Below are 57,671 nucleotides of genomic sequence, written 5' to 3' on the forward strand. Positions count from 1 at the left end.
GTCATTGCCTTGCCTTTCACGCTTGGCGACGCCGCCCATTGCATAGGTATGCAAAACCTGCCGAACAAAAGGGCAGGCCCGCATTCGCATGGGTGCCGACGTGACGCCGATTCCGTTGATTGAGGCCCGCGTTAGCGAGGATGCGGGATGAGGTCAAAAGATTCCAGCGGGACGGCGCGGCCATCCGTGGCGGTTGTCGGTCGGGATCGGATCGGCTAGCTCTGCGTCAAGCCTCGCCAACGGAAAGAGCATGACGGCAACCATCGCGCTGGTCGACGACGACCGCAACATCCTGCAATCCCTGTCCATCGCGCTGCAGGCCGAGGGCTTCGTGACGCGCGTCTATTCGGACGGCGAAGCGGCGCTGAAGCCGCTCATCGACAATCCGCCCGACCTGGCGGTGTTCGACATCAAGATGCCGCGCATGGATGGGCTCGAGCTGCTGCGTCGGCTGCGCGAAAAGAGCCAGCTTCCGGTCATCTTCCTGACCAGCAAGGACGACGAGATCGACGAGGCGCTGGGGCTTGCAATGGGCGCCGACGATTATATCGCCAAGCCCTTCTCGCAGCGCCTGGTGATCGCGCGCATCCGTGCGATACTGCGCCGCGTCGAGCTCAACAAAAATGCCGCCGAAGAGGGCGACGAACCCGTCGCCGATCCGATCACCCGCGGACGACTGAGCATGGATCCCGCGCGCCATAAGGTCGAATGGGACGGCAAGGACGTCACGCTGACCGTCACCGAATTCCTGATCCTCGAAACGCTCGCCAGCCGCCCCGGCATCGTGCGCAGCCGCAACCAGTTGATGGACGCCGCCTATCAGGACGACGTCTATATCGACGACCGCACGATCGACAGCCACATCAAGCGGCTGCGCCGCAAGTTCCGCGAGGTCGATCCGGAATTCGACGCGATCGCGACCCTCTATGGTGCGGGGTATCGCTTTGCCGATGACAGCTGACCTGAAACCCGACGCCAGCATCGCCGAGCAGGAGGAATCGCCGCTCGTCTGGTCGGCGCGCTGGTCGCTGACAACGCGCATCTTGGCGGTCAACATTCTCGCCGTCGCGCTGCTCGCGGGCGGTTTCTATTATCTCGACACCTATCGCAGCCGCCTGGTCGATACGCGCATCGAGGTGATGAAGGATCAGCTCGCGATGCTCGACAGCGCGCTCGAGGCGGCGCGCCCCGAAGAGCGGACGCGGCTGATCGAAGAATTCGCTGCCGCGACCGAATCGCGCCTGCGTTTCTATGCCGCCGACGGCCATCGCATTTCCGACAGTTTCGAGACCGGTCCCCCGACCTATACGCTGCGCGACCCCGACCTGCAGCCGTGGAAACGCGACGCCGCGCGCGCGATGGACCGCGGCATCGACTGGGTCGTCGGCGCCCCGGCCTATCCCGAGTTCGAAGAGCCGCCCGTCGACAATGCGAAGGCGTGGCCCGAAGTCGTCGAGGCGCAAACCCGCGACGTCGCGGCAAGCCGTTTCCGCTACGCCCCCGAACGCACCCCGCTGCTGAGCGCCGCGCGCGTCGTCGACCTCGAAACCCCGCAGACGGTGCTGATGACGCTCAACGCGCGCGACATCACGCGCACCGTGCGCGCCGAACGGCTACGCATCGCGATCGTCGTTGCGATGGTGCTGCTCGCCTCGACCCTCTTGTCGCTCTTTCTCGCGCGCACGATCGTCCGCCCCTTGCGGCGACTCGCGCGCGCCGCGGTCCGCGTCCGGCTCGGCCGCGCGCGCGAAGTCGTCGTACCGCGGCTGCCGAGCCGCCGCGACGAGATCGGAACGCTCGCGCGCGCATTGAGCGACATGACGCAAGCGCTTCGCGAGCGCATCGACGCGGGTGAGCATTTCGCCGCCGATGTGACGCACGAACTCAAGAACCCGATCGCCTCGGTGCGCTCGGCGATCGAGGGGCTGGGGCACGTCAAAAGCGACGAGCAGCGGGCGCAGCTGCTCGCCATCGCCGACGAGGATGTGCGGCGGCTCGACCGGCTGGTGAACGACATCAGCGAAGCGAGCCGCGTCGACGCCCAGCTGTCGCGCACCTTGTTCGAACCGATCGACGTCGGAATCATGATCGAATCGATGCTCGCATCGCGCGCGGCGCGCGTCGATGCGGGCGCGCCGCATCCGCGCGTCGCCTTCGCCCGCCCGCGCAAGGGCACGACCGTCGTGATGGGCGACGGCCACCGGCTCGAACGCGCGATCGACAATGTGATCGACAACGCGATCAGCTTTTCGCCCGCGACCGGCCTTGTCTGCATTTCGGCAACGCGGCTCGGCGATGAGGTTCATGTGAAGGTGGACGACGACGGCCCCGGGATCGAGCCGGCCCAGCGCGACGCCATTTTCCGCCGCTTTCACAGCGAACGCCCCGCCGGCGAAGCCTTTGGCCGCCACAGCGGGCTCGGCCTCGCGATCGCGCGGACGATCGTCGAGGGGCACAGCGGGACGATCAACGCCAAGGATCGCGACGACGGCAAGCCCGGCGCCAGCATGTTGATTACCCTGCCCGCGCGCGAAGGCGCGACCGAAACCGGCTGAGTAATCCTCCGTGTCGCGCAGCGATGGGGAGGGGTACCGCGCGCGAAGCGCGTGGCGGCGGGGCAGCGACGTTGCACTGTTAGCCCCTCCGTCAGCGCTTCGCGCTGCCACCTCCCCATGCCTGCGGCACAGGGAGGATCGGTTTGCCGCCTTGCGGCCCCGCATCGTGGCCGGTAAGCCATGCGCCATGCTTCCGAGCCGGACCAGAACCGATATCGTCAATATCCACGCCAGCTGCGTCGCGGCGGGCAATGGCGGGGTGCTGATCCTCGGTAATTCGGGACAGGGCAAATCGGACCTCGCACTGCGGCTGATCGATCGCGGCGCCAAGCTGGTCGCCGACGATCGCTGCGACATCTGGTATGACCGCGGCCGCCTGTGGTGCCGCCCGCCCGAAAATCTGGCAGGCAAGCTGGAGGTGCGCGGAATCGGAATCATCGAGCGCCCGTGGACGGCGCCCGTGCCGCTGGCGCTCGCGGTGCGTTTGACCGACCGCTACGACCGCATGCCGGCGGTCAACCAGTTCGAGACCGTCGCGGGCCACCCGCTGCCCGCGCTGCTGTTGCCGGCGTTCGAGGCGTCGGCACCGATCAAGATCATGCTCGCGCTCGAACGGCTGGCGCCCGCCGCATGACGCACCATCGATGAGTTCGGCCGCCGAATCGCGCCTGTTGCTGGTCTCCGGCCTGTCGGGCGCAGGCAAGTCGACCGTGCTCAAGGTACTCGAGGACCTGGGCTGGGAGGTCGTCGACAATCTGCCGCTCGCGCTGCTCGAAACATTGATCGACGCGCCGGTGAAGCGCGGCGAGGCCGGGCGTCCGCTCGCGATCGGGATCGACAGCCGCAGCCGGGGATTCCGCCCCGCCTTGCTCGTGCGGCGGATCAAGGAGCTGCGCGAAGGCGGCGGGCGCGACATCCAGACCTTATTCCTCGATTGCGCCGGCGCCGAGCTTGAGCGCCGATTTTCCGAAACGCGGCGGCGCCATCCGATGGCCGAGGATCGCCCCGCCGCCGACGGGATCGCGCGCGAGCGCGAGATGATGGAACCGCTCCGCCGCTGGGCCGAACATGTCGTCGATACGACCAATTACAGCAGCAACGACCTGCAGCAGGAAATCCGCCAGCGCTTCGGCGAAGCGGGCGACGGCGAGCCGGTGCTCAACGTCCTGAGCTTCGGCTTCGCGCGCGGCCTGCCGCGCAACGCCGACCTGGTGTTCGACATGCGCTATCTGCGCAATCCGCATTGGGACCCGAAGCTGAAGCCCGGAACCGGGCTCGACACAGACGTCGCCGCCTATGTGATGGCCGATCCGGCCTATGAAAACAGCGTCGCGCAGATCGAGCGACTGATACTGACGTTGCTGCCGCGCTATCGCGCCGAGGGCAAAAGCTATGTCACCGTCGCGTTCGGTTGCACCGGCGGGCGGCACCGGTCGGTCCATGTCGCGGCGCGTGTTGCCCAAACGCTACGCGAATCCGGATATGAGCCAGTGCTGACCCACCGCAATCTTGACTCTGCCCCGCAAGATGGGCTTGAGGGCAGGCCCCCGCCCGCGGCTTCCGCGCCCGGCGGCAAAAGATAAGGGTCGACGAACGCATGCCGAACGATAAGGCTCTGCCGCTTCTGGGAATGGTGCTCGTCACGCACGGCCGCCTTGCCGAGGAAATGGTGCGTGCGATGGAGCATGTCGTCGGCCCTCAAAGGGCGATCGCGACCGTGTGCATCGGACCCAATGACAATATGGAGATGCGCCGCAAGGAAATCGCCGACGCGATTCGCAACGTCGACGAAGGCCGCGGCGTCGTCATGCTCACCGACCTGTTTGGCGGCACGCCGTCGAACCTCGCGATCAGCCTGCTCGAATCGGGGCGCACCGAGGTGATCGCGGGCGTCAACCTGCCGATGCTGATCCGCCTTGAAAGCGCGCGCAAGACGATGGAACTCCGCGCCGCGGTGATCGCCGCCAAGGAAGCCGGCCAGAAATATATTTCGGTCGCGTCGGAAATGCTGGGAGTGGGCCCTTGAACGAAAATAGCGAGACGGTCGAAATCACCAACCAGCGCGGGCTGCACGCACGCGCGAGCGCCAAATTCGTCACCTTCGTCAGCCGCCTGCCCGAAAGTGTGTCGGTCGAGGTCGAAAAGGGCGGATCGCGCGTCAACGGCACGTCGATCATGGGATTGATGATGCTCGGCGCCGCAAAGGGCGATTCGATCACGATCCATACCAAGGGCGACGGCGCCGACGCGGCGCTCCTCAAGCTCGTCGGGCTGGTCAAGGACAGCTTCGGCGAGGATTGACGGCCATGACCGAGCCGGGCCGCCGTTCCACCATCGAGAGCCTGTCGAACCCGCTGGTGAAGCGGATGCGGTTGCTGCGGGAAAAGCGCCATCGCCGCACCGAAGGGCTGTTTCTCGCCGAAGGGCTGCGCATCGCGACCGAAGCACGCGAGGCGGGCGTTCTCCCGCAATGGCTGTTCCTCGGGCCTGAGGGCGATACGCACCCGCTCGCGGCGGCGCTGGTCGCCGACACGCTCGCGGCGGGCGGCGAGGTGATCGACACGACAGGCGCGATCCTCTCCAAACTGTCGGGCAAGGACAATCCGCAGACCGTCGTCGGCATCTATGCCGAACCGCAAACGACGCTCGCCGACCTCGACCGCGATACCGCGCCGATCTGGCTCGTCGCCGAGCGGCTGCGCGATCCGGGCAATCTCGGCACGATGCTGCGCACCGGCGATGCGGTCGGCGCGGGCGGGCTGATCCTGCTCGACGAGAGTACCGACCCCTATGCGGTCGAGGCGGTGCGCGCGAGCATGGGCGCGATCTTCACGCAGAAGCTGGTGGTCGCGCGGTGGGACGAATTCCTCGCCTGGCTCCGCCAAGGCCCGGGCCAGCTCGTCGCGACCTGGCTTGGCGACGACACGCAGGATTATCAGGCGGTGCGCTACACCGCGCCGACCTTCATCCTCACCGGCAATGAATCGCAGGGCATGCCCGGTGAATATGCCGCCGCCGCCGATGTGCGCGTGAAGATGCCGATGATGGGCAAGGCCGACAGCCTCAACGCCGCGATCGCGACCGCGGTGATGGCGTATGAGGTGCTGAACCAGCGGCGGCGTCATCGGTAGCGCTTCACCGGAACGACATAGGGCGGCGGCCACAATCTATCTGCCAAACACCGTCACCCGGAACTTGTTTCAGGGTCCATGGCCGGACCTTTCCCTAGGCGCCGCGCTGGAAGATAAGGTGGGCCATGGATGCTGAAACAAGTTCAACATCACGAATGGAGGAAATCGCTGATGCTTCGCCATATGCTCCTGACCACCCTGCCGCTTTGCTGCTTGCTCGCCGCCTGCGCGCCCCCAACTGAAACGCCGCCGCAGGGCCCCGGCGAGCAGCCCGCCGCCTATATGGCACTCGGCACCGAACCCGGCTGGACGCTCGAGATCACGCCGTCGCGGCTCAACTATGATGGCGACTATGGCGAGACGAAGATCATGGTCCCGAACCCCGGCGCGAAGCCATCGACGAACGGGCGAACCTATGCCACCGACCGCCTGTCGGCCGTGGTCGAGCAAAAGCCGTGCAGCGACGGGATGAGCGACCGCCGCTATTCCGATACCGTCCGCGTCGTCGCCGACGGCAAGGCCGTACAAGGCTGCGGCGGCAAGATATTGCCGCCCGACACGCTCGCGGGATCGAACTGGACCTTCGTGTCGATCGGCGGGGTCGCGGTCGCGGCGGACCGGCCGACGTCGCTGCAATTCGACGGCAACCGGCTAAGCGGGAACGCGGGCTGCAACCGCTTTTCGGGCGGCTATTCGGTCGATGGCGTGACACTCAAGGCCGGACCGCTGATGGCGACCGAAATGGCATGTCCGGGCGCAGGCATGACGCAGGAGGCGGCCTTCTTCAAACTGATGGCTTCGCCGGTCAGCCTGACCTTTGCCGACGACGGGACGCTGATTCTGACGGGCGAAGGCGGCAAGACGGCGGTGCTGCGGCGGGTGATTTGAGCCAGCCCATTCCTCCGTTCGTGTCGAGCGAAGTCGAGACACCCACCGGCTCCGCTTGACATCGCGGTATCTCGACTTCGCTCGATGCGAACGGATTTGAAGATATGCTATTCGCCCGCGTCGTTGACCGCCGCAGGCGCCGCCGCCAGCTTTGCGAGCGGGCGCGACGCCTGTTCGACCACCGGCAAGGACGCGATTTCCTTGTCCCCGGTTTCGATATCGAGCGCCTCGAAGCGCTTCGCCTGCGTCAGCACCTGCGATTCGAAACTGCCAACGAAGGCGTTGTACGCGCCCGTCGCCTGATCGAGATTGCGCCCGACCTTCGCGATATGCGAGCCCATCACCGACATGCGCGCGTACAGCTCCTTGCCGAGCGCCGCGATCTCGCGCGCCTGATTGGCGAGCTTTTCCTGCCGCCACACCGCCGCGACGGTGCGCGCGATCGCGATCAGGTTGGTCGGGGTCGCGAGCAGTACCTTGCGCTCGAACGCATAATCCCAGAGCCCCGGATCCTGATCGAGCGCGGCGGCAAGGAAATGCTCGCCCGGCACGAACATCACCACGAAATCGGGGGTATCGTCGAACTGGTTCCAATAGGCCTTGGCGCCGAGCGTGTTCACATGCGCCTTCATCGCCGCGGCATGCGCGACCAGATGCGCCGCCTTTTCGCGCTCCTCGACCGCGCCGAACGCATCCTGATAGGCGTTCAAGGACACCTTGGCATCAATCACGAGATTCTGCCCGCCGGGAACGCGCACCACGACGTCGGGGCGCAGCCGCCCGCCGTCGCCGTCGTTGACGCTCACCTCGGTCTGGAAATCGGCATGTTCGGAGAGGCCGCAGCTTTCGAGCACGTTGCGCAATTGCTGCTCGCCCCAGCGCCCGCGCGCCTTCGGCGCATTGCGCAGCGCGTTGACGAGCTTCGCGGCCTCGCTCGACACGCGCTCGGTGCCCTCGCGCATCGCGGCGATCTGGCCGTGGAGCAGGCCGAAGGCGTCGCGCCGCTCGGCCTCGACCTTGCCGACGGCTTCCTCATATTTTTGCAAACGTTCGTGGACCGGATTGAGCAGCGCAGAAAGCTTTTGCCCCGCTGTCTCTTCGCTCTGCTTGAAGCGCTGGTCCGCGCGTTCGAGAAACGCCTTTTGCGCGCCATCGAGCATCACCTGCCCGACCTCGCGGAACTGCGCGGTGAGCGCCGCCTGCGCATCCCTGAGCTGTGCGATCTGGGCATCATGCGCCTCATCGCGCGCACGATGTTCGCTGAGCAAAGCCGCAAGCTGGATATCCGCCGATTTTCGGGCCTCGGCCTCGGTCGCCAGGTCGGTGACCGCAGCCTTGAACCGTTCCGACAATCCGTCGCGCTCGGCCTTGAGTGCCCCCGACTGCCGACCGGCGAAAAGCCAGCCGATCAGGCCACCGGCGGCGAGGGCGATAAGGGCGACAATGAGCGAGCTTCCATCCATGGCGGGAACATAGGACGAACAACGCCCGTCTGGCTAGCCGCTAATTCGGATCAGAGCAGATAGATGACGACGTAGCGCACAATCAGCGCGGCGAGGATCGCGATGCTCCAGCGGCGATCCTTGACCCACATCGCCGCGGCCATCAGCGCGACGAGCACGATCGTCATGACCCACGCGACCGGATGCGCGAGCGCCGCCGCCAGATTGGGCTGCGACGCGTAATAGCCAAGCTGCGCCGCCAGCAGCACGAGCAAAAGCCCCAGCACGATCCGGCGGACACGAAAATAATGGACGTCGAGGTTCGCAAAACCCTCGGGATGCGACGGGAAGACCAGCCGCGCCGCGAGGAAATAGACGCTGGCGAACGCCGCGACGCCGAGCAAGGCGGTGCTCGACACCGCAATATCGCCGCGCGCGAGCCACGCTGCGCTCCAGAAAGAGAGCAGGTCGAGCATCACGAAGATCGCTAGCAAGGGCGTCAGCCAGCCGATCGCGAACGCCTCGCGCTCGGCTTCGGCCGCAAAGCGCGTCTCGATCGCGCGGCCGAGCCCGCCGAGCAGCTCGACCATCGAAAGGCCCAGTAGCAGGCTGTAGAGCGCGAAGACGAACTCGAAATCATCCATCTATGCCATGTCCCATGACGATGGCAGGATCGCGCGATAAGCCTCGATCCCTGGCGCGCCGCCGACGATCATGCCTTGGGTGAGCAGCCAGTAGTGGCGCACGATCTCGGCCTGTTGTTCGAGGCCGTAGCGTTCGAGCAGCCAGCCGGGTTTGAGGCTGTAGCTATAGGTCGCCAACGGATGGCGCATCAGGACGAGATACCAGCGCCCGCGCGTTTGCGACTGCCACACATGCGTCATCTCGTGGATGAACAGCCCCTGCAATCGCTGCGACGCCGCGCTGAAATCGTCGCAATAGAGTTCGCCATGCGGGTTGAAATGCAGGCTGCCCATCGGCGCCATGACGATGTGGCGCGGCTGGAAGAAAATCCACTTATGGTGGTTCACCCGCACGCGGTCATAAGCGATCGCGCCCCCGAACACCGTCCGGGCAAGCGCAATTTCGCCAGTCGTTAAAGGTCGCGACGGACGCGGCACCCGTCTTTACTTCTTGGCCGCGTCCGGGGCTGCTTTCTCCATCGATCCATGATCCATCGCGCCATGATCGGCCGCGGCACCACCTTCGGCGGGCTTGATCACCATGTCGAACAGGATGCGTTCATTATTGTTGTTGGTAAAGACGAACGCCATCGGCAGCTTGCCCGCGCGCACCGCGGCGCCGTTGATGCCCCAGATCATCAGATGCTTGCCGCCCTGCTTGAATACCAGTTCGCCCTTGGCGGGGACATCGGCGCGAAGCAGCGGCTTCATCGTCACGACGCCATTTTCCTTGACGCTTTCGTGCATCTCGACGCGCTGCGCGAGGTCGGCGGTCACCGCGACGAGCTGGACCGGCTGCGGCCCGCCCTGAACGCGGAAATAGCCGACCGCGGGCCGGTCGGGGGTCGCGCCCATCACGATATGGCCGCTGACGACGTTGAGCGGCTTGGCGGCGACCAGATTATCGCCGCAGGCCGTCAGGGTCAGCGCGGGGACGGCGAGGGCAAGGATCGCAAAAGGTTTCATTTTGGGAGGACTCCGTAAAAGCGCAGCATTTCACCTCCCCGATAAGCCCTGAAAGCCCTTGTGCCAAGGATTAGCGCACCTATATCGCCCCCATAAACCCCCAAGGGACTCAACGGACGGCGTGCCTTTTCAGGGCGCCACAGAAGCAACAAGGACTGAATACCAATGGCCAAAGTGATCGGGATCGACCTCGGTACCACGAACAGCTGTGTCGCGGTGATGGAAGGCGGAAAACCCAAGGTTATCGAAAATGTCGAAGGCACGCGCACGACGCCGTCGATCGTCGCCTTCGCCAAGGATGGCGAACGCCTGATCGGCCAGCCGGCAAAGCGCCAGGCGGTCACCAACCCCGAAAACACCGTTTTCGCGGTGAAGCGTCTGATCGGCCGCCGCTTCGACGATCCGATCACCAAGAAGGACACCGAGCTGGTTCCTTACACGATCGTCAAGGGCACCAATGGCGATGCGTGGGTCAAGGCCGGCAACGAAGATTATTCGCCGTCGCAGATTTCGGCTTTCATCCTTCAGAAGATGAAGGAAACCGCCGAGAGCTATCTGGGCGAAACCGTGACGCAGGCGGTGATCACCGTTCCCGCATACTTCAACGACGCGCAGCGCCAGGCGACCAAGGACGCGGGCAAGATCGCGGGCCTCGAAGTGCTGCGCATCATCAACGAGCCGACCGCGGCCGCGCTCGCTTATGGTCTCGACAAGACCGAGAACAAGACGATCGCGGTCTATGACCTTGGCGGCGGCACCTTCGACATCTCGATCCTCGAGGTGGGCGACGGCGTGTTCGAAGTGAAGTCGACCAACGGCGATACCTTCCTGGGCGGTGAAGATTTCGACAGCAAGATCGTCGAATATCTCGCCGACGGCTTCAAGAAGGACGAAGGCATCGACCTGCGCGGCGACAAGCTTGCGCTCCAGCGGCTGAAGGAAGCGGCCGAAAAGGCCAAGATCGAACTGTCGTCGGCCGCGACCACTGAAGTGAATCTGCCCTTCATCACCGCCGACGCCAACGGGCCGAAGCATCTGGTCAAGACGATCACCCGTTCGGACCTCGAAAAGCTGGTCGAAGAGCTGGTCAAGCGCACGCTCGAACCCTGCAAGAAGGCGATCAAGGACGCCGGCATTTCGGCGAGCGACATCGACGAAGTCGTGCTGGTCGGCGGCATGACGCGCATGCCGCGCGTCCGCGAAGTCGTGAAGGATTTCTTTGGCAAGGAACCGCACACCGGCGTGAACCCCGACGAAGTCGTCGCGATCGGCGCCGCGATCCAGGCGGGCGTGCTGCAGGGCGACGTCAAGGACGTGCTGCTGCTCGACGTGACTCCGCTGAGCCTCGGCATCGAGACGCTGGGCGGCATCATGACCAAGATGATCGACCGCAACACGACGATCCCGACCAAGAAGTCGCAGGTCTATTCCACGGCCGACGACAATCAGTCGGCGGTGACGATCCGCGTGTTCCAGGGCGAGCGCGAAATGGCGGCGGACAACAAGATCCTCGGCCAGTTCGACCTCGTCGGCATTCCGCCCGCACCGCGCGGCGTGCCGCAGATCGAGGTGACCTTCGACATCGACGCCAACGGCATCGTGTCGGTCCACGCCAAGGACAAGGGCACCGGCAAGGAACAGCAGATCAAGATCCAGGCTTCGGGCGGCCTCAGCGACGCGGACATCGACCAGATGGTCAAGGACGCCGAGCAGTTCGCCGAAGAGGATAAGCAGCGCCGTGAGGCGGCCGAGGCGAAGAACAACGCCGAAAGCCTGATCCACTCGACCGAAAGCCAGCTTCGCGAGCATGGCGACAAGGTCGACGAGAGCCTGAAGTCGGAAATCGAAGCGGCGGTCGCCGAAGCCAAGAGTGCGGTCGAAGGCGGCGACGCCGCCGCGATGACCGAAAAGAGCCAGGCGCTCGCGCAGGTCGCGATGAAGCTGGGCCAGGCGATCTACGAGAAGGAGCAGCAGTCGGCCGCATCCCCCGGCGCCGATGACGATGCCGGTGCGGCGAAGAGCGACGAAGACGTCGTCGACGCCGAATTCTCCGAAGTCGAAGACGACAAGAAGTAAGATGCGAACGCGCCGTCGTTCCATAAATAGGGACTGTCCCTATTTATCGGATCGACGGCTGCGTCGCCTGTGGAACTAGGGGATAAATAGGGACAGTCCCTATTTATGGGTTGAACGCTATGTCACTCGACATCGATTATTACGAACTCTTGGAAGTCGAGCGCACGGCCGACGATGCCGCGCTGAAAGCGAGCTACCGCAAGCTTGCGATGAAATATCACCCCGACAAGAATCCGGGGTGCGACGACAGCGAAGCGCGCTTCAAGGCGATCAGCGAAGCCTATGACTGCCTGAAGGACCCGCAGAAGCGCGCGGCCTATGATCGTTTCGGCAAGGCGGGCGTCAATGGCGGCGCTGGCGGTTTCGGCGGCGGCAATGGCGCCGATTTCGGCGACATCGGCGATATTTTCGAATCGATCTTCGGCTCGGCATTCGGCGGGGGACGCCAGCAGCGCGGCCCCGCGCGCGGCGCGGACCTGCGCTACGACATGGAAATCCGGCTCGAGGACGCCTTCACCGGCATCACGCGCGAGATCCAGGTCGACGTCGCGGCGCGCTGCGACACGTGCGACGGATCGGGCGCGAAGCCCGGCACACAGACCAACCGCTGCTCGACCTGCGCCGGCCACGGCAAGGTGCGCGCGCAGCAGGGCTTCTTCATGGTCGAGCGCACCTGCCCGACCTGTCAGGGCGCGGGCGAGGTTATCGCCGACCCGTGCAACACGTGCCACGGCGAAGGCCGCGTCGACCGGCGCAAGACGCTGACCGTCAACATCCCCGCAGGGGTCGACGAAGGCACGCGCATCCGCCTGTCGGGCGAAGGCGAAAGCGGCGCGCGCGGCGCGGCGCCGGGCGACCTCTACATTTTCTTGCACATGGCGCGGCACAAGGTCTTCGAGCGCGAGGGCACGACATTGTTCACGCGCGCGCCGATCAGCTTCACCACCGCGGCGCTCGGCGGCGAGATCGGTATCCCCGGTCTCGACGGCCGGATGCACGACATCGCCATCCCCGCGGGCATCCAGTCGGGCAAGCAACTCCGTCAGCGCGGCGCGGGCATGCCGGTGCTGAACGGCCGCGGCCACGGCGACCTGGTCGTCCAGATCGACGTCGAAACGCCGACCCGGCTGTCGGCGCGGCAGAAGGAATTGCTCTGCGAGTTCCGCGAGACCGAAACCGGCGAAGAATGTCCTGCGAGCCAGGGCTTTTTCGGCCGGATCAAGGAAATGTGGGACGATTTGACGGATTGATCCCTCTGCCCTTGGGGGGAGAGGTTTGCGAAGGCTCGGCGGCTCTGCCGCCTGGCCGAAGCGGGGTGAGGGTATGAAACGCAACGACCGTTTGCTGCCGCTTCCCTCATCCAACTGCGCCTAGCGCCTTCGGCGCTAGGCTTCATATCCTTCTCCCCCAAGGGGAGAAGGAGCTATGGCCCAATCTCCCCGCGCAATTCGTCGATCAGCGCCTTCACCTTGGGCAACCGACCCTCCTCCTCGTCGAGGATCGCGTGGAAGGCGCGGCGCTTGAGCGCCTTCAGTTCGTCTGCCGACATCGCGCCCTCACCGCCCACGCTGCTCGCGACGATGTCGATCAGCCGGTCGGCGCCGTGGAGGCGGCCCCACAAATAGTCATTTTCGCGGTAGGTGCGGCTGAAGAAGGCGCCGAAGCTGTTGAATTCGACCCCCTTCAGCATCGCCGCCGCGCCGCCGGTGCGAATCGCGGTCGCGTCCGATGGCGAGATGCGGTCGATCTTGATCGGGTCGAATTCGTCGAACCCTTCGCCCTGCAAGAGCGGCAAGGTCGCGATGTCGTAAAAGGGATAGCCCAGATAGGCGAAGAGCATCGTCCGCCGATCGTCCTTGGGCAGCTTTCCGAGCGCCGCCGCGATCACGACATCGGTTTCGGCATCGAGCGCGACAAGGTCGCGACGCGCGGCGATCGCGTCGATCCACTGGCCGGGTTCGGTATCCGCCGGCACGTCGAGATCAGCGAGCCAGGCATCGCCCTCGCGCTCGAGATAGTGGCCGAGCGCGGCAAAGATCGTCTCGCGCATATCCTCGCACACCGGATCGCGCCGCTCGCGCGTCGCCTCGACCGCGGTGTCGAGTTCGCGCGCGAGGAAGCGCAGCCGCCGGATGCGGAAACCGAGGTCGTGGGTGCGGAAAAAGTCGATCGCTTCGCTGCTCGCGCCGGTGCCGCGCTTGCCCGAAATCCGGTCGAGACCCCGCGCGCGCGCCTCGGTCCACATCGCGATGCGGCGGTTGATGACATGCACCGGCCCCTCGGGCGGGACCAGGCGGTCGACGATATTCGCAATCTCGTCGATCACCGCCGACAGCTTGAGATGGCCATAGGGCGCATAGGCGAAACCCGCGCGCGCCGCCGCCTGGTCCTGCGCCTTGGCGCGCCATTTCGCCAGCCGCGCGGGGGTCGGCGTGTCGAGGAAGAAGGTTGTGCCGAACAGCGCCGCGACCTGTTCCTCGACTTCGACCTTCATCGCGTCGATGATATGCTGCATGCGGCGGATACGGCGCGACATGCTCTCGATCATCTCGATATTCTCGCGGATCGGCTGTTCGCGCGGGATCGCCGACAGCGAGCCGAGGATCGTCGGGAGGAAGCCGGGCAGCTGCCCCTCCTCGCCGGGCTCGCCCGGCTTGCCGATGCTGATCGCCTTATAGTCGGGCTTGGGATCGATATAGATGAAGCGGCGGTCGATCTCGCGCCGTGCGGGGCGCTGTTTCAAGGCGGCAATCGCCGGTCGGAAGGGCGCATTCGCGAGCACCGCGCCGTCGATCAGCACGCGGTCGGCGGGGTCGCTGTCGGGCACCCGCGGCAGCTGGGCGAGAATGAAGGCGTCGCGCCCCGGCCATGCGACGCCGCGCTTTTCGAGCGCGGCGTCGAGCTCGCGCAAGGTGAAGGGCGGGAAGGCGCCCGGAAAGCTCGCGGTCGCGCGGGCGGCGGCAACCAGCCCCGGCACATCGTCGAGCCGCCTGCCCGCGCGGCCATTCTGCCGGAAATGCATCATCAACCGATGCTCCTGCTCGGTCACGCGCGACGGGCTGTTGAGCGTCAGCTGCTCCCGGTGCCCCGCGAAATCGGTCACCGAGACGATCAGGTCGACCGGCTGCCCGGTCGGAACGAGCGGCGACCCCTGCGGTCCCGCGTCCATCGCGTCGAACGCATCGAGCAACAGGTTCGAAAAGGTCTCGCCACCGAAGGGCGGCTCGAACCAGCGCGCGCGGACGAAGCGCGACAGCTTGGCGCGCACTTCGTCCTGTGCATCCTCGCCGACGGTGCGGTCGATGGCGTTGCCGCGCCGCTTCATCGCCCAGCCCGCAATCGGCACCGCCCAGAATTTGGTCATGGCGGAGAGTGGCCGCGCATCGGGGTCGATCAGGCTGTCGACATCGGCATCCTCCAGCCACAGCTCGGTCAGCGGATCGAGCGACTTGCCCGTGGCGAGCGCGCGCGCGAGGAAGATGCCGTTGATCCCGCCCGCACTCGCTCCCGCGATGATATCGGGAAGGACACGCAACTTGACGCCGCCATGCTCGGCGATCGCGGCGAGCAGGTCGCGGTATACTCCGCCCGATCCCGCAACCGCCTCGCCGTCGTGAAAGGCGCGCGATGCCGCGGCGAGCCGCCAGATTTCCTTGGTGATGCCGTGCATATAGACGGCGAGGCTGATGCCGCCGTAGCAAATCAGGGCGAAGCGTAGTTCCTTTTCCCGCATTGCGAAGACGATAGCGTGCTTTACGGGTGCTGTCCCCCTCTCCGATGTGTCGGCATTGAGGTGGAGAGCGGCCATACCAATATTCGTCATCCCCGCGAAAGCGGGGACCCAGAGCGTGCGTAGGCTGATCCCACCCTGGGTTCCCGCTTTCGCGGGAATGACGAAGTAAGGGAAGCTGCGCGGCAACTATCGATTGCAAGCCGTTGGTCGCCAAGTACACCCGTCGAAAATTCTTGCTTTTGAGAATGTGTCGCACTAGCGCCCGCTCCGAACAGGAGCTATCATGAATCGCAAATTCGCCTTTGCCGCGCTCGTCTGCACGGCGCTTTCCTCGCCCGCCTTCGCGCAGGACTCTGCGCCCGTGACCGCGGCGCCCGAAGGCGAGGATGCGATCATCGTCACCGCGGCGCGCACGATCCTGCCGCCGAATGCGCTGCCGCTGACGATCGATATCATCGGCAAGGATGCGCTCGACCAGCAGCTTGCGATTTCGGGTTCGGTCACCGATGCGGTCGCGAACCTCACCCCCAGCTTCTCGCCGACACGGCAGAAGCTGTCGGGCTCGGGCGAATCTTTGCGCGGTCGCTCGCCGCTCTATGCGATCAACGGCATCCCGCAATCGACCCCGATGCGCGACGGCAGCCGCGACGGCTTCACCATCGACGGCTTTTTCGTCGACCGGGTCGAGCTGATCTTCGGATCGAATGCCTTGCAGGGGATCGGCGGCACCGGCGGCATCGTCAACCAGGTCACCGTCGGCGCGCCGACCCAAGAGGGGCTTTCGGGCCGCTTCCTGCTACAGGGCACCGCCGACAATGATTTTTCGAAGGCGGGCATGGGCGGCAAGGCCGGCGGCCTCGTCCAATATAAAGCGGGCCGGTTCGACGCGACCGTCGGCGCGACCTATGACATTCGCGGCGTCTTTTCGGACGCCAAGGGCCGCCCGCTCGGGCTCAACCTGACGCAGGGCGAAACGCAGGACAGCAAGGCGACCAACTTCTTTGCGCGCCTTGGCTATGAGCTGTCGCCCAGTGCGCGGCTCGACCTGATCGCGAGCCGCTTCGAGCTGAAGGGCGACGGCGATTATGTCGCGATTGCCGGCAACCGCGCGACCGGCCTGCCGACCAGTGCCGTCCGGGGCACCCCGCCGGGAGCGCCGGCCGCCAACCGCACCGAAAGCGTGGCCCTGTCGCTGACCGACACCGACCTGTGGGGCGGCAATTTCGTCAGCCAGATCTTCTTCAACCGCAGCCGCGACACCTTCGGCGGCGAAATCAATCCGATCGCGACCTTCCAAGACCCGGCAATCGCGCCGGTTGGCACATTGTTCGACCAATCGCAGAACCGCAGCCGCAAATTGGGTGCCAAGTTCAGCTACGAACGCGCGGTGCCGGGCTTCGACGACCTGACGCTGACGATCGGGTTCGACGCGCTCGTCGACAAGACCGAACAGGCGCTGATCGCCACGAATCGCGTGTGGGTGCCGCCGAGCGATTTCCAGAGCCTCGCGCCCTTCGGGCAGGCGAATTTGAAATTGTTCGATGGCATCGTCCGCCTCGCCGGCGGGGTGCGCTGGGAAAATGTGACGATCAAGATCGACGATTTCCGCACGCTTGCCTCGACCACCTTCGTCGCCTGCTCGGCGACCGTCACGACCAATTGCGGCCCGTCCACCTATGCCGGCGTCGACGTCGCGGGCGGCAAGCCGAAGTTCGACGACCTTTTGATCAACGGCGGCGTGATCGTCGAACCCTGGGCGGGCATCCGCGCCTATGCGAGCTATGCCGAGGGCTTCACCGTTCCCGACATCGGACGCATCACGCGTTCGGTGAAGGCCACCGGGGTCGATATCGACAATTTCCTCGATATTTCGCCCGTCGTGTCGAACAATCGCGAGATCGGTTTCGAAGTGAAGCGCGGGCCGCTCGACGCCAGCGCCGCCTATTTCTGGTCATCGAGCGACAAGGGCCAGCTGCTCGTCACCGGGGCCGACCGCATGTTCGACGTCCAGCGGCTGCGCGTCGAGATCGAGGGGCTCGAGGTCAACCTCGGCGTCCAGACGCCGATCGACGGGCTCAAGCTCAACGTCGGCTACGCCCACCTGGTCGGCCGCTTCGACAGCGACGCGGTGCCCGACGGCAAGGTCGACAGCGACCTCGACGGCGTCAACATCTCGCCCGACCGCATCAACCTCGCGGCGAGTTATGCCAACGGGCCTTTCTCGGCGCGCGTCCAGACGCAGGTCTATCTGAAGCGTCGCTTCGACGGCAAGGCGCGCGCCGCCGACGATGCCAACGGGGGTCCGCTCCAGCTCGACGACAATGATTTCGGCGGCTATACGCTGACCGACGCCACGGCCCGTTACCAGACCGGTATCGGCGGCATCAGCCTGTCGGTGCAGAATCTCTTCAACAAACAATATATCGACTATTCGAGCGACACGCGGCTGCCGAGGGACCAGCTATCCTATTTCGCAGGGCGCGGGCGGACCTTCACGCTTGGGTGGGATTATCGTTTCTAAAATGATGAAACTGCTCGACACGCTGCACCGATGGACCGGCGGCCTTATCGGCCTCGTGCTCGCGCTGCTCGGCCTGTCGGGCACGATCCTGCTCTATGAGCATTTGTGGATCGGCGTGCCGGGCACCGGCGACCCGCTGCGCGGCGACCTTGCCACCGTCGCTGCGACCACCGAGAAGCTGATGGCGGCGCCCGGCGCGCAGGGCATCATCTATGCCGACGAGCGGTTCGGATTGCACCAGATGCGGTTCGGTGACGGCGCCGGTGCCTATGCCAGCCAGTCGGGCGAGATCGTCGCGCGCTGGGCGAGCCAGTGGGAACGGCCCGAGCTGTGGATCTTCGATTTCCACCATCATCTGTTCGCGGGCGACAGCGGCGAGTGGGTGATCGGCATCGCAGGGCTGTGCGGACTCTTTTTCATCATCAGCGGCGTCATATTGTGGTGGCGAACGCGGCGGACCTTCCAGCTGCGCCTGTGGCCCAAGCGCCTGTCGCGTCCGTCGATCGTCATGCACCACCGCGATCTCGGCATCATAGTCGCGCCGCTGCTGCTGATCTCGGTCGTCACCGGCACGATGATGATCTTTCGCCCGTTCGCGCTCGGCGTCGTCTCCCCCTTCGGCCCGGTCGCCGAGACCGCCAGGGCGCTCGATCCACCAAAATATAAGGGCGGCCCGCTCGGCGAAAAACCCGACTACGCCGCGATGCTGACCGAAGCGCGCCGCCGCTTCCCCGATGCCGAATTCCGCATTCTCAGCCTGCCGCGCAAATCGGGTGATCCGATCATGCTGCGAATGCGGCAGCAGGCCGAATGGCTGCCCAATGGCCGCTCGACGCTATGGTTCGACGCCGCCACAGGCGAAGTGCTCGGCGCGCGCGATGCGCTGAAGCTCGCACCCGGCGCGCAGGCGTTCAACATGGCCTTCCCGATCCACGCGTCGAAGGTCGGCGGTTGGGTCTGGCGGACCGTGCTGACGGTCTCGGGCCTGTCGCTGACCCTGCTCGGCAGCCTCACCGTCTGGACCTTCTGGTTCAAGCGCCCGAAGCCGGCGAAGCGGCGGGTGAAGAAGGCGGCGCTGGCGTCCACCTGACCGCCTTCGTCACCCCGGACTTGATCCGGGGTCCAGGCGGCGAGCGCAGGAATGGATGCCGGATCAAGTCCGGCATGACGAAAGAATGGGAAGCCCCGTTAGCGCCGCTTTCCTATTTTACCCGCCGCCCTATATCCTGCCCCATCCATGACCCGCGCCCGCGTCCTCCTTCTCACCGCCGCTCTCGGCCCGCTCGACTATCGCGTCCCGCGCGAAAGCGAAGCGCCACTGGGCAGCGTTGTTATCGCGCCGCTCGGCCCCCGGCGCCTCGGCGGCGTCGTGTGGGAGGACGCGAGCTTCGGCGCGCCCGAGGCGGTCGGCGACAATCGGCTGCGCAATCTTTACGAAGTCGTGCCCGTCCCGCCGGTGCCCGCCCCGCTCCGCCGTCTCGTCGAATGGACAAGCGACTATTATCTGGCCCCGCCCGGCGCAGTCCTCCGCATGGTGCTGCCGGGGGTCGCCTTTGCCGACGCGCGCCGTCCGATCGTCGAATATCGCGCCACCGGTGAACTCCCCGCCCGCATGACACCGCAGCGGACGGTCGCGCTCGAGGCGATCGGCGACCGGCAGGGCATGGTCCGCGAACTCGCCGCGCTCGCCGACGTCAGCGAGGCGGTGATCCGCGGGCTGATCAATACGGGCGCGCTCGAAGCCGTCAACGTGTCGGCCGATCAACCCTATCCCGAACCCGACAGCGGCTTTGCCCCACCCGACCTCTCCGACGAACAGACCGCCGCCGCCGCGCAGCTCCGCGACGCGGTGCATGCCGAGAAATTCGACACTTTGCTACTCGACGGCGTCACCGGATCGGGCAAGACCGAAGTCTATATGGAGGCGATCGCCGCCGCGATCGATGCGGGCAAGCAGGCGCTCGTCCTGCTCCCCGAAATCGCGCTGACCGAACCGATGCTGACGCGGTTTACCGCGCGCTTTGGCTGCGAGCCCGTCGCCTGGCACTCGGGGCTGCGCTCGGCCGAGCGCCGCCGCGCCTGGCACGCGATTGCCTCGGGTGACGCGCGCATCGTCATCGGCGCGCGCTCGGCGCTGTTCCTCCCTTACGCGCGGCTCGGCGTCATCGTCGTCGACGAGGCGCATGAGACGAGCTTCAAGCAGGAGGATGGCGTCCATTATCACGCGCGCGACGTCGCGGTGATGCGCGGGCATTTCGAGGGGCTGCCAGTCATCCTCGCGAGCGCCACCCCCGCGCTCGAAAGCCTCGCGATGGTCGAGGCGGGACGCTACCGCCATATCCAGCTCCCCGCGCGCTTCGGCGGCGCAACCCTGCCCGACCTTGCCGCGATCGACATGCGGCAGAACCCGCCCGACCGCGGCCGCTGGCTCGCCCCGCCGCTTGTCGATGCACTCGCCGACCGCTTGCAAAAGGGCGAGCAGAGCCTGCTCTTCCTCAATCGCCGCGGCTTCGCGCCGCTGACGCTCTGCCGGACCTGCGGCCACCGCATCCAGTGCCCGAACTGCACCGCATGGATGGTCGAGCACCGCCTCGTCCACCGTCTCGCCTGCCACCATTGCGGGCATGTGATGCCGCCGCCGCGCCTTTGCCCCGAATGCGAGGATGAGGATAGCCTCGTCGCCTGCGGGCCTGGCGTGGAGCGCGTCGCCGACGAGGTTGCGCTGCGCTTTCCCGAGGCGCGCGTCGCCATCGTCACCTCGGACACGCTCTGGTCGCCCGCGAAGGCCGCTGAGTTCGTCGACAATGTCGAAGGCGGGCTGGTCGACATCATCATCGGCACCCAGCTCGTCACCAAGGGCTATCATTTCCCCAATCTCACCTTGGTGGGCGTCGTCGATGCCGACCTCGGGCTCGACGGCGGCGACCTCCGCGCCTCCGAGCGCACCTTCCAGCAGATCGCGCAAGTCGCGGGGCGCGCCGGGCGCGGGGTGAAGCCCGGCGAAGTGCTGATCCAGACGCGCGTGCCCGAAGCGCCCGTGATGGCGGCGCTCGTCGCCAACGATCGCGACGGTTTCTATGCGGCTGAGGCGTCGGCACGGAAATTTGCGGGCGCGCCGCCCTATGGCCGGTTCGCCGCGCTCGTGATCTCGTCCGAAGATATCGACGTCGCGCGCGGCGTCGCCAAAAGGCTGGGCGACAAGGCCCCGGTCGCCGAAGGCCTCGCCGTCTATGGCCCCGCCCCCGCCCCGCTCGCGATGCTGCGCGGGCGGCACCGATTCCGCCTGTTGCTCCACGCGCCGCGCAGTTTCGACCTGCAGGGGACGATCCGCGATTGGGTCGGCAGCATCGACTGGCCAACGAAGGCGCGGCTCGCGATCGATATCGACCCCTATAGCTTTGTGTAAGCGTAACAGGGCTTTACAGTTCCGTGACGCGCTGGCAGCAAGTCGCGGGGTGACGACGGGGGGAGCAGCGGGATGCACGGGGTTCGCACTACGATATTGGCGACGCTTGCCGCGCTGGCGACGCCGGCGCAGGCGCAGGCGAAATGGCTGCGTGCCGATACCGATAATTTCATCATCTATAGCGAGAGCAGCGAAAGATCGTTGCGCAGCTTCGCAGAAAATCTGCAACGCTTCGACGCCACACTGCGCCTGCGGCTCAAGGTGCCGGCCGGGAAAGAGCCCAACCGGCTGACGATTTATCTGGTCCCACGCGCCACCGATGCCGGGCGGCTGGCGTCGGGCAAATCCGGGTCGTCGATTGCCGGCTTCTACAGCGCCGACCTCGATGGCAGCTTCGCCGTCTCGCATCGCGAGGTGGTCGAATTCAAAGGGGCGTCCTCGTCGCAGCAAACCCTGTTTCATGAATATACGCATCATTTCATGAAGCGCTATTTCGGCGTCGCTTTTCCCGCCTGGTTCATCGAGGGATTCGCTGAATTTTACTCGACGACCGATTTTACCGGCAAGGGCCAGTATCAGGTCGGCCGTCCCGCCTACTTCCGGGCGCACGGGCTGGTCAACATGCCCCGCATTCCGGTCGAAAAGCTGCTCCTTCAGCAGCCGCGCGAAATGCGTTCTTCCGGCCAGATGGACGTTTATTATGGTCGCGCCTGGCTGCTGACCCACATGCTATATTATAACTCCGATCGCGCCGGGCAGCTCACCGCCTATATCGACGCGATCAATCGCGGCGAAGAAGGCCAAAAGGCGGCAGTCGCAGCCTTCGGCGACCTTGCCGCACTTGATCGCGACCTCCAGCGCTATCTCGGGCGGCCGCTCACTTACATGACATCGGCCGCCCCCATCCCGGTTCACGGAACGATCACAGTTGCGCCGCTCCCCTATGCCGAGGAGGCGTTAGTGCAATGGCGGCTCGAACGGCGGAGTGCCCGCGACGGCGAACAGTTGGCCGAGGTGCGCGACGGCTTGAAGGCGCTCACCGCCGAATATGTCGACAGCGCCAACATCTGGTACGAACTGGCGCGCGCCGAATGGGATCTGGGCGACGAAAAGCGCGAGGCCGCAGCGGCCCGGGCCGCCGTCGACAGGGCCGTAGCGATCGATCCAAAACATGTCCGCGCCAATGTGCTGCTCGGCGAAATGATGATCCACGACTTGGGCAAGAAGAACGATCCCTCGACCGAAGATTGGGCCGCGGCGCGAAAGCCGATCATATTGGCGAACCGCACCGACCCCGACGATCCTGTGCCCCTCTACGCCTATTATGACAGCTTCCTGCAGCAAGGCATCACACCGCCGAAGATTGCGGTCACCGGGCTCGAACGCGCCTTTGCGCTCGGCCCTGAAAGCATTGGTGCCCGCATCGCCTATGCTTTCGCCCTCGCACGCGATGGCGACTTCGATCGCGCAACCCGGTTGGCCAAAGTTGTCGCGTTCGACCCACATAACAGCGGTCAGGGCGAGCAGATTCTGGCGCAGATCGAAACGATGCGCGAAAGGAGCAGCGACGCCGGAGAGGACGCCGTCGGTCGGCCTCCGACGTCCGGCGACGTTCAATAATCGGGCTCGCCGCCGCCCATCACCTGGCTCGCCTGCCCCGCGAGCCAGGCCATCGCCGCGGCCCAGGGCTGGTGCCCGTGGCTGATCCGCGCGACGCCGAGCTCCGCGAGTTCCTTGTGCGTCGGGCCGCCGTTGCCGCGCAATATGTTCACCGGCAGCGGCGAGGCGTCGCAGATCGCGCCGATACATTTCGGATCGAGCAGGAAGGGCACGAACAGCGACCCAGCGCCCGCGTCGGCGTAGGCGCGCGCGCGTTCGAGCGTCGCGGCGACGAGGGCATCGCCTTCCTTGGCCGCATCGGCGCCACGGAAAGTGTCGCAGCGCGCGTTGACGAAGATGCCGGTGTCGGCGGCGGCGCGATAGCGCGCGACCGCTTCCGCGATCGGCAGCAGGTCCGACTGCCCGGGCAGCCGGTCCTCCATGTTGATCCCCGCCGCGCCCGCGTCCTTCGCGTGGCCGACCGAGGCCCCGACCGCCGCCGGGTTGGCGCCATAACCCGATTCCATGTCGATCGTGACGGGCAGGTCGGTGACCGACAGGATGCGGTCGAGATTTTCGAACACCTCCTCGAGCGGGAAGTCCTCGCCATCGGCGCGGCCCTGCGCGCCGGCGACGCCGAAGCTGCCCGTCGCGATCGCCTTCGCCCCCGCTGCCGCGACGGCCTTCGCGCTCCCAGCGTCCCATATGTTGATCAGGATCAGCGGATCGCCGGGGACGTGCAGCGCGCGGAACATGGCGACTTTATCGGACATCAAAAACTCTCCCTCTTGAGCAATTCTTCCTTGATCGGCAGGCCGTAAGCATAGCCGCCGAGCGTGCCATCGCTGCGTACAACACGGTGGCACGGGATCAGCACTGCCACGTTATTTGCGCCGTTCGCGCTTCCCGCCGCGCGCACCGCCTTGGGCTTGCCGACCGCGGCGGCGATATCGGCATAGCTCCGCGTCTCGCCCGCGGGGATCTTGCGCAGCTCCCGCCACACGGCTTCCTGAAAGGCGGTGCCCTTCACGTCGACCGGAATATGGTCGAAGCCGTTCACCGGCGCTTCGACCGCCTCGACGACCTGTTTGAGCAAAGCCGCAAATTCCTCGCCGCCTTCGACCAGCTCCGCCGCCGGAAAACGCTCTTCCAATGCCTCGCGCCCTTCATCGAAGCTCAGGCGGCACACGCCCTTTTCGGTCGCCGCGACGAGCATGTCGCCAAGACTGGTCGGCACGACCGCCCAGTGGATCGTCGTCCCCTTGCCGCCGCTCACCCACGCCGACGCGGTCATGCCCATGCGCCCCTCCATATTCTGATAAAAACGCGACGGTCCCGAAAAGCCCGCGTCGTAAATCGCATCGGTCACCCGGCTTCCCTCGCTCAGTGCCTGCCGCGCGCGTTCGTCGCGGAGCGCGCGGGCATAGGCGGCGGGCGAAAGCCCGGTATGGCGCGTGAAGACGCGCTGGAAATGGGTCGGCGAATAGCCGGTGCGCGCAGCAAGGTCGGCGAGTGCCAGCGGCTCCTCGCTTTGCTTGATCGCCGCAATCGCCTTGATCACCGCATTTTCGTCGCGCGCGACATCATCGGGCAGGCAGCGCTTGCAGGGGCGAAGGCCCGTCGCGCGCGCCGCATCCCCGTCGGCGAAGAAGCGGACATTTTCGCGCAGGGGATGGCGCGCGGCGCAGCTGGGCCGGCAGTAGATGCCCGTGGTCAGCACCCCGGTGACGAAGCGGCCGTCCTGCGCCTTGTCGCGCGCCTGCACCGCTTCCCAACGCGCGTCGTCGGTCATGGCCCCGAAGTCCATGGTCAATTCCTCTCGATCCGCGCGGCGAAGCAGCCATGCGCGGCGTTATGCGCATCGATATAGGATATGGTCTCGTCGGCGAACAGGTCGCGGATCGCGCCATCGGCCTCGCCCGGTCCGGCAAGCCGCGCGGTCTGCAACATGCCCTCGGCATCGAAGGCGCGCAGTGCGAGCGGGCGCCCCTCGAACACCGGCGGCAATTCGTCGCGGTACATCGCGGCGGTCACGCCCGCCCGCACATAGATCGCATAGGCGTTGCGATACGGCGTTTCGACATCATGGCTGGTGTGATGGAGCAGGATCAGTTCCTCGCCCGCCTTCGCATCGTCGAGACTGACGCGGCACGGGAAGCCGCGATCGGCGGTGGCAATCACACGGCGCGCGTTGATTCCGGCAAGCGCAGCATCGTCGAGCGCAAAGAGCGGCGCAAAAGTTTCGGGGCTGAGTCCCCGGATCCAATAGGTCATCCGAACATCCTTTCTCGACTGTCGGACATCCCCTGCCACGACGCGATTCGTGCCGCATCCCGATGCTTGCGTTCAAACATTCCGGCTTTAGTGTATTACTGTATTATATCATTGACTCACTAACTCGAAAGGCGCACGTTCCGGTCATAATCGGGGAAACCGCCATGGCCACCATCGACGCATCGATCGCACCTGCACGGCCCGCACGCCGCACCGACTGGCTGGGACGGAGCGCGATCTTCTGCTATCTCGCTATCGCCGCGGGACAATTGCTCTTCGTCGCCTTCATCCTGCTCTATTATTATCCCCCGACGCTGACCGGCAATTTCGCCGCTTGGGACAACAAGCCGATCATCAAGGGCTTTGTGGCGGGCGACACCGCGGGCAATATATTCTTCGCGGTGCATGTGCTGCTCGCGGCCGTGATCACCTTCGGCGGCCTCGTCCAGCTCGTCCCGGCGATCCGGAACCGCTGGCCCGCGCTCCATCGCTGGAACGGCCGACTCTATATGCTGTGCGCGCTGGCCCTCGCGCTGGGCGGGCTGTGGATGACATGGGGCCGCGGCACCTGGCTGAACCATATCGGCGCGATCGGCATCACGCTCGACGCGGTGCTGATCGTTGGTTTCGCCGCGCTGGCTTGGAAAGCCGCACGCCAGCGCCGCTTCGCCGACCATCGCCGCTGGGCGATCCGCCTGTTCGCGGTCGCGAGCGCAGTCTGGTTCATGCGCGTCGGCTATATGGCGTGGGGGCTCGCGACCGGCGGCGCCGGGATCGGCAAGGCGATGGATGGCCCGTTCGACATCTTCCTCGCCTTCGCCAATTCGCTGCTGCCGCTCGCGATCGCCGAAATCTATCTTCGTGCCGGCGCCCACGGCACGCCGCTCGCGCGGCAGGCCACCGCCGCGCTGCTCGGCGTCAGCGGCCTCGTCATCCTCGCGGGCAGTGCTGGCGCATGGATGATGATGTGGGGGCCGTACATCTAGGTCGCTTGCCTTCGCTTCACGGCTGGCTAGTGTGCGCGCCATGACCCGCCTCATTGCGCTGCTGCTCGCCCTTCTTACCCTCTCGCTTCCGGCACATGCCGCCGATGACATCAGCGCCGCGTCGCGCAGCGTCGTGCGCGTCGTCACCGTCGCGATGGTCGATGGCGAGGTCGTCGGTTTCGGCCATGGCAGCGGCATCGCGATCTCGCCGACGCGCATCGTCACCAACGCGCATGTCGTCGAATCGGCCGCCAAATATCCCGACAATGTCGCGCTCGGCGTCGTCCCGTCCGAAGGGCAGAAGAGCTTTGCGGGCAAGCTGATCGCGATCGACACCGCGCGCGACCTCGCGCTGATCGAGATTACCGAGGGCCGCCTGCCCGCCGCCGCCATCTACACCGGCCCGCTCGAATCGGGCGCCGATGTCGTCGCATTGGGCTATCCGGGCAATGTCGACCTCGCGACCGCGCGCAGCGCCAACGACTATATCACCCCGCGCACCCCGACGCGCAGCGAGGGTAATTTGTCGAACACGCAGGCGGTCGACGGCGTCGCGATGCTGATCCACACCGCGAAGATTTCGCGCGGCAATTCGGGCGGGCCGCTCGTCGACCAGTGCGGGCGCATCACCGGCATCAACACCGCGATCACGCGCGCCGACGATGGCGATTCGCCCTTCGCTTTTGCGATTTCCGGGCGCGAGCTCATGCGCTTCCTCGCCGATGCGGGCCAGCAATATACCAGCGTCGGCACCCCCTGCCTGTCGCTCGCCGAGGCCGACGCGCGGGACCGCGCCGCAATCGACGCCGAATCGCGCGCAAGCGCCGAGGCAAATGCCGCGAAGGATGCCGCCGCGCGGCTCGACCGCGACCTCAGGCAGGCGCGCGCCGAGGAAGATGCGCTCGCCTCGCGCGAGAACCGCATCGCGCTCGCGGGTGTGTTTTTCGTGATCGGCGCGCTCGCCGCGGGCGCGGGTCTGCTGTTCTACAACCAAAAGAATATCCGGAATGCCAAGATCGCGGGCGGCGCGGGCGTGGTGCTGATGTTCGGCGCCGCCATCCTGTTCGCAACGCGCCCCGACGCGCACGCCGAGATTGCCCAAGAGGCCGCCGCTGTCGCCACCACCGCCACGCCCAAACTCGCGCAGGGCAATTTGCTCTGCACGATCCGCACCGACCGCAGCCGCATCACCGTGTCGGCGACGACCGACGTCCCGATCACCATCGGCAAGGACGGCTGCGTCAACGGCCGCACCCAATATACGAGGGGGCCCGACGACCGCTGGCAGCGCATTCTCGTGCCAAACGAGGAGGCGACGGTCACCGTCGCGTCGATCGATTCGACCGGGCGCGAGTATCGCGTCGAGCGGTATCTGCTCGATGCCGAGACGATGACGAAGGCGCGCGAGACGCGCGCGGCGGATACGTTGAAAAGCTGCACCGCCAACCCCGACGAACTCGCCGGGCTTGCGGCGCAGCAGGACGCGATCCGCAGCGCGCTTCCCGCCACCCCCAACGAGCGGCTCGTCTATCGCTGCCAGCCCGCTTCGGGGTCGGCGGTCAAACCGGCCGCCGCGCCTTGAGGCGATAACGCGCAGGAAACCGAAGCCGGATCAGCCCCCGCACGCCTTGAACAGCATCAGTGTCCGTTCTTTCGCCAGATCGGCGCTCGCCTCGTGATAATCCTTGCGCCGGTCGCTGTTGAACCCATGCCCCGCCTCATAAACGAAAATCTGTGCGGTCGGGTGATCCTTCGCGATCAGCGCCTCGACGCCCGCCATGGGGATCCCGTCGTCGAAGCGGCCGAAATGGGCGATTGTCGCGCAGGCGGGCGCCTCATCCTTGAACATTGTCGGGACGAGGCTGCCGTAAAAGGCCGAGGAGGCGGCAAGATCGGGGCTGATCTGCCCCATCCGCCACGCGACTGAGCCGCCGTAACAATAGCCGGCGATGAAGACCGGGCCTTTCCCTTTGAGCGCGTCGATGCACGTCTGCGCATCCTTCAGGCTCTGCTCGAACGGGTGGAGCTCGCGCGCCAGCTGCACCGCGCGCTGGAATTGCGGCCCCGAATAGTCGCTCTCGAAACCCGGATGCTCGCGGTCGAACAGCGCGGGGCTGAGCACCTCATAGCCTTCGGCGGCATATTCGTCGCACATCTCGCGGATATGATCGGTGACCCCGAAGATTTCCTGGATCAGCACCAACCCACCGCGGCGGTCGCCTTCGAGCCGGGCGTGATAGACCGCGATCTCGGCGCCATCGTCCATCGTCATCCGGATCATCTCGCCCATCTTGCACCTTCCCTTCGAGGTCATATTTTTTGGTTAGCCCGTCCCTATCGCACGAAGGGGCAAAAGCAATCACCCGCCCGCCTTGCATTGCAGCAAAATCGTTGCTAGGCGCGCCGCGACTTCGCGTGGGGGGGCATTCGTCGAATATCCCCGAAAAGCGCGCGACCCATCCCCCACGGGATAGCAACAAAGGACTTTCACGCGTGGAGAATTCCGGCGGCATTCAGGGCAACATCACGGCGGGCCTCGCGGGCCGTTATGCAGTGGCTTTGTTCGATCTGGCCCGCGAATCGAACGCGATCGACGCGGTCGCCAAGAGCCTCAGCGACCTGCGCGCCGGCCTCGCCGAATCGGCCGACCTGACGGCGCTGGTCTCCAGCCCGGTCGTCGGCCGCACCGATGCCGCGAACGCCATCGCAGCGGTCGGCAAGGCGATGAAGCTTGATTCGCTGACCGCAAAGTTCCTTGGCGTCCTCGCCGAGAACCGCCGCCTCGCCGATCTGCCGAAGATGATCGACGCCTTCGACGCGATCGTCGCCGATCATCGCGGCGAAGTGACCGCCAAGGTCACCAGCGCGCATCCGCTTTCCGCCGCACAGCTGAAAGAGCTGACCGCGAACCTCAAATCCCGTGTCGGGCGCGACGTCAGCGTCGCCGCGACCGTCGACCCCGCCATCCTTGGCGGTCTCGTCGTCCAGCTGGGCAGCCAGCTGATCGACGGCAGCATCCGTACCCGTCTCAACAGTTTCGCCCAGGCGATGAAGGGCTGAAAAGCCCGTACGCCCAATTTGCCCGATGAAAGGCTAAACCATGGAAATCCGCGCCGCTGAAATCAGCAAGGTCATCAAGGACCAGATCGCCAATTTCGGCACCGACGCAACGGTCAGCGAAATCGGTCAGGTATTGTCGGTCGGCGACGGCGTCGCCCGCGTTTATGGTCTCGACAATGTCCAGGCCGGTGAAATGGTCCAATTCGCCAACGGCGTGCAGGGCATGGCATTGAACCTCGAGGCCGATAACGTCGGCGTCGTGATCTTCGGCTCGGACGCCGAGATCAAGGAAGGTGACACCGTCAAGCGCACCGGCACGATCGTTGACGCCCCCGTCGGCAAGGGCCTGCTTGGCCGCGTCGTCGATGGCCTCGGCAATCCGATCGACGGCAAGGGCCCGATCAAGGCCGAGAAGCGCATGCGCGTCGAAGTGAAGGCGCCGGGCATTATCCCGCGCACCTCGGTCCACGAACCCGTCCAGACCGGCCTCAAGGCGCTCGACGCGCTCGTCCCCGTCGGCCGCGGCCAGCGCGAACTGATCATCGGCGACCGCCAGACCGGCAAGACCGCCGTCGCGATCGATACCTTCATCAACCAGAAGGAAGCCAATGCGGGCGATGACGAGAGCAAGAAGCTCTATTGCATCTATGTCGCCATCGGCCAGAAGCGTTCGACCGTCGCGCAAATCGTCCGCCAGCTCGAAGAAAATGGCGCGATGGAATATTCGATCGTCGTCGCCGCGACCGCGTCGGAACCCGCTCCGCTGCAGTTCCTCGCGCCCTACACCGCCTGCACGATGGGCGAATATTTCCGCGACAACGGCATGCACGCCGTGATCGTCTATGACGATCTTTCGAAGCAGGCCGTCGCTTACCGCCAGATGTCGTTGCTGCTGCGCCGTCCGCCGGGCCGCGAAGCTTACCCCGGCGACGTTTTCTATCTGCACAGCCGCCTGCTCGAGCGTTCGGCCAAGATGAACGCCGACAATGGTTCGGGCTCGCTGACCGCGCTGCCGATCATCGAAACGCAGGCGGGCGACGTTTCGGCGTACATCCCGACCAACGTGATTTCGATCACCGACGGCCAGATCTTCCTCGAAACCAACCTCTTCAACGCCGGTATCCGCCCCGCCATCAACGTCGGCCTGTCGGTGTCGCGCGTCGGCTCGGCCGCGCAGACCAAGGCGATGAAGAAGGTGTCGGGCTCGATCAAGCTCGAGCTCGCGCAGTATCGCGAAATGGAAGCCTTTGCGCAGTTCGGTTCGGACCTCGACGCGTCGACGCAAAAGCTGCTCAACCGCGGCGCGCGCCTGACGCAGCTGCTGAAGCAGCCGCAGTTCCAGCCGATGCCGTTCGAAGAGCAGACCGCGTCGATCTTTGCCGGCACCAACGGCTATCTCGACAATGTCGGGGTCACCGACGTCTCGCGCTACGAGCAGGCGATGATCGCCTATCTGCGCAGCGACCACGCCGGCGTGCTCAAGACGATCCGCGACACGAAGGATCTTGGCGATGACGCCAAGAAGGGCCTGGTTGCCGCGCTCGACGCGTTCGCCAAGATTTTCGCTTAAAGGTTTACGTCGTCGCGGCTTCGGCCGGGACGACGAAATATAGGGGCCTTCATGGCAAACCTGAAAGAACTCAAAGGGCGGATCAACTCGGTCAAATCGACCCAGAAGATCACCAAGGCCAAGAAAATGGTCGCAGCCGCGAAGCTGCGCAAGGCGCAGGCGGCTGCCGAAGCCGCGCGTCCTTATGCCGAACGCCTCGAAGGCGTCGTCGCCAGCCTCGCATCGAAGGTCGGCGGGTCGGACAGCGCGCCGAAGCTGCTCGCGGGCACCGGCAAGAGCGACACGCACCTGCTCGTCGTGCTCAACAGCGACCGCGGCCTCGCCGGCGCGTTCAACTCGAACATCGTCAAGGCAGCGCGCGACAAGGCGCTCGAGCTGCAGGCCGAGGGCAAGAAGGTTCTCTTCTACCTGATCGGCCGCAAGGGCCGTCCGGTCATCGCACGCCTGTTCGCGGGTCAGATCACCGAACTTTACGAGACAACCGGCATCCGCGACATCGGCTTCGACCAGGCGCACGAGGTTTCGGCCAAGGTCATGGAGATGTACGAAGCCGGCGTGTTCGACGTCGCGCATCTCTTCTATTCGAAGTTCCGCTCGGCGCTCCTCCAGGTCGCGACCGGCCAGCAGCTGATCCCCGTTCCCGCGCCTGTAGACGTTCCGGCATCCGGCGGCGCCGCGGTCGAATATGAACCCGACGAAGAAGCGATCCTCGCCGATCTGCTCCCGCGCAACATCACCATCCAGATCTTCAAGGGCATCCTTGAAAACGCCGCGTCCGAACAGGGCGCGTCGATGACCGCGATGGACAACGCAACGCGCAACGCGGGCGACCTGATCAACAAGCTGACCATCATCTACAACCGCACGCGTCAGGCGGCGATCACGACCGAACTCATCGAAATCATCGCTGGCGCCGAAGCGCTGTAAGCTATCCAAGCAAGGAAGAAACCAATGGCAACCGCACCCTCTGCCGAGAAGAAGGCACCCGCCAAGAAGGCCGCTGCCCCCAAGGCTGCTGCGCCGAAGAAGGCCGCCGCTCCCAAGGCTGCCAGCACCGGCACCGCCACGGGCCGCATCGCACAGGTCATCGGCGCCGTCGTCGACGTCCAGTTCACCGGAACGCTGCCCGCGATTCTGAACGCGCTCGAAACCGACAACAACGGCAACCGTCTTGTCCTCGAAGTCGCGCAGCACCTCGGCGAGAACACCGTTCGCACCATCGCGATGGACGCAACCGACGGCCTGACCCGCGGCCAGCCCGTCACCGACACCGGCGCGCAGATTTCGGTGCCCGTCGGCCCGCAGACGCTCGGCCGCATCCTCAACGTCATCGGCGAGCCGATCGATGAACGCGGCCCGGTGAACGCCACCGCCACCGCGCCGATCCACGCCAAGGCTCCCGAATTCGTCGACCAGTCGACCGAAAGCAGCATCCTTGTCACCGGCATCAAGGTCATCGACCTGATCGCGCCTTACGCGAAGGGCGGCAAGATCGGCCTGTTCGGCGGCGCTGGCGTCGGCAAGACCGTTCTCATCCAGGAACTGATCAACAACATCGCCAAAGGCCATGGCGGTACGTCGGTGTTCGCGGGCGTCGGTGAACGCACCCGCGAAGGCAATGATCTCTATCACGAATTCCTCGATGCCGGCGTTATCGCCAAGGACAAGGACGGCAACCCGACCCCCGAGGGTTCAAAGGTTGCGCTCGTGTTCGGCCAGATGAACGAACCCCCGGGCGCCCGCGCCCGCGTCGCGCTCTCGGGCCTGACGATCGCCGAATATTTCCGCGACCAGGAGGGCCAGGACGTGCTCTTCTTCGTCGACAACATCTTCCGCTTTACCCAGGCGGGTTCGGAAGTGTCGGCACTGCTCGGCCGTATTCCGTCGGCCGTGGGTTACCAGCCGACGCTGTCGACCGACATGGGCGCGCTGCAGGAACGCATCACCTCGACGAACAAGGGCTCGATCACCTCGGTGCAGGCCATCTACGTTCCCGCGGATGACCTTACCGACCCGGCGCCGGCGACCTCTTTCGCTCACTTGGACGCGACGACGACGCTGAACCGCGCGATTTCGGAACTCGGCATCTATCCGGCGGTCGATCCGCTCGATTCGACCAGCCGCGTGCTGACCGCCGCGATCGTCGGCCAGGAGCATTATGAAACCGCCCGCCGCGTTCAGGAAACGCTGCAGAAGTATAAGTCGCTTCAGGACATCATCGCGATTCTCGGCATGGACGAGCTTTCGGAAGAAGATAAGCTGGTCGTCGCGCGCGCGCGCAAGATCCAGCGTTTCCTGTCGCAGCCGTTCCACGTCGCCGAAGTCTTCACCAACATCCCCGGCAAGTTCGTGGCGATCGAAGACACGGTGAAATCGTTCAAGGCGGTGGTCGATGGCGAATATGACCATCTGCCCGAAGCGGCCTTCTACATGGTCGGCGGCATCGACGAAGCGGTCGCCAAGGCCGCGAAGCTCGCCGAAGACGCATAAGTGATTAAGTCCCTCCCCTTCTGGGGAGGGGTTTGAGGAATAGAAGATGGCCCTGAAGTTCGAACTCGTCACCCCCGCCCGCCTCGAGCGGTCGATCGACGTCCATATGGTCACCGTACCTGGCAGCGAAGGTGATTTTTCGGTGCTCGAAGGCCATGCGCCGTTCATGGCGACGCTGCGCAACGGGCCGCTGACCATCTATGCGACCGCGGGCGCCGCGCCCGAGGTGATCGAGGTCGAGGGCGGCTTTGCCGAGGTGAACGAGGCCGGCCTGACCGTTCTGGCCGAGCATATCGCAAGCTGATTGCTTCCGCCGTCCACGGCGATCAAAGCCCGCATCCCTCTGGATGCGGGCTTTTTTTTATGCCCGGCGCGCATTGGCCCGGCGCATTAGGACAATGTCAAAGTTTCCGGTTTATTCACCGTATCGGATGGGGGCTCGCCAGAAAGCGGCGAGGCTCCGAGATATGGAAGCAGGATAAACCGATGAGTGCATTCGGACGCCGACCCGGAACCGCTGGCCGCCCCGCCTTTGGCGTGGCCAAGCCGATGCAGGGTGGATCGGGCGTGCCCGGCGGCAACCAGTTCCCCGCGATCGAGACGCCCGTCGAAATCCCGCAGATGCCGTCGAACATGACGCCCGAAGAAGAGGCGATGGAGCGACTGAACCAGCGTTCGACCGCCGAGGCGATGGAGCCCGAAAAAGCGCAAGGGTTCGAAGCCAGCGTCCACAAGATCAAGGAACAGGTGCTGCCGCGCCTGCTCGAACGCGTCGACCCCGAAGCCGCGGCGACGCTCAACAAGGACGAGCTGACCGAGGAATTCCGTCCGATCATTCTCGAAGTGCTCGCTGAGCTGCGAATCACTCTAAACCGCCGCGAACAATTCGCGCTTGAAAAGGTGCTCGTCGACGAACTGCTCGGTTTCGGGCCGCTCGAGGAATTGCTCGCCGACCCCGATATCAGCGACATCATGGTGAACGGACCGTATCAGACCTATATCGAACGCAAGGGCCAGCTGGTCATCGCGCCGATCCAGTTCCGCGACGAGCAGCACCTGTTCCAGATCGCACAGCGCATCTGCAACCTCGTCGGTCGCCGCGTCGACCAGACCACGCCGCTCGCCGACGCCCGTCTCAAGGACGGCAGCCGCGTCAACGTCATCGTCCCGCCGCTCAGCTTGCGCGGTACCGCGATCTCGATTCGTAAATTCTCGGCCAAGCCGATCACGCTCGACATGCTCTGCCAATGGGGCGCGATGAGCCAGAAGATGTGCACCGCGCTGAAAATCGCGGGCGCCAGCCGTTTCAACATCGTCATCTCGGGCGGCACGGGTTCGGGTAAGACGACGATGCTCAACGCGCTGTCGAAGATGATCGACCCCGGCGAACGCGTGCTGACGATCGAGGACGCCGCCGAACTTCGCCTGCAACAGCCGCACTGGCTGCCGCTCGAAACGCGCCCCGCGAACCTTGAGGGCAATGGCGCGATCCACATGGGCGACCTTGTGAAGAACGCGCTGCGTATGCGCCCCGACCGCATCATCATGGGCGAGGTTCGCGGCGCGGAGTGTTTCGACCTTCTCGCCGCGATGAACACGGGTCACGACGGCTCGATGTGTACGCTCCACAGCAACTCGCCCCGCGAATGCCTCGGCCGTATGGAGAATATGGTGCTGATGGGCGACATCAAGATTCCGAAGGAAGCGATCTCGAAACAGATCGCCGATTCGGTCGACCTGATCGTCCAGATCAAGCGCCTGCGCGACGGGTCGCGCCGTGTCACCAACGTCACCGAGGTGATCGGTATGGAAGGCGACGTCATCGTCACGCAGGAACTCTTCAAGTTTGAATATCTCGACGAGGACAAGGACGGCAAGATCGTCGGCGAATATCGCGCGATGGGCCTGCGTCCCTATACGCTGGAAAAAGCGCGCCAATATGGCTTCGATCAGCCCTATCTCGAGGCGTGCCTGTAAGCTCGAACCCTCTCCCCTTGGGGGAGAGGGATGCGCAGACTTGGCAGCTTTGCTGCCTAGTCGAAGCTGGGTGAGGGTTCGGGGCGTAGCGCGCGAAAGCTGCGGCAGAGACCATCATCCCACTCCGCCTGATCGCTTCGCGACAAGGCTCCATGTCTTTCTCCCTCAAGGGGAGAAGGTTTTTATTTCCCCGCCAGCCAGAACGCCGTCGCGAACAGCGCGACGGCGGCCGACGCGAGCGCGATCCCGCGCCACGGCATGAATCCGACATTGTCGACGTCGCGGCGGTTGTTGCGGCGCCAGCTGGCAACCTCGGCAATGCCGAACAGCACTGCGGCTCCGATACCAACCAGCATGGACACTTGCATTACCGCGCATCCCTTCGCAAACAGGGCTTTCCCCTGGAGAGAGGTGCCCATATGCGTTCCCTGTTATTGCTTGCAAGTGCCGCCGCCCTGATCGCCGTCCCCGCTGCCGCGATGCAGCATGACGCGCACGCGAACCACAAGGCGCACGATGCCATCACCGCCGCCGTCGCCGCCCCCACCCGCACGGCAACAAACACGCCGCGCGACACATATCGCCACCCCGCCGAAACGCTCGCTTTTTTCGGTGTGGAGCCCAGCGACACGGTGGTCGAACTGTGGCCCGGCGGCGGCTGGTACACCGAAATCCTCGCCCCGCTCGCCAAGTCCGGCGGCGGCACGCTCTATGTCGCGGCACCGTGGGAACGCGGCCTCAATCGGATCAAGGAAAAGCAGACCGCCGACGCGGCCACCTATGGCGCGGTCAAGCTCGCCGAGTTTCCGGGCACGGGTGCGGGGTCAAAGGTTCCCGACGGCAGCGCCGATGTCGTGCTGACCTTCCGCAACGTCCACAACTGGCGCTTCGGTGGCACCGACAAGGCGGCCGACGCGTTCAAGCAAATCTTCGCGATGCTGAAGCCAGGCGGCACGCTCGGCGTTGTCGAGCACCGGCTGAACGAAAGCGACGATAGCGCGAAGGAAGAAAAGTCGGGCTATATGAAGAAAAGCTCGATCGTCGCTTTCGCCGAAGCCGCGGGCTTCAAGCTGGCGGGCGAGAGCGAGATCAACGCCAATCCCAAGGACACCAAGGATTATCCCAAGGGCGTCTGGACGCTGCCGCCGAACCTGACCGAAGGCGACACCGACCGCGCAAAATACGTCGCGATCGGCGAATCGGACCGTATGACGCTGAAATTCGTGAAGCCCGCGAGCTGAAACACTTCGATTCCATCGATCCGGCGCTGCTGCTCAGCGCCTATGCGCAGGGCATTTTTCCGATGGCCGACGGGGCGGATGACCCGTCGGTCCATTGGGTTGAACCGCGGCTGCGCGCCATCCTGCCCTTGGATGGCTTTCACCTTTCGCACAGCCTGAAAAAGGTGATCGTGTCTGACCGTTTTCGCGTGACCACCGACACCGCATTCGCCGAGATGGTCGCGCTCTGCGCCGCGCCCGCCAACGACCGGCCGACGACGTGGATCAACCCGGTGATTCGCGCGAGCTACGACCGATTGTTCCAGCTTGGCCACGCGCACAGCGTCGAATGCTGGCAGGGCGACGAGCTTGTCGGCGGGCTTTACGGCGTCACACTCGGCCGCGCCTTTTTCGGCGAATCGATGGTCAGCCGCGCGCGCGACGCATCGAAGGTCGCGCTCGCGCACCTCGTCGCGCGGCTGATCGCCGGCGACTGGAAATTGCTTGATTGCCAGTTCATCACCGCGCACCTCGCCAGCCTCGGCGCGATCGAAATCCGCCAGGCCGATTATCTTGCGCGACTCTATTCGGTGTTGGCGGGAGGCGATGGCGCAGCCGCGGGCGCCGGAACGACCGGCGGGGCGACGGGCGTTGCCGCGCCCTCGCCGCCATTCGTCGCGGGCGACTGGGGTGCACTCGACGCCTTGGGCGCCGCCGCCGCACCCGCCTTCGGCGCCGAACGCGCGACGGGTTCGCCGCCCGGATATGTCATCGCACAGCTTTTGACGAAGACGTCATAAATCGGGTGCTGGATGACATTGCGGTCGGGCCGTTCGCGGAAAATCCAGCCCGAAAAGACGCGGCGCCATTTGTCGTCGCGCTGATCCTGCACCGTCAACTGCACGAACGCGCCCGTCTCGGGCGGATCTTCCCATGGCGCGGTTTGTTCGCACGCGCGCAGCCGCACGATCGCACGGCCGACCCGCGCGACATCGCCCGGCTTCATTTCGATGTCACGGACCAGCCCGTTGCGCTTGTTGAGCAGGCCGACGACGGCGACGCGATCGGCCATCGGGGTCGCCCCCTCGATGCCGCCGACTTCCTGCGGCACCCGTTCGGATTTGGCGATCTGCGGCGCCTTCGCGCTACCGCCGACGTTGTTGGATGGCGTCCGGTCGCAGGCAGCGAGCGTGGCGGCGGCCATCGCCGCCAGCCCCAGCGTCGCGGTCAGCCTGGGCACCGCAGCGCTCACTCGGCGCCGGGCCGCCAGGCCTCATAATCGCCGGTCGCGGCGGCGCGCTGGCCACCCCGCTCGAGCGCGCCGGCGGGGCGATAGGCGCCCGTGCTGCCGGTCATATTCGCGGTGGGTTCCTTCTCCCACGCGCGCGGTGCGGGAAGCATATCGGTCGGTAGTTCGTCGAAGGTGCCGTGCAGCCAGCCATGCCATTCGGGGGGCACGCGGCTCGCGTCGTTCGATCCGTTATAGAGCACCCAGCGACGGCCGCCCTTTTTCGCACGGAAGTAACGGTTGCCGAGGCTGTCCTCGCCCACCTTCGTGCCGGTGCTCCAGCTGTTCAGCAGGGTGCCGACGGTCGCACCGTCCCACCAGGTAAAAATCTTGCCCAAGATGCTCATGGCCGTGGCGTTTACAGGCAAGGGCGCGCGGTCCGCAAGCCGCAAACCGCGCGGCGCACCGCTATTTCGTATCTTTCCAGGTGATCTTTGACGTCTCGTCGATCCCGAGCCGCGCCGCGGTGCCCCCGGGCAGTTCGAGCACCGCCGATACCTCGCCGCCGCTCGCCACGGGCTCGATCGATTCGGGGATGGTGTTTTCGGCGATACGGTCGATGCTACCGTCGGCTCGGATGAAGATCATATCGAGCGGAATCAGCGTGTTCTTCATCCAGAAGGTCGCAATCCGAGGCTTCTTTAACGGAAAGATCATCCCGCCGTCGGCGGGCAGGCTGGTGCGGAACATCAGCCCGCGATCCTGTTCTTCTTCGGTGCGCGCGACCTCGACGTTGAACTTGTGCGTTGTGCCCGCCGCCGCGATCGTCGCGACAGCCGCCTCCTCGCTCACATCCCTGCTGCACGCCGCCATCGGCAGCGCGAGCGACACAGCAAGGGCGATTAAGAGGGCACGCATCGTCAAATCCTTGTCCGGTGAATTTGCCGGACCTAATCGAGCATTGCTTCATCGTCCAGCATCGCCAGAACCGCCTCGTCCCCGGGCGGGACGGCGAGGATGCGCCGCGCGATCGTCATGCTGTGCCCCGCGCGCAAAAAGGCGGCGATTTGCCGTTCGCGCAGCTTCGGATCGTCGGTCGCGTTGACGGCAAAGGGACCGAACCGTCGGCGCCGGGCGAATCCGATCGCGGCCGTCATCGCGGCCCCCTTCGCCGTCTCGATCGCCTCGCCGCTGTCTTTCGCGGCAATTCCGTCGACATACAGCTGCGCCTTGACGCGCCGCACGCCCAGGCCGCGCCGCGTCATCGCGCCCGCGCGCATCGCGGCATATTGGCGGTCGTCGAGATAACGCAATTGTTCCATCCGGTCGGCCACCGCTTCGCACGCCGCCATGGCGTCAATTTCGTCTATCCATTCGGATTCACGCACTTTTCTGGAAAGATAGCGCGTCAGTTTCGCCCGACTCGTCGCGAATCGCGCGACATAGGCGAGCGCCAATTCGTCGAGCCGCGCGGCGCCGAGAGGCCTTTTCGATCGGTCGGATGGGGCGCGGCGGTTGGCCATATGCCATGTTTGTGCCACAGTCGGGCCCGATTGAGAACGATCAACACCGCCATATCGGGCCATAAGGCCCGGAAATGGGCGATTGTTCTAACAACTCAGGGCTCGCGCACATCCTATGGCTTCAAAAGATGACATGCTTGTTGCCGCGCGGCCCGTTTCAAGGGATGTCGCACCCCCTATGACCCAGATCATCGAAACACCGGCCGACGAACTGACGTCGACGCCGACCTTCTGCGCCCAGCCGCGCCGCTTTTCGGACTTCGCCACCGTGGGCGAAGCGCTCGACTATGCCGCGGAGGGCACGCGCGGGCTGAATTTCCACGATCCGCGCGGCAAACTCGTGCGCCCCTATCCGTACAGCGAACTCAAGGCCGATTCGCTCAGCGCCGCCTATCGCCTGATCGCCGCGGGCGTGAAGCCCGGCGACCGCATCGCGCTGATCGCCGAAACCGGCGCAGAGTTCGCCGCGCTCTTCTTTGGCACCATCTACGCCGGCGCATGGCCGGTGCCGCTGCCGCTGCCGACCAGCTTCGGCGGCCGCGATAGCTATGTCGGCCAGCTCGTCGTCCAGCTTTCGAGCTGCGACCCCACGATGCTCTTCTTCCCGCCCGAAATCGCCGCGATGGCGGTCGAGGCGGCCGAGAAGGAAGGCGTCGCGCCGATGGATTGGAGCGAGTTCGCCGCGCGTCCGGCGCCCGTCGCCGACTTGCCCGAGCAGAAATCCGATGAGACATGCTATCTCCAGTACAGCAGCGGCTCGACGCGCTTCCCCCACGGCGTCGCGGTCACCCACGCCGCGCTGCTCAACAATCTCGCCGCGCACAGCCATGGCATGGAGCTTCAGGACAGCGACCGCTGCATTTCGTGGCTGCCCTGGTACCACGACATGGGCCTTGTCGGCTGCCTGCTCTCGCCCGTCGCGAACCAGGTGTCGGTCGATTACCTCAAGACCGAGGATTTCGCCCGCCGTCCGCTCGCCTGGCTCGACCTGATCAGCCGGAACGAAGGCACGACGCTCAGCTATTCGCCGACCTTCGGCTACGACATCTGTTCGCGCCGCGTGTCGAGCCAGACGCATGTCGCCGACCGTTTCGACCTGTCGCGCTGGCGCGTCGCGGGCAATGGCGCCGATATGATTCGCCCCGACGTGATGCAAAGCTTCGTCGACGCCTTTGCCGACGCGGGCTTCAAGGCCAGCGCCTTTCTGCCAAGCTACGGCCTCGCCGAAGCGACGCTTGCGGTCAGCATCATGCCGCCGGGCGAAGGCATCGTCGTCGAACTGGTCGAGGAAACCGAGCTGTCGGGCGCCGCGAATGATTCGGGCCGCCCGACGCGTTATCGCGCGATCGTCAACTGCGGCCGCGCCGCGCGCGACATGGTGATCGAGGTCCGCGACGAAAATGGCAAGCCGCTGCCCGACCAGACCGTCGGCAAAGTGTGGTGCACCGGCCCGTCGCTGATGACCGGCTATTTTCGCGACCCCGAATCGACCGCCGCCTGCATGAAGGACGGCTGGCTCGACACCGGCGATATGGGCTATTTATCAGATGGTTACATCTATATCGTTGGCCGCGCCAAGGACATGATCATCATCAACGGCAAGAATCACTGGCCGCAGGATATCGAGTGGGCCGTCGAGCAGCTTCCGGGCTTCAAATCGGGCGATATCGCGGCCTTCGCGATCACCGCGCCTGGCGGCGAAGAAACCCCCGCGGTGCTCGTCCAGTGCCGCACCAGCGACGACGCCGAACGCCTCGCGCTGCGCGAAACGATTCGCGACCGCGTTCGCGCGATCACCGGCATGAACTGCCTCATCGAACTGATCCCGCCGCGCACGCTGCCGCGGACCAGTTCGGGCAAACTCAGCCGATCAAAGGCGCGCGCGCAGTATCTGGCCGGGGAAATTCAGCCTTTCGCGATAGCGGCCTGATCAACACGCTGAACGGCAGCGATTTTCCCGTCCGGCCGCGCGACAGAAACGCCTTTGGAAAAGGGCCGATAGTTACCTTCGGGTAATACCCGCGCGCTAAACAGGGCGCGTGAAAAGCCTGTTGACCGATCCTGTCGATGCCGAAGTCATTCCTGCGCGGACCCTGTTGGGGCTGGGACCGCGCAATCAGGACATCGGCAACCTCCGCCAGCTCCAGCTCGCGCCGCTTCGCGGCCGCGGGTCGCTGCGCCTGGTCATGGGCATGGGGATGGCGCTGGTCGCGGCCTTTACGATGATCCTCAGCGTGCCGTTGCCCGTCGCGGCCGGCTGGCTCGGCGCCGCGTTGCTCTTTGGCCTGTGGTCGTTCAACCAGTTTCGCAATATGCCATTCGGCGACCCGAAGCTTTCGGGGGTCGCCGAACACCGGCTGTGTACGCGTCACGCGCTCTATTCGGCGGTGCTCTGGGGCTCGCCCTTCTGGCTGCAGGGGTTGTCGCCGACGCTCGACCATGTGCTGTCGATGTGGACGATCGCGGTGCTGATGATGGTGACGCTGTCGATCGTCGCGCACAGCGTCCCGCTAGCCTGCGTATTGTTCATCGCCCCCGTCACCCTGTCGGCGGCGGTCGCGCTCGTGCGCGCCGGGGCGCCGCAGCTCGCGGGCGTGGCGCTGGTCGCCGGGCTTTTGCTCTGCGCCTTCTGCGTCCGCTTTGCGCAGAGCCATATCCGCTTCCGCCGGGCAGAGGAGACGCTGCACGAAAAGACCGAAACGGTGAGCCTGCTGCTGCGCGAATTCGAGGAAACCTCGGCCGACTGGCTGTGGCAGACCGACAACAGCCGCCGCCTCGTCCATGTTTCGCCGCGCCTCGCCTTTGCACTCGGCGGCACTGCCGAACGGCTCGAGGGCGTCCCGCTGTTGCAGGCACTGTCGGGCGATGCCTGGGAAACTGGCCTCTTCCCCAAAAGCCTGCACGACATGGCCGAACGGATGAAGCGTCGCGAAAGCTTTTCGAACCTGATCGTGCCGGTGACGATCGGCGGCATGCCGCGCTGGTGGGAACTCTCCGCCTCGCCGCGCCTCGACGAGACGGGCAAGTTCCTCGGCTTCCGCGGCGTCGGTTCGGACGTCACCGAAAAGCGTGCGACCGCCGAACAGATCGCGAAGATGGCGCGCTTCGACAATCTGACCGGCCTGCCCAATCGCCTCAGCCTCAACGAAGACCTTGCCCGCGCGCTGAACCACGCGCTCGACGCCAAGTCGCGCTGCGCGTTGCTGATGATCGACCTCGACCGGTTCAAGGCGGTCAACGATACGCTGGGCCACCCCGTCGGCGACAAATTGCTCGCGCAGGTCGCGGCGCGGCTCAAGGGCCTGATGGAACGCGGCATGACATGCGGGCGCCTCGGCGGCGACGAATTCGCCGTGGTGCTCCACAATGTCGCGTCGGCGGATGCCGCCGAAGAGCTCGCGCAGCGGCTGATCACGACGATCAGCCGGCCCTATGTGGTCGACAATCACCAGCTCTTCGTCGGTGCCAGCATCGGCTTCGCGATGGGGCCGCAGGACGGCGCGACGGTCGAAACGCTCACCCGCAACGCCGACCTTGCGCTCTATAAATCCAAGGACAAGGGCGGCAACGTCGTCGCCGGCTATGTCGCATCCTTGCACGCGCAGGCCGAGGAACGGCGCGTGATGGAGCAGGAATTGCGCGGCGCGCTCGAACGCGGCGAATTCGAACTTTATTACCAGCCGGTGGTGACCGCGGCCGACGGCACGCTCAATGGTTTCGAGGCGCTGATCCGCTGGCAGAATAAGAAGCTCGGCAATGTCTCGCCCGGCCGCTTCATCCCGCTCGCCGAAGATGCGCGCCTGATCTCGCCGATCGGCGAATGGGTACTCCGCACCGCGTGCCACGAAGCGATGAAATGGCCGTCGAACCTGAAGGTCGCGATCAACGTCTCGGCCGACCAGCTCACCGACCCCAGCTTCGCCTCGGTCGTCGTCTCGGCGCTCGCGCAGAGCGGGCTTTCGCCGCAGCGACTGGAAATCGAAGTCACCGAAAGCGTCTTCCTGCGCGACGGCGGCGGCGCGGCGCAGCTGCTCGACCAGCTGATCGGGCTCGGCATCCGTCTCAGCCTCGACGATTTCGGCACCGGCTATTCGTCGCTCGGCTATCTGCGAAAGACGCAATTCTCCACGATCAAGGTCGACCGCAGCTTCGTCGTCGGCGCGGCGAAGGGCAGCATCGAATCGATCGCGATCATCCGCGCCGTCGTCGCGCTCGCCGACAGCCTCGGCATGTCGACCACCGCCGAGGGCGCCGAAACCGAGCTCGAAGTCGATACGATCCGTGCGATGGGGTGCAGCAACATCCAGGGCTATTATTACGGGCGCCCAATGCCCGCGAGCGACGTCCTCACCCTGTTCCGTGCGCCCGAAGCCGCGGACAGTGCCGCTGCCTGACGGCGGGTTGAATGAGGGTTCGCCTGTCGGCGACGGAGCGAACCGCCCGCACGACGAATTGAACGTCTTAACAAATGGTTCCCCCATCCATCGCATGACAGACGCGACTCGTCGCGAGACGGGTGGTGGACGGCGCAGGACATGGCAAAGACCCTCCAACGCTTGAAGACAAGCCTCGGGGGTCGCATTTTTCATGATCTATCGTCGTTACCTGGCTGCCGCCATCGCGTCTGTGATGATGGTCACTGGCATGCTCGCCAGCGTCCCCGCCGCGGCAAAGGGCTATCTGCAATGCGTCCCCTTCGCCCGCGCCGAATCGGGCGTCGAAATCCGCGGCAATGCCAAAACCTGGTGGTCGCAGGCGGCCGGCACATATGAACGCGGCGGAGAACCTCGTCAGGGTGCCGTGATGGCGTTCGCGGGCACCGGCGGCATGCCGATGGGCCATGTTGCCGTCGTCAAGAAAATCGTCAGCGACCGCGAAATCCTGATCGACCATGCCAATTGGTCGCCGATAGGCGGCCGCCGCGGCCAAATCGAGCGTAACGTCCGCGTCGTCGACGTTAGCGATGCCGGCGACTGGAGCATGGTCCGCGTCTGGTACGCTCCGATCGGCGACCTTGGCCTGCGCGCCAACCCGGTGCAGGGCTTCATCTATGCCGATGGCGAAGCCGGCGCACCGAACAAGGCGCCCAGCTTCAAGGCGCCCGTCTGGGCGCAGAACGACTGGAAACCCGGCAACGACCTCGAATTCGTCGCCGCCTCGCTCGGCCAGTAAGCCGCACCAACATTTGGCAATCGCCAACGCGCACAAAGAAAGCCCCGGATCGCCTCCGGGGCTTCTTTTATGCGCCGTGAAGCAGTGTGTTTAGGCGTCGTCGCCTTCGCCGGCGGCAGCGGTGTCTTCGAACCAGGCCTCGACCTCGCCCGACAGCTTGATCGTCATCGCCTGACCGAAACGGTCCTTCGACTTGCCCGCGGCGACGCGGATCCAGCCTTCGGAGATCGAATATTCCTCGACGTCGGTGCGCTCCTTGCCCTTGAAGCGGATTCCGATGCCGCGCTGCAGCACTTCCATATCGAAATGGGGCGAGCGCGGATTGGTCGACATGCGGTCGGGGGGCGTATCGGTCATGACTATAATTCCCAAAAAATGATGGCGCGGCCCTAGCTGGACCGCGCCATCATCGTCAATCGTTGAGACGCGGCACCGAGGGACCGGTGCCGCGACCTCAAGCCTAGAACCCGGCCTTCAACGTGACGAAAAACTGCTGCGGCGCACCTGCCAACAGCGTCTGGGCATCGCCGCTGTTCGCAAAGCCGTTCGTCCCCATCGTCGATACATATTCCTTGTCGAACAGGTTCGTCGCATTCGCCTGGATCGAGATGCGGTCGTTCAGGCGATAGCCGATGCTGGCATCGACGATCACGAAGCCGCCGACCTCGGCGTCATTCTCATAGGAATAATAGCGTTTCGACGTGTAGTTGGCTCCGGCGCGCACAAAGAAATCGCCATTGTCCCACGTGATCTCGCCCTTCGCGAGATGCTTGGGCGAATTGACCACCGTCTTGCCCGCGGTCGCCGCGACGACTGCGCCCGCGGCGGTCACGACGTCGTCCTGATATTCGGAGTCGTTATACGCATAGGAGGCGAAGAGCGAGAGTTCGGGGGTGACGCGGAACGTCCCCGCCGCCTCAACGCCCCACGAACGGACGTCGCCGACGTTGCTGAGGATCGCGGGGTTGCCCTGAATGCCCGACCCGTTGGCGAAAGCGATAATGCGGTCCTTGAAGTCGACATAATAGCCCGCGATCACGCCCTGGAAACGCGACGCTTTGGTGCGGAAACCAAGCTCGTAAGTGGTCGAAGTTTCGGGTTTCAGGTCGAGCGCGTCGAAGCCCGCCTGCGTCGTCGCAAAGGGTCCGCCCGTCGCCGACGATTCGAAGGCGCGGATATTTTCGGTATAGCTCGCGAACAGCTCATTATCGTCGTTCAGGCGATAGAGCAGGCCCGCCTGCGGCAGGAACCAGTCCTTCGCCTCGGTCGTCCCCGACGCCAGCCCGCCGCTGACGACCGGGGTCGCGCGATTGGTGACGCGCAGCCCCTTCCAGCCCGCATTGATCTGGAAGCTGCCGAGGTCGAGTGTGTCCTGCACATGATATTGCAGCGTCTGGGTGTTGAAATCGAACTCCCACTGCGTCGCCAGCGGATCCTTCGGGAATTTCAGGCTGCCGCGGCTCGGCGCGCCCGTCGTGTCGGCCAGCCCATAGAAGCGCCGCGCCTGGTTGAAGGCGTTGTCCTCGTACCACATGCCGATTTCGAACTTGTTGTCGCCGACCTCGAACAGGCTGGAGGTGACGATGCCATAACGTTCGATATCATATTCGGTGGTGCGGATCGTCATCGGCGCGCCGCCCGGCGTAGTCACATAGGGCGTGAACCACAGGCCGCGGCCCTTGTTGCCATGATAATAGCCCATCGCCTTCAGCGTCCAATATTCGCCAAGCGGTGCCTCGACGCCGACCCCGGCCAGCCAGTCCTTGCGCAGACCCGCCGCGTCATAATAGGCATCGTCGACCGTCGCGACGGGCGCCGGGAAGGCCAGACCGACCCCGGCATAGGGCGCGGTGAAGGGCGTGCCGAGCGGCAGGCTGCCATTCGCGACACCCGCGTCATAAGCCGCGCGGGCGACCTGATTCTGATAGACTTTGGCGACCTGGACCGCGAGGTCCCAGTTCTTCGCATAATTGTCCCACTGATAGCCAAGGCGGCCGATCATGTCGGCGCTCAGGTCCTGATAGTCATTCTCGCGGCGGTTCGAATAGTTGACGAAGCCGAAGAACTGCCCGTCGCCGACGGGCTGGACGATCCGCGCATTGACCTGATCCTGGCGCTGGACGCCATTGCCCTTCCACTTGTCGGCATCGGCCCAGGCATAGCTCAGCGACAGGCGCGGACCGCCGGGCGCGATCTCGCCGCTGTCGATTCGCGCGAAGATACGCTTGGTCTCATCGCTGCCATAGGTGCCCGACACTTCGACGCCGAGTTCTTCGGCCGGCTGGCGCGAGAAGAATTCGATCGTGCCGCCGAGATTGCTCGTCGACGCCGCGCCCAGCGAGCCCGCGCCCTGCGCGACTTCGACGCGGCCGACATTTTCGCTGATGATCGCGCGGCTGATGTGCAGGCCGTTATGGTTGCCGTAATTCATGTCGCCGAGCGGCACGCCGTCGAGCGTGAACCCCAGCTGGTTCTGGCTGAAACCGCGGATCGAGATGCGCGCCGACCATTCATAGGCGCCGAACGGGTCGGCGGCCTGGAAATTCACCCCCGGCAGCTTGTCGATGGCCTTGAGCGGGCTGATCCCCGACACTTCGAGCGCGATATCGGCGGCGCCCAGTTCCTGTACCTGGCGTGCCTGGCCCTGACCGAGCACGACGATTTCTTCGACATCGCCGCTATCGGTCGCATCGACCGCGGCTTCCTCGGCAAAGGCAGGCGTCGCGGCAAGCACGGCGATGAAGGCAGCCCCGGCCCGCAGGCGGTTCCTCAACTGAATGGTCATGGATGAATCCCCTTTCCCCGACAGCGAAATGGCGCCGGGATCGCGGGGGCATTAGGCGGGCGATATTGCTGCGCTGCGGCGAAGGCGTGACGCCGCGATGACGGAAAAATGAAGAATCGGCGGCAATACCGACGCGCGGTCGCGGGAACCTTTAATTCAAATCAATTTAAGAAAGATTTGCCCCATTTCTGATCGAAATTCAAATGGACCAAGATGACAATCCAATAAGCGTAGAAATAATATAGTTAATCATTTTATACTGGATTAGACGAAATCCGTACATTTCGCCTAAGTTACTAATTTACAACTGAGGTTAATATCAATTAATTTCAACATAAGGGGGAACTTGTCGGTCGTTCGTGAATCTCACGCTTAGGGACCAGATCATGTACCAAGGGGACGTCTCATGTCTTTCCTCCGTCTTGAAATTAGCCCAACTCATCTCCTTCTCATTCCCGCGTGCCTCGCGCTTGCGGCCTGCGAATCCTCAGGCAGCTACCGCGTCGGCAGCGTCGGCGCGACCGGAGCAACCGGTGCCACGGGCCCGGCCGGCGCCACCGGCGCCACCGGCGCGGCAGGTCCAGCAGGTCCGGCCGGCGCGCCGGGCGGTACGCTGGGCCTGGGCGATGCCGGCGCGCTCGCGGTCGGCGGCCTTGTCGGTCCCGGCGGCGTCGCCGGCACCGGCCTGCTTGCCAACACCGGCGATCCCGCCAACGTCAATCCGGTGATCGGCGGCGTGCTCGTCAAGACGGGCGGCCTCGTCAATGTCATCGCCGACAAGGGTCTGCTCCTCGCCAGCGCGGTCGACGGCAAGGTGCCCGGCAACACCAACCTCGTCGGCACGGTCGTCGGTGTCGTCAAAAGCACCGGCGTCGCGCTTGTCCAGACGGGCAACGGCCAGCAATATCTGGTCGACGGCCTGACCGCCGCGCCCGGCCAGCTGATCACCGCGACGATCGGCAAGGCGACCGCAATCGGCAGTCCCGCCGCCTCGCCACTGATCGGGGCAAGCATCCTCTCGCCCGGCCAGAAAAACGGCAGTCTGCTGACGGTCGGCGTCGGGTCGGGCGGACAGCTTGTTACGCTCCAGCCCGGCACCGGCGGCAACCTGCTCGGCGGCGTCACGGGCGGACTGACAGGCGGCGGCACGACGGGCGGTAGCCCCGCCGGATCGCCCGTCGCGCTGGTCAGCAACGTCGTCACGACGACAACCGGCGCGCTCGCGCAAGTCGGCGGCGGCGTCACCGGAGGCACAACGGGCGGCGGCACGGCAACCGATCCCGTGACCGGCCTTGTCACCGGGGTCACCGGCACCGTCGGGGGCGTCCTTGGCGGCCTGAAACCGAAGCGCGGCAACTGAGGCCGCACCCGATGCGCAATCTGCGCTACGCCTGTGCCGCGGCGGTGGCGGGAGCCTTGCTCCTTCCCGCCGCGGCGCTCGCGGCCCAGCCCGCGGCGACGCCGCTCGACGGCCGCCCGCCCCTCGCCCCCGACCGCAGCCGCGACCCGCTTCCCGACCCCGAGGCGAAACCGCTTTCGCTCGGCAAGGTCGAACTCGGCGCACGGCCCGATGTCACCATCCGCGAAATTCGCTTCGTCGGCGCGGGCGTGCCCGCCAATGTCGGCCGCGCGGCGCAACGTTTCGTCGGCAAGCCCGCATCGGCGAACAATCTGGCGAAACTCGCCGCCGCGATGACGCGCGCCTATAACCGGTCGAGCGTCGCGCTTTTCACGCTCGTCATTCCCGAACAGGATCTGGCGGACGGCATCGTCACCGTCGCCTCGGCCGAGGGATATATCGGATCGGTCACGCTGAGCGGCGAGAGCGAGAGCGGACCCGTGCCGCTCGTGGGGAAGATGGCCGCGCCCCTCGCAGGCCAACGGCCGCTGCCCCGCGCACGTTTCGAACGCGCGCTCGGCAATATCGCCGATATTCCCGGAGTCACCGTCACCCCCTCGCTCGCGCTCGGCGGCGAACAAGGCGCGGTCGCGCTCGACCTCGCGCTCGACGCAAAGAAGCCGACCGTCGGGCTCGGCTTCACGACGCGCACGAGCCAGTTCGTCAATGACGGCATCGTCGAAGCGAACGCGCGCGGCGCCAGCCTGCTGCGCAGCGGCGACGAAACGCGGCTCACCGGCGCCGCGGCGTTGAACCTCAAATCCCTGCTCTACCTCGCCGCGAGCCATTCGACGCCGATCGGTGCGGGCGGTACGCGCGCCGAAATCTCGGGCGCGGCCTTGCGCACGAAACCCAGCGGACTCGCGCTCGACGGCGAGGCGTGGAGCGCGGGCTTCGGCGTCACGCACCCGCTGATCCGCGCGACGCGGCGGAACCTGATTGCTGCGGCGCGGATCGATTATCTCGATTCCAAAAATGCGCTCTTCGGCTCGACGATCGCCGCCGAAAGGACCTGGACCGCGAACGGCAGCCTCGCGTTCCGTCTCAGCGAAGACCGCACCGTCGTGGGCGCGCGGATCGCCGGCGCCAAGGGCCTCGATTTCGCTGGCGCGCGCGTCGACCCCGGTGTCGGCGAGGTCGGCTTTCTCTATGCCGACGCCAGCATCGAGGCAAATCAGGCGATCGGCAGGGCACTCGTCGTTCGCGCCGCCGCGACGGGGCGCTGGACGCGCGACCGCCTGCCCGCGGCGCAACGCTTCAGCGTCGGCGGCGCCACTTTTGGCCGCGCCTTCGACGACGGACTCGTCAATGGCGACCGCGGCTATGCGACCTTCGGCGAAGTCGCGCTCCGTCCGCTGCGCAGCGGCAAATTGGCGAAGAGCGAGATCTACAGCTTTGTCGATTATGCCGACGTCACTTTATTCGCGCGCACCGCGATCCCGGAAACCAACTTCCGGCTCGGCAGCTGGGGCGGCGGGGTGCGCCTATCCTATTCCGAAAATGCGACGATCGGCCTCGAACTCGCCGACGCATGGAACCAGCCGGTGCCGGGTTACGATCAGGACTGGCGCGTCGCGCTCAGCTGGAAATTGTCGCTGCGTCCGTAATGGGTGGGCCAAGCGCCGATGCCGCCGCATAGAGCTTGTCGGCGAGCGGATAGAGTTCGCGCTCCTCGCGTTCGACCCGCGTCGCCAGCAAGCCGAAGACCTCTATCGTCTCGCGGCAGAATTCGGTCCATTTGGCAGCGACGCGCCCAGCGGTCCATTTATCGTCATAGGCGACATATTCCGCCGCCAGGTCGCCCATCTCCAGTTCGAATTCGCACGTGATGTGCATCAGGTCGGCGTCGCCCGTCGCGCGCAGGCGCGGATAGAGGATCCAGTCCTCGCATTTCAGATGGCGGACCAATGTCTCGCGAAGCCGCGCGCGCGCCGACGCCAGTTCGGCCAGCCGCGCCGGCCCCGGCGCCTGGAGCAATTCGGTCACGATCCGCGCCAGCGCGATCAACGCCGCATGTTCGGCGCGCAGTCGCTCCATTTCGCGGCTCAGCGGCATGACACCTCCAGCGATATGAGCGGTCCCTCACGGCCATTTTTAAGGCACCGCAATCGGAAAGCAAATTGATATTGGATAATATCGAAACGCACGACGGGCTCATACCGGGAACCGCCCGCCGCCTTGTCCATTGTGTCTCGGGATAGCGAAAGGGAAAACCGATGGCCGCACGTGCATATTGGAAGGGTCAGATCCGGCTCGCTTTGGTGTCGATTCCGGTCGAAATCTATTCGGCGACCAAATCGGGCGCCGCGGTCACCTTTCGCCAGATCCACGAACCGAGCGGCAAGCCGATCAAATACGAAAAAATCGTGCCCGGCATCGGCGCGGTCGACCATGACGAGATCGTCAAGGGGTTCGAACTGTCGAAAGGCAATTATGTGCTGCTCGATGAGGAGGAGATCGAGGCGGTCAAGCTCGAGAGCAAGCGCACATTGGAGCTTGTCCAGTTCGTCGATACCGACGCGATCGACGTCCTCTATTATACCAAGCCCTATTATGTCGTTCCCGCCGACGAGCTCGCCGAAGAGGCCTATATCGTCCTTCGCGAAGCGCTGAAGCGCACCAAGAAGGTCGGGCTCGGCCAGCTATCGCTCCGCGGACAGGAACAGCTTGTCGCGCTGCGCCCGTGCGGGCGCGGCCTCGTGCTCGAAGTGCTGCGCTACGCCGACGAGGTGAACAAGGCGGCAAATTATTTCCGCGACGTCGGCAATGACAAGCCCGATGCCGACCTGCTCGACCTTGCCGAAACATTGATCGCCAAGAAGAGCGGCGAATTCGACGCCAGCGACTATCACAACCATTATATCGACGCGCTCAAACGCGTGATTGCCAAGAAAGCGAAGGCCAAGGGCAAGCGCGTCCTCGAAGATGTCGAGGAACCCGCTGATACCGGCCGCGGTTCGAACGTCATCGACCTGATGGCGGCGCTCAAGGCGTCGGTCGACGGCAAGAAGACCGCGCCCGCGAAGGCGGCGCCGGCCAAGAAGGCCCCGGCGAAGAAGCAGCCGGCGCGCAAGCGGGCTTAGCGCTATGGCGTTTGCGCCTTGCCTCTCTCCCTCGTTCCCCTGCGAAGGCAGGGGCCCATCACCGGGACCATCGTCGCTCCCGATCCGTTCGGTCGATTTCGACAAATCAGGTGATGGGCCCCTGCCTTCGCAGGGGCACAGAATGGTCCGGTTCTGATGCCCCGCGCCGCCGACCCGCTCGCGCAATATAACGCCAAGCGCGATTTCGCGCTGACCCCCGAACCCGCCGGCAAGGTTGAGAAAGGCGCCGGCAACCGCTTCATCGTCCAGAAGCATGACGCGACGCGGCTCCACTACGACTTGCGCCTCGAAGTCGATGGCGTGCTCAAAAGCTGGGCGGTGACCAAGGGGCCGAGCCCCGACCCCGCCGACAAGCGCCTCGCGGTGCGCACTGAAGACCATCCGATGAGCTACGCCGATTTCGAGGGCGGCATCCCCAAGGGCGAATATGGCGGCGGCACCGTGATGCTATGGGATCGCGGCACCTGGGCGCCGATTGCAGGCAAGAGCGCCAAGGATATCGACCAAGGCCATCTCCATTTCACCCTCGACGGGACACGCATGAAGGGCGAATGGCTGCTCGTCCGCATGAAACCGCGCCCCGGCGAGAAGCGCGAGAACTGGCTGCTGCGCAAAGTCGACGATGCTTTCGCCGGCGGCACCGACGATCTTGTCGGCCGCGAGCTGACGAGCATACTTACCGGCCGCACGATGGCCGAAATCGCGGGCGACGAAGGCGGCGAGCAATCGTTGAAGGGCGCCAAGGGCGCGACCTTCGCAAAGAAGATGGCCGACGCCGCCGCGCACAACAAGAAAATCGCCAAGCCTGCCGCCAAGGGCAAGCTCCCCAAATTCCGTCCGCTCCAACTCGCGACGCTCGTCGACGCCGTGCCCGGCGGCAACGGCTGGTTCCACGAGATCAAGTACGACGGATACCGCGCCGAAATCGCCGCCGCGGGATCGGACGTCCGCATCTATACCCGCAACGGTCTCGACTGGACCGACAAGTTTGCGCCCCTCGTCCGCCACATCGCCGCGCTCGACCTGCCGCCCTGCCTGATCGACGGCGAAATCGTCGCCTATGGCAAGGACGGCAATCCCGACTTCTCCTCGCTGCAAGCCGTCCTCAAGCGCGGCCATGGCGCGCAGGACGAGGGCACCGCGCTCCATCTCTTCGCCTTCGATCTCCTCGAACTGGGCGGCAAATCGCTCGCCAATCTCGGAAATCTCGAACGTAAGGAACGCCTCGAAGCCCTGCTCCGCGATGCCAAGGCGCCGATCGCGGTCGCCGATCATGTCATCGGCGCGGGCGAAAAACTCTACGAAGCGATGTGCCGCGCGGGGCAGGAAGGCATCATCTCGAAACGCGCCGACGCCGGCTATTCGGGCCGCCGCTCGAAAAATTGGTTGAAGGTCAAATGCACGCGGCGGCAGGAGTTCATTCTCGTCGGCTGGAACCCGTCGTCGGCCAAGGCGCGCCCCTTCGCCTCCTTGCTCCTCGCGCAGCGCGAGGGCGATACGCTTATCTACAAGGGCAATGTCGGCACCGGCTTCGACAGCGACACCATGGCCGACCTCGCGAAGAAATTCGCAAGGCTCGAACGCAAGACCGCGCCGCTTGACGTCGACGCCGCTGCCGCGCGCAAGGTCCATTGGCTGAGGCCCGAACTCGTCGCCGAGATCGCCTTCGCCGAATTCACCGCGAGCGGGTCGGTGCGCCACGCGAGCTTTCTTGGCCTGCGCAGCGACAAGGAGGCAAAAGACGTGACCCCCGAAAAGAAACAGCCCACCCCTACGCCTGAAAGCGACGTGACGATCAGCAGCCGCGACCGCGTGATCTTTCCCGAGGCAAAGGCGACCAAAGGCGACCTCGCGGATTACTACGGCGCGATCGCGCCGGTCATGCTCCCGCACGCCGCGCGCCGCCCGATCAGCCTCGTCCGCTGCCCGCAGGGGCGCGGCAAGAAATGCTTTTTCCAGAAGCATGACTCGGGCAGCTTCGGCGACCATGTGCTCCACGTGCCCATCAAGGAAAAGGACGGCGGGCATGAGGATTATCTCTATGTCGAGGATGCCGACGGCCTGCTCGCCTGCGTCCAGATGGGGACGATCGAGTTCCACGGCTGGGGCAGCCATGTGGATAGCCTCGAAAAGCCCGACCGCATGGTGTTCGACCTCGACCCCGACGAAGGGCTTGATTTCGCCGACGTCAAAAAAGCCGCGCTCGATATCCGCCGCCAGCTCGCCGACATCGGGCTCGTCAGCTTCGCGATGCTCTCGGGCGGCAAGGGCGTGCATGTCGTCGTCCCGCTCGATCCGGGGCACAGCTGGGACAAGCACAAGGATTTTTCGAAACGCTTTGCCGAGGCGCTGAGCATGGCCGAACCCGACCGCTTTATCGCGACGATGAGCAAGGCAAAGCGCAAGGGAAAGATCTTCATCGATTACCTCCGCAACCAGCGCGGCAGCACTGCGGTCATGCCCTATTCGGCGCGCGCACGCGAACAGGCGCCGGTCGCCGTCCCGATCGGCTGGGACGCGCTCGCCGATGTCGAAAAGGCCGGCCAGTGGACGATTAAGGATAGCGACGAGCTGCTCGCCCGCGCCGTCGGCCCCGAACTCAAGGGCTGGGGATTTGCGAACCAGACGCTTCCCGATTTCTAGCCCGGTGGGTGGCGCGCGACTCGCGCACGAGGATCGGCTAGGGAACTAAGCGACCCTCAAACAATACCAATAAAGTACCAAAATTCCGCATACATCGCGCGGACGCGCTATTAATCGCGTCAAAATCCGCTTGACGGATAGATTGGTATGTATAAATTTCCCTCAAAATTAGAGCAAAACATGATCTAAGATCAAAAAGAGGGAGACTTAACATGACCAATGCAAGATATCTGCTCGCTTCGGCCAGCATTGGTACGCTGCTTTTCGCCGCTAGCGCGGCCCACGCCCAGACCTCCACCACCGCGCCCGCCGCCGACACGGCCGAGAGCGAAATCGTCGTGACCGGCATCCGCGGATCGCTGCGCGAGGCGATCGACGCCAAGCGCGACCTGTCAGTGATCGCCGACGTCGTCACCGCCGAGGATGTCGGAAAATTCCCCGACAAGAATGTCGCTGAGGCGCTCCAGCGCGTCCCCGGCATCGTCGTCAACCGCGAGTTCGGCGAGGGCGAGCGCGTCTCGCTGCGCGGCACCGCGCCGAACCTGACCAAGACCCTGCTCAACGGCCACAGCGTTGCGACCGCCGACTGGTTCATTCTCGACCAGGTCGCCTCGACGCGCAGCTTCAACTATCTGACGCTGCCCGCCGAGATCATCGGCCGCCTGGAAGTCTACAAGAGCCCGCAGGCCGACGTCGAGGAAGGCGGGGTCGGCGGCACGATCAACGTCATCACGCGCAACCCGCTCGACCTCGACCCGCTCACCCTCTCGGCGTCGGTGCAGGCGGCCTATTCGGACCTCTCGGGCAAGGTCGATCCGCAGGTGTCGGGCCTCGTCAGCTGGAAGAATGAAGACGAGACCTTTGGCGTACTTGTCGGCGCGATCTACCAGAAGCGCCGCACGCGCCGCGACGGGCTCGAGATTTTCGGCTATCGCTCCTTCCCCGTCGGCGGCGGCGACGCGCTCGTCCCGACGCTGATCGGCTCGACCTTGTTCGAACAGGACCGCGAACGCTATGGCGCCAATGTCGGCATCCAGTTCCGCCCGTCGGACGCGCTCGAGATCAATATCACCGGGCTCTACTCGCGCTTCAACGCCGACAACTTCAACCAGAATTATATCGCATGGGGCGAACAGGCGCTCGGCGGCGGCGGCACGATCACCAACGCCGTGGTGCGCGACGGTGTCGCGGTGTCGGGCAATATCGCCTCGGCCACGGGGGGGACGACGGGCTTCGGCGTCGTCTATGACGCTATCGACCGTCAGGCGGTCGCCAAGACCGTCTCGGCCGACTTCGACCTGACCTACCGACCGACCGACAGCCTGTCGGTGCATTTCAAGGGCGGCTGGACCAGGGCGAACGGCGACACGAGCAACGAGAATTTCATCGAATTCGCCGGCCCCGGCGCTTTCAGTTACGACCTCACCAGCGGCCGTCCCGAAGTCAGCTTCTCGAACCCTGACCCGCTCAACCCGCTGGGCATCCGGCCCGACTTTGCGCGCATGCAATCGGTCACCAACGAAGATGAAGAGAAATATTTCTACCTCGACGTCGAAAAACAGGTCGAATGGGGCCCGATGACCGCGCTCAAATTCGGGGTCAAATATACCGACCACGACCGCGTCGCCGAACGCTTCGCGACCAATGGCGGCGTCTTCACCCCCGGACTTCGCTGCAATGGCGCCCCCTGCACCTCGGCCGATTTCGCGACCGGCAGCGGCATGCCCGGCGACTTCCTCGATAATATCGCCGCCCCCGGCACGCTCACCGATTACTGGCGCGTCGATCCCGCGAAGCTGCGCGCGATCTATGGCGCGTCGACGTCGCCGAGCAACGACCGCTTTCTCGTCCCCGGCAACACCTATTCGATCAACGAAAAGGCGTGGGGCGGCTATGGCCTCGCGAAATTCGGCGGCGACGGCTGGCGCGGCAATGTCGGCGTGCGCGTGATCACCACCGACCAGACCTCCGACGGCTTCATCATCGGCGGCACCAACCCCGAGTTCACCAATCCATTCGGCGGCTTCACCCCGTCGCGGGCGAAACGTTCCTACACCGACATCTTGCCGAGCGCGAACCTCTCGGTCGACCTGTCGGACCAGGTCGTGCTGCGCTTCGCCGCGGGCAAGACGGTGACGCGCCCCGATTTTGTCGACATCACGCCGGGCGTCGACCTCAACGGCACCTTGCTCACCGGGCGCGGCGGCGATCCGAACCTCGATCCGTACCGCGCCAACCAATATGATTTGTCGATCGAATTCTATCCCGACCGCGAGACGATCGTCGCGCTCGCCGCCTTCTACAAGGATATCCAGTCGTACATCGTCAACACGACCTCGACCGAAATCCTGCCGAGCGTGTTCGTGCCGGGGTCCGAGCCCGCGGGCTGCGTCGCGGCGGGCGGCGGCAATCCGAACCTGTTCAACTGCCCCTATCAGATCAACCGCCGCAGCAACGGCGACGGCGGACGCAATCAGGGTTTCGAATTCCAGGTGTCGCGCCCGATCTGGGGCGGCTTCGGCGCGGTGGCGAACTACACCTACTCCGACGCCAAGGCGGATAATGGCGATCCGATCCCCGGCAATTCGAAGCACTCGCTCAATCTGACGGGATATTACGAAAATGACCTGATCAGCGCGCGGCTGTCGTATAATTACCGGTCGAAATTCTTCATCGACATCGACCGCGCTGCGCCGCTCAACCAGGCGTCGCTGTCGTCGCTCGATGCGTCGGTCAGCGTCAACATCACCGACAATATCGCGCTCACCGCCGACGCGATCAACCTGACCAACGAAGAGATCGTGCAATATTCGGGCACCCGCGCCCGCCCGCGCGCAATCTATGACAATGGCCGCCAATTCTATGTCGGGGCGCGTTTGAAGTTCTGACGGTCAGCCGCCGTCGCGCTAACGTGCCGCGGCACGATAGCGCGACGGCGGCACCCCGAAGCGCCGCGCAAAGGCGGTCGCAAAATGGCTCGGCGAGGCAAAGCCCGTCGCAAGGGCAATCTCGGTCACCGGCTCCGCGCCATACCATAGCAACCGCGCCGCCTCATCGAGCCGCGCGCGCATTACATATTGCCAGGGCGACACGCCGAACGCGGCGCGAAAGGCGCCGGTGAAGCCCCGCTCATCCATCCCGACCAACGCCGCCAGTGCGGCAAGACTATGCTCCGCATCGAGCTGCCCGCGAATCGCATCGACCAGCCGGTTGCGGTCCGATGCCGACAAGGCCCGCCGC

The 57,671-nt window shown here is 65.1% G+C and carries 50 protein-coding genes and 1 pseudogene (2 of these 51 only partly in view); 32 read left to right on the plus strand and 19 right to left on the minus strand.

Features of this window, described 5'->3' with window-relative positions; all coding sequences use genetic code 11:
* A protein-coding gene (locus tag SKP52_RS18160; protein ID WP_039581602.1) for a phosphoenolpyruvate carboxykinase crosses the window boundary here: on the minus strand, nt 1-5 show its 5' portion. The gene continues 1,597 nt to the left of window position 1, outside the view; 5 of the gene's 1,602 nt are visible here — the first part of the coding sequence; it begins with the start codon at nt 3-5; the stop codon falls past the left edge of the window.
* Between the two features lie 245 nt (nt 6-250).
* Between SKP52_RS18160 and SKP52_RS18165 the strand changes: the two genes are divergently transcribed.
* The 8 genes from SKP52_RS18165 to SKP52_RS18200 all read left to right on the plus strand — a co-directional run bounded on the left by SKP52_RS18165 (nt 251) and on the right by SKP52_RS18200 (nt 6,574).
* Nucleotides 251-961 carry a response regulator transcription factor gene (locus tag SKP52_RS18165; RefSeq protein WP_039581603.1) on the plus strand — a complete coding sequence of 237 codons (711 nt, stop codon included), beginning with the start codon at nt 251-253 and terminating at the stop codon, nt 959-961.
* The gene (locus SKP52_RS18170; protein WP_052208512.1) at nt 951-2,555 is read left to right on the plus strand and encodes a sensor histidine kinase; all 1,605 of its coding nucleotides are present in this window, start codon (nt 951-953) and stop codon (nt 2,553-2,555) included. Before SKP52_RS18165 ends, SKP52_RS18170 begins: the two co-directional genes overlap by 11 nt.
* A 187-nt stretch (nt 2,556-2,742) precedes the next feature.
* Nucleotides 2,743-3,189 (plus strand): HPr kinase/phosphorylase, encoded by a 447-nt coding sequence (locus SKP52_RS18175; protein WP_052208514.1) that lies wholly within the window; start codon nt 2,743-2,745, stop codon nt 3,187-3,189.
* A gap of 10 nt (nt 3,190-3,199) precedes the next feature.
* A complete protein-coding gene (gene rapZ, locus SKP52_RS18180; RefSeq protein ID WP_039577121.1) occupies nt 3,200-4,138 on the plus strand; it encodes an RNase adapter RapZ in 939 nt (312 codons plus the stop codon).
* Nucleotides 4,139-4,152: 14 nt separating this feature from the next.
* Nucleotides 4,153-4,581 (plus strand): PTS sugar transporter subunit IIA, encoded by a 429-nt coding sequence (locus SKP52_RS18185; RefSeq protein ID WP_039577123.1) that lies wholly within the window; start codon nt 4,153-4,155, stop codon nt 4,579-4,581.
* Nucleotides 4,578-4,856, plus strand: coding sequence for an HPr family phosphocarrier protein (locus SKP52_RS18190; RefSeq protein ID WP_037555414.1), 279 nt, complete (start codon nt 4,578-4,580; stop codon nt 4,854-4,856). The genes SKP52_RS18185 and SKP52_RS18190 overlap by 4 nt, the downstream gene beginning before the upstream one ends.
* A 5-nt stretch (nt 4,857-4,861) precedes the next feature.
* On the plus strand, nt 4,862-5,686 hold the full coding sequence (locus SKP52_RS18195; RefSeq protein WP_052208516.1) for a TrmH family RNA methyltransferase: 825 nt from the start codon (nt 4,862-4,864) through the stop codon (nt 5,684-5,686).
* 171 nt (nt 5,687-5,857) lie between these two features.
* Entirely contained in the window at nt 5,858-6,574 is a 717-nt protein-coding gene (locus SKP52_RS18200) for an META domain-containing protein (protein WP_039577127.1), read from the plus strand.
* A 107-nt stretch (nt 6,575-6,681) separates the two neighbouring features.
* On the opposite strand, the gene SKP52_RS18205 is transcribed toward SKP52_RS18200, so the two are convergent.
* From SKP52_RS18205 to SKP52_RS18220, 4 genes are read right to left on the minus strand one after another with little or no spacing between them, the layout of a single operon-like run.
* Nucleotides 6,682-8,037: a DNA recombination protein RmuC gene (locus tag SKP52_RS18205; protein ID WP_039577129.1), complete on the minus strand. Its 1,356-nt coding sequence runs from the start codon at nt 8,035-8,037 to the stop codon at nt 6,682-6,684.
* 50 nt (nt 8,038-8,087) lie between these two features.
* Nucleotides 8,088-8,660: a hypothetical protein gene (locus SKP52_RS18210; RefSeq protein WP_039577131.1), complete on the minus strand. Its 573-nt coding sequence runs from the start codon at nt 8,658-8,660 to the stop codon at nt 8,088-8,090.
* Nucleotides 8,661-9,137: a hypothetical protein gene (locus SKP52_RS18215; RefSeq protein ID WP_039577133.1), complete on the minus strand. Its 477-nt coding sequence runs from the start codon at nt 9,135-9,137 to the stop codon at nt 8,661-8,663.
* A gap of 6 nt (nt 9,138-9,143) precedes the next feature.
* Nucleotides 9,144-9,665: a copper chaperone PCu(A)C gene (locus tag SKP52_RS18220; protein WP_039577136.1), complete on the minus strand. Its 522-nt coding sequence runs from the start codon at nt 9,663-9,665 to the stop codon at nt 9,144-9,146.
* Nucleotides 9,666-9,830: 165 nt separating this feature from the next.
* Between SKP52_RS18220 and dnaK the strand changes: the two genes are divergently transcribed.
* Nucleotides 9,831-11,741: a molecular chaperone DnaK gene (gene dnaK, locus SKP52_RS18225; RefSeq protein ID WP_039577139.1), complete on the plus strand. Its 1,911-nt coding sequence runs from the start codon at nt 9,831-9,833 to the stop codon at nt 11,739-11,741.
* A 119-nt stretch (nt 11,742-11,860) separates the two neighbouring features.
* Complete coding sequence (gene dnaJ / locus SKP52_RS18230) at nt 11,861-12,991, plus strand: molecular chaperone DnaJ (RefSeq protein WP_039577142.1); 1,131 nt, start codon at nt 11,861-11,863, stop codon at nt 12,989-12,991.
* 173 nt (nt 12,992-13,164) lie between these two features.
* On the opposite strand, the gene SKP52_RS18235 is transcribed toward dnaJ, so the two are convergent.
* Nucleotides 13,165-15,474, minus strand: a complete 2,310-nt coding sequence (locus SKP52_RS18235; RefSeq protein ID WP_039577151.1) for a patatin-like protein — start codon at nt 15,472-15,474, stop codon at nt 13,165-13,167.
* A gap of 283 nt (nt 15,475-15,757) precedes the next feature.
* On the opposite strand from SKP52_RS18235, the gene SKP52_RS18240 reads away from it, so the two are divergent.
* The 4 genes from SKP52_RS18240 (at nt 15,758) to SKP52_RS18255 (ending at nt 23,021) form a co-directional block, all read left to right on the plus strand.
* Entirely contained in the window at nt 15,758-17,995 is a 2,238-nt protein-coding gene (locus SKP52_RS18240) for a TonB-dependent receptor (RefSeq protein ID WP_039577153.1), read from the plus strand.
* Between the two features lie 4 nt (nt 17,996-17,999).
* Nucleotides 18,000-19,085, plus strand: a complete 1,086-nt coding sequence (locus SKP52_RS18245) for a PepSY-associated TM helix domain-containing protein (protein WP_039581608.1) — start codon at nt 18,000-18,002, stop codon at nt 19,083-19,085.
* A 147-nt stretch (nt 19,086-19,232) separates the two neighbouring features.
* Nucleotides 19,233-21,401 (plus strand): primosomal protein N', encoded by a 2,169-nt coding sequence (locus SKP52_RS18250; protein WP_039577155.1) that lies wholly within the window; start codon nt 19,233-19,235, stop codon nt 21,399-21,401.
* Between the two features lie 72 nt (nt 21,402-21,473).
* On the plus strand, nt 21,474-23,021 hold the full coding sequence (locus tag SKP52_RS18255) for a tetratricopeptide repeat protein (protein WP_148309183.1): 1,548 nt from the start codon (nt 21,474-21,476) through the stop codon (nt 23,019-23,021).
* Here SKP52_RS18255 and SKP52_RS18260 read toward each other — a convergent pair.
* From SKP52_RS18260 to SKP52_RS18270, 3 genes are read right to left on the minus strand one after another with little or no spacing between them, the layout of a single operon-like run.
* Nucleotides 23,015-23,773: an isocitrate lyase/PEP mutase family protein gene (locus SKP52_RS18260; protein ID WP_039577159.1), complete on the minus strand. Its 759-nt coding sequence runs from the start codon at nt 23,771-23,773 to the stop codon at nt 23,015-23,017. The two genes, SKP52_RS18255 and SKP52_RS18260, sit on opposite strands and share 7 nt — an antisense overlap.
* Nucleotides 23,773-24,807, minus strand: a complete 1,035-nt coding sequence (gene ada, locus SKP52_RS18265; protein ID WP_148309184.1) for a bifunctional DNA-binding transcriptional regulator/O6-methylguanine-DNA methyltransferase Ada — start codon at nt 24,805-24,807, stop codon at nt 23,773-23,775. Before ada ends, SKP52_RS18260 begins: the two co-directional genes overlap by 1 nt.
* A 2-nt stretch (nt 24,808-24,809) precedes the next feature.
* Entirely contained in the window at nt 24,810-25,274 is a 465-nt protein-coding gene (locus SKP52_RS18270) for a DUF1203 domain-containing protein (RefSeq protein WP_039577164.1), read from the minus strand.
* Between the two features lie 164 nt (nt 25,275-25,438).
* Between SKP52_RS18270 and SKP52_RS18275 the strand changes: the two genes are divergently transcribed.
* On the plus strand, nt 25,439-26,260 hold the full coding sequence (locus SKP52_RS18275) for a DUF2306 domain-containing protein (protein WP_039577166.1): 822 nt from the start codon (nt 25,439-25,441) through the stop codon (nt 26,258-26,260).
* 40 nt (nt 26,261-26,300) lie between these two features.
* Nucleotides 26,301-27,842, plus strand: coding sequence for a S1C family serine protease (locus SKP52_RS18280; RefSeq protein ID WP_039577170.1), 1,542 nt, complete (start codon nt 26,301-26,303; stop codon nt 27,840-27,842).
* 30 nt (nt 27,843-27,872) lie between these two features.
* Here the strand turns inward: SKP52_RS18280 and SKP52_RS18285 are convergent, their stop codons facing one another.
* On the minus strand, nt 27,873-28,550 hold the full coding sequence (locus tag SKP52_RS18285) for a dienelactone hydrolase family protein (RefSeq protein WP_039577173.1): 678 nt from the start codon (nt 28,548-28,550) through the stop codon (nt 27,873-27,875).
* A gap of 203 nt (nt 28,551-28,753) precedes the next feature.
* Between SKP52_RS18285 and SKP52_RS18290 the strand changes: the two genes are divergently transcribed.
* The 6 genes from SKP52_RS18290 to SKP52_RS18315 all read left to right on the plus strand — a co-directional run bounded on the left by SKP52_RS18290 (nt 28,754) and on the right by SKP52_RS18315 (nt 35,357).
* On the plus strand, nt 28,754-29,320 hold the full coding sequence (locus tag SKP52_RS18290; protein WP_039577176.1) for a F0F1 ATP synthase subunit delta: 567 nt from the start codon (nt 28,754-28,756) through the stop codon (nt 29,318-29,320).
* 40 nt (nt 29,321-29,360) lie between these two features.
* Entirely contained in the window at nt 29,361-30,890 is a 1,530-nt protein-coding gene (gene atpA / locus SKP52_RS18295; protein WP_039577179.1) for a F0F1 ATP synthase subunit alpha, read from the plus strand.
* A 51-nt stretch (nt 30,891-30,941) separates the two neighbouring features.
* A complete protein-coding gene (locus SKP52_RS18300) occupies nt 30,942-31,817 on the plus strand; it encodes a F0F1 ATP synthase subunit gamma (protein WP_039577182.1) in 876 nt (291 codons plus the stop codon).
* A gap of 24 nt (nt 31,818-31,841) precedes the next feature.
* A complete protein-coding gene (atpD, locus tag SKP52_RS18305; protein WP_228383697.1) occupies nt 31,842-33,380 on the plus strand; it encodes a F0F1 ATP synthase subunit beta in 1,539 nt (512 codons plus the stop codon).
* A 46-nt stretch (nt 33,381-33,426) separates the two neighbouring features.
* On the plus strand, nt 33,427-33,684 hold the full coding sequence (locus SKP52_RS18310; protein ID WP_039577185.1) for an ATP synthase F1 subunit epsilon: 258 nt from the start codon (nt 33,427-33,429) through the stop codon (nt 33,682-33,684).
* 182 nt (nt 33,685-33,866) lie between these two features.
* Complete coding sequence (locus tag SKP52_RS18315; protein WP_039577186.1) at nt 33,867-35,357, plus strand: CpaF family protein; 1,491 nt, start codon at nt 33,867-33,869, stop codon at nt 35,355-35,357.
* A gap of 182 nt (nt 35,358-35,539) precedes the next feature.
* Here SKP52_RS18315 and SKP52_RS26260 read toward each other — a convergent pair whose 3' ends face one another.
* The gene (locus SKP52_RS26260; RefSeq protein WP_228383698.1) at nt 35,540-35,713 is read right to left on the minus strand and encodes a hypothetical protein; all 174 of its coding nucleotides are present in this window, start codon (nt 35,711-35,713) and stop codon (nt 35,540-35,542) included.
* Nucleotides 35,714-35,776: 63 nt separating this feature from the next.
* Here SKP52_RS26260 and SKP52_RS18320 point away from each other — a divergent pair, with 63 nt between their 5' ends.
* Together SKP52_RS18320 and aat are read left to right on the plus strand one after the other, a co-directional pair.
* Nucleotides 35,777-36,598 carry a class I SAM-dependent methyltransferase gene (locus SKP52_RS18320; RefSeq protein ID WP_039577188.1) on the plus strand — a complete coding sequence of 274 codons (822 nt, stop codon included), beginning with the start codon at nt 35,777-35,779 and terminating at the stop codon, nt 36,596-36,598.
* The gene (aat, locus tag SKP52_RS18325; protein WP_187337303.1) at nt 36,595-37,377 is read left to right on the plus strand and encodes a leucyl/phenylalanyl-tRNA--protein transferase; all 783 of its coding nucleotides are present in this window, start codon (nt 36,595-36,597) and stop codon (nt 37,375-37,377) included. Before SKP52_RS18320 ends, aat begins: the two co-directional genes overlap by 4 nt.
* 35 nt (nt 37,378-37,412) lie before the next feature.
* Here aat and SKP52_RS27375 read toward each other — a convergent pair.
* From SKP52_RS27375 to SKP52_RS18345, 4 genes and pseudogenes are all read right to left on the minus strand, one after another.
* Nucleotides 37,413-37,781 (minus strand): annotated as a pseudogene (locus tag SKP52_RS27375) (DUF2155 domain-containing protein); the annotation flags it as partial.
* A gap of 44 nt (nt 37,782-37,825) precedes the next feature.
* Nucleotides 37,826-38,212, minus strand: a complete 387-nt coding sequence (locus tag SKP52_RS18335) for an NADH:ubiquinone oxidoreductase subunit NDUFA12 (protein WP_039577193.1) — start codon at nt 38,210-38,212, stop codon at nt 37,826-37,828.
* Nucleotides 38,213-38,273: 61 nt separating this feature from the next.
* Nucleotides 38,274-38,723: a DUF192 domain-containing protein gene (locus SKP52_RS18340; RefSeq protein WP_039577196.1), complete on the minus strand. Its 450-nt coding sequence runs from the start codon at nt 38,721-38,723 to the stop codon at nt 38,274-38,276.
* A 32-nt stretch (nt 38,724-38,755) separates the two neighbouring features.
* Nucleotides 38,756-39,328 carry a regulatory protein RecX gene (locus SKP52_RS18345; protein WP_052208520.1) on the minus strand — a complete coding sequence of 191 codons (573 nt, stop codon included), beginning with the start codon at nt 39,326-39,328 and terminating at the stop codon, nt 38,756-38,758.
* A gap of 178 nt (nt 39,329-39,506) precedes the next feature.
* Here SKP52_RS18345 and SKP52_RS18350 point away from each other — a divergent pair, with 178 nt between their 5' ends.
* The 3 genes from SKP52_RS18350 (at nt 39,507) to SKP52_RS18360 (ending at nt 44,500) form a co-directional block, all read left to right on the plus strand.
* Nucleotides 39,507-41,258, plus strand: coding sequence for a fatty acyl-AMP ligase (locus tag SKP52_RS18350; RefSeq protein WP_039577198.1), 1,752 nt, complete (start codon nt 39,507-39,509; stop codon nt 41,256-41,258).
* Between the two features lie 121 nt (nt 41,259-41,379).
* A complete protein-coding gene (locus SKP52_RS18355) occupies nt 41,380-43,722 on the plus strand; it encodes a putative bifunctional diguanylate cyclase/phosphodiesterase (RefSeq protein WP_321164058.1) in 2,343 nt (780 codons plus the stop codon).
* 193 nt (nt 43,723-43,915) lie between these two features.
* Nucleotides 43,916-44,500, plus strand: a complete 585-nt coding sequence (locus SKP52_RS18360; RefSeq protein ID WP_039577203.1) for a CHAP domain-containing protein — start codon at nt 43,916-43,918, stop codon at nt 44,498-44,500.
* A 90-nt stretch (nt 44,501-44,590) separates the two neighbouring features.
* Here the strand turns inward: SKP52_RS18360 and SKP52_RS18365 are convergent, their stop codons facing one another.
* Together SKP52_RS18365 and SKP52_RS18370 are read right to left on the minus strand one after the other, a co-directional pair.
* The gene (locus SKP52_RS18365) at nt 44,591-44,857 is read right to left on the minus strand and encodes a DUF3297 family protein (RefSeq protein WP_039577207.1); all 267 of its coding nucleotides are present in this window, start codon (nt 44,855-44,857) and stop codon (nt 44,591-44,593) included.
* A 103-nt stretch (nt 44,858-44,960) separates the two neighbouring features.
* A complete protein-coding gene (locus SKP52_RS18370) occupies nt 44,961-47,285 on the minus strand; it encodes a TonB-dependent receptor (protein WP_148309186.1) in 2,325 nt (774 codons plus the stop codon).
* A gap of 406 nt (nt 47,286-47,691) precedes the next feature.
* Between SKP52_RS18370 and SKP52_RS24770 the strand changes: the two genes are divergently transcribed.
* Entirely contained in the window at nt 47,692-48,645 is a 954-nt protein-coding gene (locus SKP52_RS24770) for a hypothetical protein (RefSeq protein ID WP_052208522.1), read from the plus strand.
* An 11-nt stretch (nt 48,646-48,656) separates the two neighbouring features.
* Nucleotides 48,657-50,291: a ShlB/FhaC/HecB family hemolysin secretion/activation protein gene (locus tag SKP52_RS18385; RefSeq protein ID WP_039577213.1), complete on the plus strand. Its 1,635-nt coding sequence runs from the start codon at nt 48,657-48,659 to the stop codon at nt 50,289-50,291.
* Here SKP52_RS18385 and SKP52_RS18390 read toward each other — a convergent pair.
* Entirely contained in the window at nt 50,263-50,739 is a 477-nt protein-coding gene (locus SKP52_RS18390; RefSeq protein WP_039577215.1) for a hemerythrin domain-containing protein, read from the minus strand. The two genes, SKP52_RS18385 and SKP52_RS18390, sit on opposite strands and share 29 nt — an antisense overlap.
* 161 nt (nt 50,740-50,900) lie before the next feature.
* Here SKP52_RS18390 and ku point away from each other — a divergent pair, with 161 nt between their 5' ends.
* The 3 genes from ku (at nt 50,901) to SKP52_RS18405 (ending at nt 57,319) form a co-directional block, all read left to right on the plus strand.
* Nucleotides 50,901-51,767, plus strand: coding sequence for a non-homologous end joining protein Ku (ku, locus tag SKP52_RS18395; protein ID WP_039577217.1), 867 nt, complete (start codon nt 50,901-50,903; stop codon nt 51,765-51,767).
* Between the two features lie 156 nt (nt 51,768-51,923).
* The gene (gene ligD / locus SKP52_RS18400) at nt 51,924-54,431 is read left to right on the plus strand and encodes a DNA ligase D (RefSeq protein WP_039577220.1); all 2,508 of its coding nucleotides are present in this window, start codon (nt 51,924-51,926) and stop codon (nt 54,429-54,431) included.
* Nucleotides 54,432-54,643: 212 nt separating this feature from the next.
* Nucleotides 54,644-57,319 carry a TonB-dependent receptor gene (locus SKP52_RS18405; protein WP_039577224.1) on the plus strand — a complete coding sequence of 892 codons (2,676 nt, stop codon included), beginning with the start codon at nt 54,644-54,646 and terminating at the stop codon, nt 57,317-57,319.
* A gap of 18 nt (nt 57,320-57,337) precedes the next feature.
* Here the strand turns inward: SKP52_RS18405 and SKP52_RS18410 are convergent, their stop codons facing one another.
* Nucleotides 57,338-57,671: the end of a helix-turn-helix domain-containing protein gene (locus SKP52_RS18410; protein WP_039577226.1), read on the minus strand. It continues 527 nt past the right edge of the window; the window shows 334 of its 861 coding nt (coding positions 528-861); its start codon lies beyond the right edge, outside the window — the gene reads right to left on this strand; its stop codon occupies nt 57,338-57,340.

Origin of the sequence: Sphingopyxis fribergensis, assembly GCF_000803645.1 — a bacterium.
Lineage (GTDB): Bacteria > Pseudomonadota > Alphaproteobacteria > Sphingomonadales > Sphingomonadaceae > Sphingopyxis > Sphingopyxis fribergensis.

Coding starts and splice junctions, on each gene's coding strand:
- SKP52_RS18165 (WP_039581603.1), top strand. CDS start 251: ATGACGGCAACCATCGCGCTGGTCGACGACGACCGCAACATCCTGCAA.
- SKP52_RS18170 (WP_052208512.1), top strand. CDS start 951: ATGACAGCTGACCTGAAACCCGACGCCAGCATCGCCGAGCAGGAGGAA.
- SKP52_RS18175 (WP_052208514.1), top strand. CDS start 2,743: ATGCTTCCGAGCCGGACCAGAACCGATATCGTCAATATCCACGCCAGC.
- rapZ (WP_039577121.1), top strand. CDS start 3,200: ATGAGTTCGGCCGCCGAATCGCGCCTGTTGCTGGTCTCCGGCCTGTCG.
- SKP52_RS18185 (WP_039577123.1), top strand. CDS start 4,153: ATGCCGAACGATAAGGCTCTGCCGCTTCTGGGAATGGTGCTCGTCACG.
- SKP52_RS18195 (WP_052208516.1), top strand. CDS start 4,862: ATGACCGAGCCGGGCCGCCGTTCCACCATCGAGAGCCTGTCGAACCCG.
- SKP52_RS18200 (WP_039577127.1), top strand. CDS start 5,858: ATGCTTCGCCATATGCTCCTGACCACCCTGCCGCTTTGCTGCTTGCTC.
- SKP52_RS18205 (WP_039577129.1), bottom strand. CDS start 8,037: ATGGATGGAAGCTCGCTCATTGTCGCCCTTATCGCCCTCGCCGCCGGT.
- SKP52_RS18210 (WP_039577131.1), bottom strand. CDS start 8,660: ATGGATGATTTCGAGTTCGTCTTCGCGCTCTACAGCCTGCTACTGGGC.
- SKP52_RS18220 (WP_039577136.1), bottom strand. CDS start 9,665: ATGAAACCTTTTGCGATCCTTGCCCTCGCCGTCCCCGCGCTGACCCTG.
- dnaK (WP_039577139.1), top strand. CDS start 9,831: ATGGCCAAAGTGATCGGGATCGACCTCGGTACCACGAACAGCTGTGTC.
- dnaJ (WP_039577142.1), top strand. CDS start 11,861: ATGTCACTCGACATCGATTATTACGAACTCTTGGAAGTCGAGCGCACG.
- SKP52_RS18235 (WP_039577151.1), bottom strand. CDS start 15,474: ATGCGGGAAAAGGAACTACGCTTCGCCCTGATTTGCTACGGCGGCATC.
- SKP52_RS18240 (WP_039577153.1), top strand. CDS start 15,758: ATGAATCGCAAATTCGCCTTTGCCGCGCTCGTCTGCACGGCGCTTTCC.
- SKP52_RS18245 (WP_039581608.1), top strand. CDS start 18,000: ATGAAACTGCTCGACACGCTGCACCGATGGACCGGCGGCCTTATCGGC.
- SKP52_RS18250 (WP_039577155.1), top strand. CDS start 19,233: ATGACCCGCGCCCGCGTCCTCCTTCTCACCGCCGCTCTCGGCCCGCTC.
- SKP52_RS18255 (WP_148309183.1), top strand. CDS start 21,474: ATGCACGGGGTTCGCACTACGATATTGGCGACGCTTGCCGCGCTGGCG.
- SKP52_RS18260 (WP_039577159.1), bottom strand. CDS start 23,773: ATGTCCGATAAAGTCGCCATGTTCCGCGCGCTGCACGTCCCCGGCGAT.
- ada (WP_148309184.1), bottom strand. CDS start 24,807: ATGGACTTCGGGGCCATGACCGACGACGCGCGTTGGGAAGCGGTGCAG.
- SKP52_RS18270 (WP_039577164.1), bottom strand. CDS start 25,274: ATGACCTATTGGATCCGGGGACTCAGCCCCGAAACTTTTGCGCCGCTC.
- SKP52_RS18275 (WP_039577166.1), top strand. CDS start 25,439: ATGGCCACCATCGACGCATCGATCGCACCTGCACGGCCCGCACGCCGC.
- SKP52_RS18280 (WP_039577170.1), top strand. CDS start 26,301: ATGACCCGCCTCATTGCGCTGCTGCTCGCCCTTCTTACCCTCTCGCTT.
- SKP52_RS18285 (WP_039577173.1), bottom strand. CDS start 28,550: ATGGGCGAGATGATCCGGATGACGATGGACGATGGCGCCGAGATCGCG.
- atpA (WP_039577179.1), top strand. CDS start 29,361: ATGGAAATCCGCGCCGCTGAAATCAGCAAGGTCATCAAGGACCAGATC.
- SKP52_RS18300 (WP_039577182.1), top strand. CDS start 30,942: ATGGCAAACCTGAAAGAACTCAAAGGGCGGATCAACTCGGTCAAATCG.
- atpD (WP_228383697.1), top strand. CDS start 31,842: ATGGCAACCGCACCCTCTGCCGAGAAGAAGGCACCCGCCAAGAAGGCC.
- SKP52_RS18310 (WP_039577185.1), top strand. CDS start 33,427: ATGGCCCTGAAGTTCGAACTCGTCACCCCCGCCCGCCTCGAGCGGTCG.
- SKP52_RS18315 (WP_039577186.1), top strand. CDS start 33,867: ATGAGTGCATTCGGACGCCGACCCGGAACCGCTGGCCGCCCCGCCTTT.
- SKP52_RS26260 (WP_228383698.1), bottom strand. CDS start 35,713: ATGCTGGTTGGTATCGGAGCCGCAGTGCTGTTCGGCATTGCCGAGGTT.
- SKP52_RS18320 (WP_039577188.1), top strand. CDS start 35,777: ATGCGTTCCCTGTTATTGCTTGCAAGTGCCGCCGCCCTGATCGCCGTC.
- SKP52_RS18335 (WP_039577193.1), bottom strand. CDS start 38,212: ATGAGCATCTTGGGCAAGATTTTTACCTGGTGGGACGGTGCGACCGTC.
- SKP52_RS18340 (WP_039577196.1), bottom strand. CDS start 38,723: ATGCGTGCCCTCTTAATCGCCCTTGCTGTGTCGCTCGCGCTGCCGATG.
- SKP52_RS18345 (WP_052208520.1), bottom strand. CDS start 39,328: ATGGCCAACCGCCGCGCCCCATCCGACCGATCGAAAAGGCCTCTCGGC.
- SKP52_RS18350 (WP_039577198.1), top strand. CDS start 39,507: ATGACCCAGATCATCGAAACACCGGCCGACGAACTGACGTCGACGCCG.
- SKP52_RS18360 (WP_039577203.1), top strand. CDS start 43,916: ATGATCTATCGTCGTTACCTGGCTGCCGCCATCGCGTCTGTGATGATG.
- SKP52_RS18365 (WP_039577207.1), bottom strand. CDS start 44,857: ATGACCGATACGCCCCCCGACCGCATGTCGACCAATCCGCGCTCGCCC.
- SKP52_RS18370 (WP_148309186.1), bottom strand. CDS start 47,285: ATGACCATTCAGTTGAGGAACCGCCTGCGGGCCGGGGCTGCCTTCATC.
- SKP52_RS24770 (WP_052208522.1), top strand. CDS start 47,692: ATGTCTTTCCTCCGTCTTGAAATTAGCCCAACTCATCTCCTTCTCATT.
- SKP52_RS18385 (WP_039577213.1), top strand. CDS start 48,657: ATGCGCAATCTGCGCTACGCCTGTGCCGCGGCGGTGGCGGGAGCCTTG.
- SKP52_RS18390 (WP_039577215.1), bottom strand. CDS start 50,739: ATGCCGCTGAGCCGCGAAATGGAGCGACTGCGCGCCGAACATGCGGCG.
- ku (WP_039577217.1), top strand. CDS start 50,901: ATGGCCGCACGTGCATATTGGAAGGGTCAGATCCGGCTCGCTTTGGTG.
- ligD (WP_039577220.1), top strand. CDS start 51,924: ATGCCCCGCGCCGCCGACCCGCTCGCGCAATATAACGCCAAGCGCGAT.
- SKP52_RS18405 (WP_039577224.1), top strand. CDS start 54,644: ATGACCAATGCAAGATATCTGCTCGCTTCGGCCAGCATTGGTACGCTG.